This window comes from Pantoea sp. X-Soil-TKNS-1280 (assembly GCF_059730475.1).
The window spans coordinates 228964-286634 of record NZ_AP035962.1; the positions used below are offsets into that span (position 1 = coordinate 228964).

Sequence of the window (57671 nt, forward strand, 5' to 3'; positions counted from 1 at the left end):
GCGCGTTTCTTGCGTATCCATCATTTATTCCAGAAAAACGGCGATTCTCGCACGTCGTGGGTGATTAACCAATCAGGTAAGTTGCGGTAGCCGTGGCGATATAATCGCCCTGCTGGTTGTGCAGTTCTACACGCGCCACTGCCACCTTGTTACCTGCGCGTAGCAGGCTGCTGGTGGCGATGAAGCGCTCACCGCGCCCCGGGCGCAGATAATCCACGCGCATATCGATAGTTCCCATACGCGACAGCCGCTGACGCAGATCCTCTTCGCTGATACTTTCCTGACGCGTCAGCGAATGGCTGACACACACCAGCCCGGCAGCAACATCCAGCACTGAGGCGATCACACCACCGTGCAAAATACGTTGTGCCGCATTGCCGACCAACATGGTTTTATTGGCAAAACCCAGTTCAGCGTATTCAGGCTCCAGCCGATCCAGCTCCAGCCCGAGGGCCTGATTAAACGGCATATGATAAACAAAAATTTCGCCAATCAGACGGCGTGCTTCCTGCGGTGTCAGCATGGGTGATGACATGGTGATGGCCTTCAAATGTCCCCGCGTGGGGCGATAGATGTTAATGAGTTGTGTATATTATGCCGCGTTCGGGCTGCTTTCCAGTTTCAGAAATCGTCACTCATCAGCGCGTGAGTTTGTGTGTAGAATGACCTGCTTTTTTAAACCGTTATTCAACGATTTTGTTAGGCAGTGCCCACTGGAGAATTTTATGCGTAAGCATCGCGCCTTGCTGGCCGCGGCCCTGTTACTTCCTGCTCTGGCGCAGGCTGATGAAGCCACGATCAAAGAAGTTCATGATGCCCCGGCAGTTAAGGGCAGTATTATTGCCAACCTGCTGGAGAAACACGATAACCCATTCGTGCTTTATCCTTACGAAAACAACTATCTGCTTTACACCTACACCAGTAGCATGAATAAAGAGGCGATATCTTCGTACGACTGGGCAGACAAAGCGAAAAAAGATGAAGTAAAATTCCAGCTCAGTCTGGCCTTTCCGCTGTGGCGCGGTATTCTGGGCGACAATTCGGTACTGGCGGCCTCCTATACGCAACGTTCCTGGTGGCAGCTGTCAAACCGTGGTGCATCATCACCATTCCGTGAAACCAACTATGAGCCGCAGATTTTCCTCGGCTGGGCCACGGACTACACTCTGGGTGGCTGGACATTACGTGATGTGGAAATGGGGCTGAACCATGAGTCGAATGGTCGCAGCGATCCGACTTCACGCAGCTGGAACCGTGTGTATGCGCGCCTGATGGCGGAGAATGGCAATTTCCTCGCGGAGATCAAACCCTGGTATCGTATCCCGGAAAGCGCCAGCAATGACGACAATCCGGACATCACCAAATATATGGGCTACTACCGCGCGAAGCTGGGCTACATGCTTGGCGACAGCATCTTTAGCGTGGAAGGCAATTACAACTGGAACAGTGGCTACGGCGGTGCAACCTTCGCCTGGAGTTACCCGATCAGCGAGCATGTGCGTTTTTACACCCAGCTGTTTAGCGGCTACGGTGAATCGCTCATCGACTACAACCATCGCCAGACGCGCGTGGGTGTGGGTGTGACGCTCAACGATCTGTTCTGATAAGCAAAAAACAGGATTACCGTGGCAACATCGGCAGTGCTCAATCAGGAAACGCTGGCGCAGCAGGTATTACAGGATACCTTCGGCTACCAGCAATTTCGTCCCGGTCAGCAAACCATTATTGAAACGGCGCTGGCAGGGCGCGATTGCCTGGTGGTTATGCCCACCGGTGGTGGCAAATCGCTGTGTTATCAAATCCCGGCATTGGTGCGCGAAGGGTTAACCCTGGTGGTATCGCCACTGATCTCGTTGATGAAAGATCAGGTGGATCAACTGCTGGCGAACGGCGTGGCAGCTGCCTGTCTTAACTCGACGCAGACGCGTGAGCAGCAGCAGCAGGTGTTTGCCGACTGCCGCACCGGCCGTTTGAAACTGCTCTACATCGCGCCTGAACGCCTGATGATGGATAACTTCCTCGACAGCCTGCACCACTGGAATCCGGTGATGCTGGCGGTGGATGAAGCGCACTGCATCTCGCAATGGGGTCACGATTTCCGTCCGGAATATGGTGCGCTGGGCCAACTGCGCCAGCGTTTCCCGGATCTGCCGGTGATGGCACTGACGGCCACCGCCGACGAAACCACGCGTAATGACATCGCGCATCTGTTGCAGATGGACGATCCGCTGATTCAAATCAGCAGCTTCGACCGCCCCAACATCCGCTACACGCTGGTGGAGAAGTTTAAGCCTACCGAACAGCTGCTGCGTTACGTACAGGATCAGCGTGGTAAAAGCGGCATCATTTACTGCAACAGCCGCGCCAAAGTGGAAGACACGGCGGCACGTTTGCAAAGTCGCGGCCTGAGCGTAGGGGCCTATCATGCCGGTATCGACAGCGCCCAGCGTGCGCGGGTACAGGAAGCGTTTCAGCGCGATGATCTGCAAATCGTGGTGGCCACCGTTGCGTTTGGGATGGGGATCAACAAACCCAACGTGCGTTTTGTGGTGCACTTTGATATCCCGCGCAATATCGAATCCTACTATCAGGAAACCGGTCGTGCCGGGCGTGATGGCTTGCCGGCAGAAGCGATGATGCTGTATGACCCGGCGGATATGGCGTGGCTGCGTAAATGTCTGGAAGAGAAAGCACCGGGTCCGTTGCAGGATATTGAGCGGCATAAACTCAATGCGATGGGGGCGTTTGCCGAAGCACAAACCTGCCGTCGTTTGGTGTTGCTTAACTACTTTGGTGAAGGGCGTCAGCAGCAGTGCGACAACTGCGATATCTGCCTCGATCCGCCACGCCGCTACGATGGCCTGGTGGAAGCGCAGAAAGCGCTTTCCGGCATTTATCGCACAGGGCAGCGTTTTGGTATGGGCTATATTGTCGAAGTTTTGCGCGGTGCCAGTAACCAGCGTATTCGCGACAATGGTCACGATAAACTGCCGGTGTACGGTATTGGTCGCGATCAAAGCACCGAACATTGGGTCAGTGTGCTGCGTCAGCTGATTCACCTCGGCATGGTAACGCAGAATATCGCCATGCACTCCGCCTTACAACTCACCGAAGCGGCGCGCCCGGTATTGCGTGCCGAAGTGCCACTGATGCTGGCGGTGCCGCGAATTGTGACGGTGAAAACCCGCAGCAGCTCACCGAAGGTGTACGGTGGCAATTACGATCGCAAACTGTTTGCCAAGCTGCGCAAGTTGCGCAAAGCGATAGCCGACGAAGAGAATATCCCGCCTTACGTGGTGTTTAACGATGCCACGCTGATTGAAATGGCAGAACAAATGCCGGTGAGCGCGTCAGAAATGCTGAGCGTGAACGGTGTCGGTCATCGCAAGCTGGAGCGCTTTGGTAAGCCGTTCCTGGTGATGATCAAAGAACATCTTGATGAAGAGTAAAGGAAAAAAAGCATGTTGATGTTATTCGCTACCGTCGCGCTGGTGCACCTGGTGGCGTTGATGAGCCCCGGCCCGGACTTTTTCTTTGTTTCGCAAACGGCCGCCAGCCGTTCGCGTAAAGAAGCGATGATGGGTGTGCTGGGTATTACGCTGGGTGTGATGGTGTGGGCCGGTGTGGCGTTGATGGGCCTGCATCTGATCATGGAAAAAATGGCGTGGCTGCATCAGATCATTATGGTCGGCGGTGGTCTCTACCTGCTGTGGATGGGCTGGCAGCTGATGCGCTCGGCGCGCCAGCGTCATAAGCAACCCCAGGCTGATTCACCGGTGGTTGAGTTGCCAAAAAGGGGCATGAGCTTCCTGAAAGGTTTGTTGACCAACCTCTCCAACCCCAAAGCGATTATCTATTTTGGCAGCGTGTTCTCGCTGTTTGTTGGCAATGATGTGGGGGCACTGGAGCGTTGGGGATTATTCCTGCTGATTCTGGTGGAAACCTTTGCCTGGTTTACCGTGGTGGCGGCGATTTTTGCCCTGCCGTGGATGCGCGATAAATATCAGCGCATGGCGAAGTGGGTGGATGGCATGGCGGGCGTGCTGTTTGCTGGGTTCGGCATTCACCTGATCATTTCGCGTTAATTTTATCCGTAGCGGCGCGATTCTGCGCGCGCCTTTAAAACCCGCGCGATAAATCGCGCCGCTACGCATTATCAGGCGATTCTGCGCGCACTGGCTAACAACGCCCCTACCGCCATAAATAATCCGCCGAAGGTGCGGTTCATCGCCTTCATCTGTTTCGGGCCTTTAATCCAGCCAGCAATGCGGGTTGCCAGCGTGGCGTAACCAATCATCACGATAATATCGACGACGACGGTGGTGACACCGAGCACCAGATATTGCATCAACTGCGGCTGGTGCGGCTGAATGAATTGCGGGAACAACGCAGCAAGAAACACGATGCTTTTGGGGTTGGTGAGGTTAACCAGCACCGCGCGCTTAAACAAACGGCGACGTGGCATCGCTTTGGCGACCGCATTAAGATCCAGCGCGCCACCCGAGCGCCACTGCTGAATGCCCAGCCAGACCAGATAGGCCGCACCCGCCCATTTCAGGATTTCGAACGCCAGCACCGACTGGGAAAACAGCGCGCCAAGACCAGCGCCCACCAGCACGATATGCACGGAAAGGCCAAGTTGCAGGCCGGAGATCGACGCGACTGCGCCGCGATAGCCGTGGCTGATACCGGTACTCATGGTATTAATTGCGCCAGAGCCGGGTGACAGGCTCAGGATGGTTGTGGTTAACAGGTAGGTTAACCACCATTCAATGGTCATGTGTGACATTCCCTGACGTTAGCGAAGTGTGACACAATACGCCAGAAAATCGCGGCACGCTATGGAGTGGATGTGCGGCGTTGACGTTTTTTTCAGGGGGGCGGATGCAGCAGATAAAACAGAGTTGGCTCAGGCGTGAAAAGGCGTTTGCTTCCTTTGCCACCGGTCCGCTGCTCGACTTCTGGCACCGTCGCGAAGAGCGTGAATTTACCGGCGTGGGCAATCTCATCATTCGCTATGTGCGCTTCACTTCTCCGCAACATCGCCGTGTCATTCTGATCGTTCCCGGACGCATCGAAAGCTATATCAAATACCCGGAGCTGGCCTACGATCTGTTCCATTGCGGCTTTGATGTGGTGATCATCGACCATCGCGGCCAGGGACGTTCCGACCGTCTGCTGGAGGACTCCCATCGTGGTCATGTGGTGGAGTTCACCGATTATGTCGATGATTTGGAAACGCTGTACCTGAAAGAGATCGTCAGTGGTCATTACCGGCAACGTTATGCGCTGGCGCACTCGATGGGTGGGGCGATCCTCGCGCTGTTTCTGGCGCGTCAGCCACGGGCGTTTCATGCGGTGGCGTTGTCAGCTCCGATGTTCGGCATCACCCTGCCGTTGCCACCGTTCCTGGCGCACCGTATCCTCGACTGGGCAGAGAAAATGCCTGCCTTGCGTGACGGTTACGCCCTGGGGACCGGGCGCTGGCGCGCGCATCCGTTCGGTATCAACCAACTGACGCACAGCCGGGAACGCTATCGCCGCAATTTACGTTTTTATGCCGATGATCCGGCGATTCGTGTCGGCGGCCCAACCTACCATTGGGTGAGGGAAGGGGTGCAGGCCGGACGTAATATCATCAGCCAGGTGAATAACATCACCACGCCAATGTTGCTGATGCAGGCCAGCGAAGATCGGGTGGTGGATAACCGCTCGCAGGATTTGTTTTGTGAGGCGATGGCGGCGGCAGGGCATCCCTGCGAAGGCGTCACGCCCTATGTGATTGAGGGCGCGCGACATGAGATCCTGTTTGAAACAGACGCGATGCGCGCCCAGGCGCTAAACGCCGTGGTCGATTTTTTTGCACGCCACGTTTAATTGATTATTGATACCTACAACCGAGGTTTACATGTACCACATCGTCGCATCCGACCTGGATGGCACGCTGCTTTCTCCGGACCATCGCCTGACACCTTTTGCCCGCAGCACCTTGCAGGAGCTGGTGGCACGCGATGTTCATTTCGTCTTTGCCACCGGTCGTCACTATATCGATGTGGGACAAATGCGCGACAGTCTCGGCATCCCGGCTTATATGATCACCTCCAACGGTGCGCGAGTGCATAACGCCGACGGCGAACTGATTTTCAGCCACAATCTGGATGCCGATATCGCGCAGGATTTGTATGGCCTGAAATACCATGATGAGCAGGTGCTGACCCACGTTTACCGTGATGACGAATGGTTTATTAGCCGCCATCGCCCGGCCGAGCAGGATTACTTCCGCGAGTCGGTGTTTAACTACCAGGTGTATCAGCCCGGCATGTTGCCGACGGATGGCATCAGCAAAGTGTTCTTTACCTGCGACGAACCGGAGCATCTGATCCCGATGGAACAGGCGATTGAAGCGCGCTGGGGCGATCGGGTTAACGTCAGTTTCTCGCTGCCGACTTGTCTGGAAGTGATGGCGGGTGGCGTTTCCAAGGGGCACGCGCTGGAAGCCGTGGCGAAGCAGCTCGGCTATTCACTGAAAGAGTGTATCGCCTTTGGTGACGGTATGAACGATGTGGAGATGCTCAGCATGGCGGGCAAGGGCTGCATCATGCGCAATGCGCATCAGCGCCTGAAAGACACCTTGCCAGCGCTGGAAGTGATCGGCAGCAACGCTGAAGACGCAGTGCCGCATACGCTGCGTAAGCTGTTCCTGGCATAAAAAATTTCTGCGTTTCGTAGCGGCGCGATTTATCGCGCGAATGTGCGCCATTCGGATTGCGCACATTCGCGCCGCTACGGGTGTTTGTATTTTATTCAGTTGTAAACCAGATAATTCAACCAGACAGCGACAGTTTGTTTACACTAGCGGCACTGTTCATTTTGGGATCGTTACCGTGCTGTTATTGATCGTTACCACCATTCTGTGGGCTTTTTCCTTTAGTTTTATCGGGGAATATCTGGCGGGTCAGGTGGATTCCTGGTTCTCGGTGCTGATGCGTCTGGCGCTGGCAGCCATTGTCTTTCTGCCTTTCCTGCGCTGGCGTGGTTATCGCGCCTCGACCATCCTGCTGTATATGCTGGTGGGGATGCTGCAATTGGGCATCATGTACCTGCTCAGCTTTGAAGCCTACCTCTATCTCAGCGTGACGGAATTCCTGTTATTTACCGTCATGACGCCGCTGTATGTCACCCTGATCTACGATCTGCTCAGCCGACGCCCGTTGCGTATTGGCTACGCCTTCAGTGCCTTGCTGGCGGTGGTCGGCGCAGCGATTATTCGTTATGACAAAGTCAGCGACCACTTCTGGTTTGGTCTGTTGCTGGTGCAGGCGGCGAATATCTGTTTTGCCATCGGCATGGTGGGTTACAAGCGTTTGCAGGAGACGCGCCCGATGCCGCAGCACACCGCGTTTTCCTGGTTCTACCTTGGCGCAGTGATCATTGCGGTGATTGCCTGGTGCCTGTGGGGCAACCCCAACAAGCTGCCGACTACCTCGCTGCAATGGGGCATTCTGGTGTGGCTGGGCGTGGCCGCGTCCGGGTTGGGCTACTTTATGTGGAACTATGGCGCTACCCAGGTGGATGCAGGCACACTGGGTATCATGAACAATATGCATGTGCCGGCAGGATTGCTGGTAAACCTGGCGATCTGGCAGGAAAAACCACACTGGCCGAGCTTTATCGCCGGGGCCATTGTGATCTTCGCTTCACTTTATGTGCATAAACGCTGGGTACTGGGAAAAACCGCGACCAGCCATTAAGCCTTTTTGACAGGGGCCGGGCGCTGCACCAGCGTCAGCCCTTTCAAAAAGTTACGCAGAATCTGGTCACCGCATTCGCGGTAATTCTTATGATCCGGATTACGGAAAATTGCGCCGATCTCCGCCTGAGAAACCGTAAAGTTTGCCTTCAGCAAGATCTCAGGAATGTCCGTGGTTTTCAGGGCAAACGCGATACGTAACTTCTTCAGGAAGATATTGTTGTTCATGCGGCGCTCAATCGATGGCGCAGGCGCATCTTCGCTCTTACCACGACGATGGAAAATTAAACCGTTGAGGAAATAACCCATCAGCACATCCGGGCAGGGACGATACGCCGCGTCGTCATCTTTCTTCAGCCACGCCTGCACATCTTCCAGTGGCACATCGCAACTCGCCAGGGCGAAAATCTCCATCACTTTGCTGTCGCTTAAATCCAGCATATAGCGCACGCTGCGCAGCACATCGTTATTGGTCATGGTGAAAATCTCCTGGTCACGGGTTGAGGCGGCGCATTATAGAGTAGGCCGTTTCAGGAAGACAGCGGTTGTAACGAACCGGGGAGCGATGCATCGCGCACAAAAGGCAGATGATCACAGGCATGCTGGCGGGCAAAACGCGCGAACGCCTCCAGCACCGGCTGACGCTGTTCACCGTCACGCATTGCCGCGTACAAACGGCTCCACAACCCTTCACCCAGCGTTTTGGTCACCACCAATCCCTGATGTTCAAAACTCTCCACGACCCAGTGGGGCAGCGCCGCAATACCCATGCGCGCTGACACCATCTGGATCATCAGCAACGTATTATCGACACTCTTCAGCGCCGGGCTTACCCCCGCCGGCTGCAAAAAATGCCGCCAGATATCCAGTCGCTGACGCTGTACCGGATAAATCAGCAGGACTTCATCCGCCAAATCTTCCGGCGAAATATGTTCGCGCTGCGCCAGCGGATGATCGGGTGCCAGTACCAGCCGCACTTCGTAATCAAACATCGGGGAATAAAACAGCCCGCTACGCGGCAAAATATCGGAGGTCAGCACCACATCCAGCTCGCCCTGCTGCAACGCGGGTTGCGGGTCGAATGTCACGCCGGATTTAAAATCCATCACCACCTGCGGCCAGCTCTGACGGAAATTATTCAGCGCTGGCGTCAGCCACTGAATACAGCTGTGGCACTCAATGGCGATGCGCAACGTCGTCTGATGCGGCTCATGGCAAGCCTGCAACGCCTGCTGAATCTGCGGCAGGATTTGCTCAGCCAGCTGCAACAGGATCTCCCCCTGTGGTGTAAAACGTAGCGGCTGGCTCTTACGCACAAACAGGCGAAAGCCCAGCCGTTGCTCCAGGTCGCTGAACTGATGAGATAACGCCGATTGCGTTTGATGAAGCTGAGCGGCGGCGGCGGCCAGAGAGCCGGTATGCCGTAACGCTTGCAGCGTCCGCAGGTGTTTGAGTTCGATCATGAGAATCCTTCACATCGAGATTGAACAATTTGCGCTTGAGGAACATACAGTACCCGCAGAATATAGCGGTGTAAACATCTGGACGGCTAAACATCTGATTGTAACCTAAGCTGCTCAATAAAGAATACCTGGAGGACATCAAATGACCATTCTGAACCATACACTCGGTTTTCCTCGCGTCGGTCTGCGTCGTGAATTGAAAAAAGCCCAGGAAAGTTATTGGGCAGGTAATAGCTCACAGGAAGATTTGCTGGCCGTGGGGCGTGAGCTGCGTGCACGTCACTGGCAACAACAGAAAGAAGCGGGCGTGAACCTGCTGCCGGTGGGCGACTTCGCCTGGTACGATCACGTACTCACTACCAGCCTGCTGTTGGGCAACGTACCGGCCCGCCACCAGAATAAAGACGGCTCCGTTGACCTCGATACCCTGTTCCGCCTCGGCCGTGGTCGTGCACCGACCGGCGCACCCGCCGCCGCCGCCGAAATGACCAAATGGTTCAACACCAACTATCACTACATGGTGCCAGAATTCACCCAGGGTCAGCAGTTCAGACTGACCTGGACCCAGCTGCTGGACGAAGTGGACGAAGCGCTGGCGCTCGGGCATAAAGTTAAACCCGTGCTACTCGGCCCGGTCACTTACCTGTGGCTGGGTAAAGTGAAAGGCGAACAGTTTGATCGCCTTTCGCTGCTGAAAGACATCCTGCCGGTTTATCAACAGGTGCTGGCTGAACTGAAACAACGCGATATCGAATGGGTGCAGATTGATGAGCCAGCACTGGCGCTGGAACTGCCGCAGGAATGGCGTGCCGCGTTCAAACCGGCTTACGACGCGTTGCAGGGCAAAACCAAACTGCTGCTGACCACCTACTTCGACAGCATCGGCCAGAACCTTGATGTGATCAAAGCGCTGCCAGTGCAGGGGCTGCATGTTGACCTGGTACACGGCAAAGATGATATCCAGCACATCAACCAGCAACTGCCAGCAGAATGGCTGCTGTCTGTTGGGGTGATCAACGGTCGTAACGTCTGGCGTGCCGACCTCAGCAGTTGGTTCGAACGCCTGCAACCGCTGGTGGGACAACGCAAACAACTGTGGATCGGCTCTTCCTGCTCCCTGCTGCACAGCCCGATCGACCTGAGCGTGGAAACCCGTCTCGATGAAGAAGTGAAAAGCTGGTTTGCTTTTGCCCTGCAAAAATGTGCTGAGCTGTCCCTGCTGAGTAACGCACTGAACAACAACGATGCAAAATCCCTCGAAGCCTGGAGTGCGCCAATCCGTGCCCGTGCCCACTCCAGCCGTGTGCATAATGCCGCTGTGGCGGCGCGTCTGGCAAAAATCCAGGCCAAAGACACCGAGCGTAACAGCGCCTACACCGAGCGTGCTCAGGCGCAGCGCAACCGCTTCCATCTGCCAGCATGGCCGACCACCACCATTGGTTCATTCCCGCAGACTACTGAAATCCGCGGCCTGCGTCTCGATTTCAAAAAAGGCAACATTGATGGCGGTCACTATCGCACCGGTATCGCTGAACACATCAAACAGGCGATTGTGGAACAGGAACGTCTGGGGCTTGACGTGCTGGTGCACGGTGAAGCCGAGCGTAACGACATGGTTGAATATTTCGGCGAAAACCTCGACGGTTTCGTGTTCACTCAGAATGGTTGGGTACAGAGCTACGGCTCACGCTGCGTAAAACCGCCGGTGATTATCGGTGACGTCAGCCGCCCGGCAGCCATCACCGTAGAGTGGGCGAAATATGCCCAGTCGCTGACCGACAAACCGGTTAAAGGCATGCTCACCGGTCCGGTCACTATCCTGTGCTGGTCGTTCCCGCGTGAAGACGTTAGCCGTGAAACCATCGCCAAACAAATTGCACTGGCGCTGCGCGATGAAGTGGCAGACCTGGAAAAAGCCGGTATCGGCATCATCCAGATTGACGAACCGGCGTTGCGTGAAGGCCTGCCGCTGCATCAGTCCGACTGGGCTGCCTACCTCACCTGGGCGGTCGATGCGTTCCGCCTCAACGCGGCGGTGGCGCAGGATGACACCCAGATCCACACCCATATGTGTTATTGCGAGTTCAACGACATCATGGACTCTATCGCCGCGCTGGATGCGGACGTGATCACCATCGAAACCTCACGTTCCGATATGGACCTGCTGGAAGCGTTTAAAGAATTCTCATACCCGAACGAAATCGGCCCAGGGGTGTATGACATCCACTCACCGAACGTACCCAGCGTAGCGTGGATGGAAGACCTGCTGCGTAAAGCGGCGCTGAGTATCCCGGAAGAGCGTCTATGGGTGAACCCGGACTGCGGCCTGAAAACCCGTGGCTGGACGGAAACCCGTCAGGCTCTGGCCAATATGGTCGAAGCGGCGAAAAAACTGCGCGGTGAAACCGCGTAATCGTTGGATAAAATGTTGTGTTGATACGTTGGGGCGCGCAAGCGCCCCTTTTTTATTACGCGTCTGGTGCAACGCCATACTGCTTAAACCAGGCAAGCATTCGCACCCAGCCATCCTGCGCCGATTCCGCGTGATAGCTCGGACGATAATCAGCGTGGAAGGCATGGCCCGCATCCGGGTAGACCACGATCTCCGCTTTGGCATTGGCGGCACGCAGCGCCTGGCGCATCAGCTCAACGCTCTCCAGCGGAATCCCTTCATCCTGACCGCCGTACAGGCCCAGCACCGGTGCATTTAAATCGACGGCGATATCAATCGGATGCTTTTGCTGCTTCAGCGTCTTGTCGCCAATCAGGCGACCATACCAGGCAACCGCTGCACGCACCTGCGGGTTGTGCGCCGCGAATAGCCAGCTAATGCGCCCACCCCAGCAGAAACCGGTAATGCCCATACGACGGATATCACCGCCGTTGCGTGCGGCCCAGTTGGCGACGTGGTCGAGGTCTGACAGTACCTGTGAATCCGGCACCTTACTCACCAGTTCTTTAAACAAGGTCGGGATATCGTGGTATTCACTGGGATCGCCTTCACGGAAATAGAGCTCCGGTGCTACCGCCAGATAACCCTCCAGCGCCAGCCGACGGCAGATATCACGAATATGCTCATGTACGCCAAAAATCTCCTGCACCACCAACACCACTGGCAGTGTGCCTTCATACTCTTTTGGCCGGGCATAATACGCTGGCAGATTTTCACCCTGGCTGGGGACCGAGGTTTCTCCGCTATGGATCGCCTCGCTGTGGGTAATAATGGTGGTGCTCGCGGTCGGTTGTACGGCGGGGGCAAAGCCGCCAGTTGCAGATTTTTGTGCCATATTGTCTTCGGTTTTCATTGTTCTCTCCGTGCTAACAATCGCGCAATCACGTAACTATAGCCTGGCCGCTGTGGCCGGGCGGGTGTAGGGAGCAGAGGGGTTACGCATCAGTTCTTCCTCTTCTATTAACATTGCCGTTTAAACTTACACAGCACAGCTTGTAGCAATTCAGAATGGCAGACGACCAATGTGTGATTTCTATCACGTTATTTTTTTCTGATAATGTAACTTTCATTATCGATAGTGAAATTAGTCACATATTTATCCCGCCTGCTGACGTAAAGTGGCGCGCATATCCCTTATCTACCAGGAGTCTGTTATGGCCCAGTCTGACGTTTTCCACCTTGGCATCACCAAAGCCGACCTGAAAGGAGCCACGCTGGCCATCGTTCCCGGCGATCCTGAGCGCGTAAAGAAAATCGCTGCGCTGATGGACAACCCGCAGCACCTGGCGTCGCATCGTGAATTCACCACTTATCTGGCTGAGGTGGACGGCAAACCGGTCGTGGTTTGCTCCACCGGCATTGGTGGCCCGTCAACCTCCATCGCAGTAGAAGAACTGGCCCAGCTCGGTGTGCGTACCTTCCTGCGCGTCGGCACCACCGGTGCCATCCAGCCGAATATCAATGTGGGTGATGTGCTGGTCACCACGGCTTCGGTTCGTCTGGACGGTGCCAGCCTGCACTTCGCGCCGATGGAATTTCCGGCGGTCGCTGACTTCACCTGTACCACGGCGCTGGTCGCGGCGGCTGAAGCCTGTGGTGCGAAGACCCACATTGGCATCACCGCCTCCTCTGACACCTTCTATCCCGGCCAGGAACGTTACGACACCTTCTCAGGCCGTGTGGTTAGCCGCTTCCAGGGCTCGATGAAAGAGTGGCAGCAAATGGGCGTCCTCAACTATGAGATGGAATCCGCTACACTGTTAACCATGTGCGCCAGCCAGGGGCTGCGAGCCGGTATGGTGGCGGGCGTCATCGTGAATCGTACGCAGAAGGAGATCCCGGATGCGGCGACCATGAAACAGACTGAAAGCGACGCGGTGAAAATTGTAGTCGAAGCGGCGCGTCGGTTGATCTAGCGCGCCCGGTAACCGGCGATTTTCAGATTTCGTCGGTTACCTGAAACGGATGCGCGTAAATTCAGCGGATAACTGAGAAATTTCTATGCGCAAAACGGTTCCTGTTCAACGTCCTGCCTTTATGGTCAGCCCTCAGGCGCGTGTCGAAGATGCGGCCGCGCGTTTCCGCCAGGCGATGGCGGCGGCTGATTTCCCTGTCGCGCGTCAGTGCTGTGAAGAAGTGTTGCGTGTCATGCCGCACAACATGCAGGTGCTAAGTGATTATGCGCTGGCGCTGATGCGTGTTGGCGAATACCAGAAATCCTGGAAAACCTACCAGAAAATCTATCAGGCTACGGCGGATAAGCGGGCGCAGGCGGCGGAAACCTGGCTCGACGGTCTCACCGAAGTCTGTGGCTGGCTTAACAAGCCGGATGAGGTGGCGCGTTACGGGCTGGAATCGTTGCAGCAATCCGACCGGAAATTCAGCGCCGGGCAAAAGCACCCTCTGCCAGCAGAAGCACCACCGACCTTTGCAGCGTCTCGCCCACAGGAAAATATCATTGCCTTCAGCCTGTATGGCGACCAGCCACGCTATTGCGAAACCCTGATAAAAAATGTCGAGGTGGCACGCGAGCTTTACCCGGCTTGGACCTGCCGTATCTGGCTGGATGACAGCGTACCGCAACATGTCTGGCAGCGCCTGGCTCAGCCCAATGTACAGCTGGTGGATATGTCGCACGAGAAAACGCTGTTTCCCACCCTGTGGCGCTTCCTGGTGATGGATGATGCCAGCGTCAAACGTTTTATCGTGCGGGATGCGGATTCGCTGCTTTCCGAGCGCGAACTGGCTGCGGTGGAGGCCTGGCTGCAATCATCCTATTGGTTCCACCATATGCGTGACTACTTTACCCACACCGAATTGCTGCTGGCGGGAATGTGGGGCGGGTGTAACGGCGTATTCAGCAATATCGAACAGCAGATGCGTGATTTTATTACTCGCTACCAAGGCAGCGAACGTTTTACCGACCAGTATTTCCTCAAACTGGCGTTGTGGCCAACGGTACGCGAGAGCCTGCTCAGTCACGACGATATTTTCCATTTTCACCAGGCTGAAGCCTGGCCCGCTCATGATCCCATTCGTTGGCAGACTGACCGTTTTCATGTTGGCAGCAATGCGGGATTCTCCAGCATGGCAGGTAAAGCCAGCCATGCCGATGCGGCGATGCAGCAGGTTGAACTGACCTATGGCGACCAGAGCTGGTGTTATCCGGCAAAAGTGCGTGGCGGTGAATGGGCGTTACCGATGCCTTTTTTCCTGATTGATGCATGGAAAGCGGGTGAACTTACGGTGCAGGCGCTATAAGCCTGCCATCTGGCAAAATTGTCTGGACATTTATACAGTGCGCCTCTACCTTTTCCCTCAGCGAGAGGATCCACGGGGGAATTATGGATCAGCAACTTATCATTATCAGCGGCGTACTGGCGCTGGCGGGGTTCGGCCTGGGCTGGATAGTGGCGCAGCTGCGCGCGGGCCATCAGCACGCCAGCTTTTTAACCGAACGCCGCTTGCTGGAAGATGCCCAGCAGCGCCAGCAGCAGCAACTGGAGCTGACACAACAGCAGGTACAGCAGCGTGAACAGGAGCTGCGTCAGCTGCATGGTGCGCTGAGCGGTGCGCAGGAGCGCCTGCAACAGCTTGACTACTGGCGTGGCGAAAGCGAACAGCTGAGCCGTGAACTGCGCAACCAGCTGGAAGTGAACAGCGCGCAGGAAGCCGAGCTACGCGAAGTCACCATCCGCCTTGAAGAGACGCGTTTCGCCGCTGAGGAGAAACAGCGTCTGCTCACCAACAGCGAACAGCGCCTGAGCGCGCAGTTCGAAAATCTTGCCAATCGCATCTTCGAAAACAGCGGCCGTCGTGTTGATGAACAAAACCGCCAGAGTCTGAATAACCTGATCAGCCCGCTGCGCGAGCAGCTGGACGGTTTTCGTCGTCAGGTAAATGACAGCTTTGGTCAGGAAGCGCGTGAGCGCCATACGCTGGCCCATGAAATCCGTCAGCTGCAACAGTTGAATGCGCAGATGGCGCAGGAAGCGATTAACCTCACCAAAGCGCTGAAAGGCGACAACAAAATCCAGGGTAACTGGGGCGAAGTGGTGCTCAGCCGGGTGCTGGAGGCATCGGGCCTGCGCGAAGGTCATGAGTATGAAACCCAGGTCAACATTCAGCTGGAGTCGCAGGGCAGGATGCAACCGGATGTGATTGTGCGTCTGCCGCAGGGCAAGGATGTGGTGATTGACGCCAAAATGACGCTGATCGCCTATGAACGCTATTTCAATGCCGAAGATGAGGCCACGCGCGAGCAGGCGATTCAGGATCACGTCAACGCGGTGCGCGGCCATATTCGTCTGCTGGGACGAAAAGATTATCAACAATTGCCCGGTTTACGCTCCCTGGATTATGTGTTGATGTTTATCCCGGTTGAACCGGCTTTCCTGCTGGCGATCGATCGGCAGCCAGAGCTGATCAGCGAGGCGTTGCAGCAAAATATCATGCTGGTCAGCCCCACCACGCTGCTGGTGGCGCTACGCACCATCAACAATCTGTGGCGTTATGAGCATCAGAGCCGCAACGCACAGCGCATTGCCGATCGTGCTGCACGGCTGTATGACAAAATGCGGCTGTTTGTCGATGACATGAGCGGCATTGGTCACAACCTGGATAAAGCGCAGCAAAGTTACCAGCTGGCGATGAAAAAACTGGCGGAAGGGCGCGGTAATCTTATTGCGCAAAGTGAAGCGTTCCGTTCGCTGGGCGTCGAGATCAAACGCCCCATCAATCCGCAGCTGGTGGCGCAGGCGCAACCGTCAGAGACGGAGGAAGATTGGGCCGATGACGACGAGCCTGATGAAAAAGCAGAAGATTCTGCCGCCGCTTCCCTGCGCCGCATCAACGAATAGCACGCCGGTCGCGTGCCCGACCAGCGCAACTCTGATACACTTCGGGAAGAATTGTTTGTGGAACAGGTAAAACCCATGGCAGATGAATCACAGCAGGAAACTACCCACTTTGGCTTTCAGACCGTCGCGAAAAGCGAAAAGGCAGATAAAGTCGCCGACGTGTTTCACTCCGTAGCGGCAAAATATGACCTGATGAACGATCTGATGTCCTTCGGCATCCATCGTGTCTGGAAGCGTTTCACCATCGACAGCAGCGGCGTGCGCCGTGGTCAGCGTGTGCTGGATTTGGCCGGTGGTACCGGCGACCTGACGGCGAAATTCTCGCGTCTGGTAGGCGAAACCGGCCAGGTGGTGCTGGCGGACATCAATAGCTCAATGCTGAAGATGGGCCGTGAAAAACTGCGTAATCTCGGCATTTCTGGCAACGTCAGCTATGTGCAGGCCAACGCCGAAGCATTGCCTTTCCCGGATAACTATTTCGATTGCATCACCATCTCTTTTGGTCTGCGTAACGTGACGGAAAAAGAGAAAGCGCTGGCTTCTATGTTCCGCGTATTGAAGCCAGGCGGACGCCTGTTGGTGCTGGAATTCTCCAAACCGCTGATCGAACCGCTGAGCAAAGCCTATGATGCTTACTCATTCCACATTCTGCCGCGTATTGGTCAACTGGTGGCACAGGATGCCGAAAGCTATCGCTATCTGGCGGAATCGATCCGTATGCATCCCGATCAGGAAACCCTGAAGGCGATGATGAATGACGCGGGTTTTGAGAATACCACCTACTTCAACATGACTGGCGGCATCGTCGCGTTGCATCGCGGCTTTAAGTTCTGACAAATCATGGCCATGACTTTCACTCCTTTGATTACCGGCGGTCTTGAGACCGCCCTCAATCGTGTTTTGTATCGCGATCGCAGCCTGAAAGCGGCACGCCAACGTCTGGCGGGCAAAGTGCTGATGTTACGGTTGCAGGAACTCTCATTCCCGCTGGTGCTGGTGTTCAGCGAAAATCAGCTGGATGTGCTTGGCGACTGGCAGGACAGCAGCGATTGCACCGTCAGCCTGCGCCTTAGCACCCTGCCGAAATTGCGTGACCGCCAGCAACTCACCAGCCTGATTCGCAGTGGTGAGCTGGAAGTGGAGGGGGATTTGCAGGTGGTGCAGCAATTCTCGGCGTTGATGGATCTGGCAGAGCTGGATCCGGCGGAATATCTCGCGCCGTGGATTGGTGATATCGCTGCGCAGGGCATCAGCCAGGCCGCACAGCGCGCGCTGAAGTTTGTGCAACACGAGGTGACGCGTCGCCAGGATTACCTGGGGCAGACCCTCACTGAAGAGTGGCGACTGGCGCCGGGTGCGCTGGAACTTGCCTGGTTTTGCGAGGAAGTGGAAGCGATGGAACGTTCGCTCAATGCGTTAGAGGCGCGTTTAGCACAGCTGGAGGCGAAATGACGCTGGGAGAAATTCGGCGCTTATATTTTATCGTAAAGGTCTTTCTCAGCTATGGCCTTGATGAACTGATTCCCCACATGCGTATCACGCTGCCCCTGCGTTTATGGCGGCGCTGCATTTTCTGGATCCCCAACAAACACAAAAACGAATCGATGGGCGTGCGGATACGTCTGGCGATGGAGCAACTGGGGCCGGTGTGGATCAAGTTCGGTCAGATGCTCTCGACACGCCGAGATCTGTTTCCTCCGGCGATCGCTGATGAGCTGGCGATCCTGCAGGACCGCGTTGCACCGTTTGATGGCGTCAAAGCCAAAGCGCAAATCGAGAAATCCATCGGCGGGCCGGTGGAAACCTGGTTTGACGATTTCGAGATCACGCCACTGGCCTCGGCGTCTATTGCTCAGGTCCACACCGCGACGCTGAAAGAGAATGGCCGCGAAGTGGTGATCAAAGTGATCCGCCCGGATATCCTGCCGGTGATCAAAGCGGATATGAAGCTGATCTACCGCCTGGCGCGTTGGGTGCCGCGTTTGCTGCCGGATGGGCGTCGTCTGCGTCCGCAGGAAGTGGTGCGCGACTACGAAAAAACCTTGATTGATGAACTCAATCTGCTGCGTGAAGCTGCCAACGCGATTCAACTGCGTCGTAACTTTGACCAGAGCCGCATGCTGTATGTGCCGGAAATCTTCTCCGATTATTGCAGTGAATCGATGCTGGTGATGGAACGTATCTACGGCATTCCGATCTCTGACGTCGCCACGCTGGAGCAGCATGGCGTCAATATGAAGCTGCTGGCCGAGCGTGGTGTGCAGGTGTTCTTCACCCAGGTGTTCCGTGACAGCTTCTTCCATGCCGATATGCATCCCGGCAACATTTTCGTCAGCTACGACCACCCGGAAGATCCGCAATATATCGGCATCGACTGCGGTATCGTCGGTTCGCTGAACAAAGAGGATAAACGTTACCTGGCGGAAAACTTTATCGCGTTCTTTAACCGTGATTACCGCAAGGTGGCGGAGCTGCATGTTGATTCCGGCTGGGTGCCGCCGGATACCAACGTCGAAGATTTTGAGTTTGCGATTCGTACCGTGTGTGAACCGATTTTTGAGAAGCCGCTGGCAGAGATCTCCTTTGGCCATGTGTTGCTCAACCTGTTCAACACCGCACGTCGCTTCAACATGGAAGTGCAGCCACAGCTGGTGCTGTTGCAGAAAACCCTGCTGTATATCGAGGGGATTGGCCGTCAGCTCTATCCGCAGCTCGATTTGTGGAAAACCGCTAAACCGTTCCTCGAAGACTGGATTAAAGATCAGATTGGCATTCCGGCCATCTGGCGCGCGGTGAAAGACAAGGCTCCCTTCTGGGCAGAAAAACTGCCGGAGCTGCCGGAACTGTTTTACGACAGCATGCGCCAGCATAAATTGTTACAGCACAGCGTCGATAAACTGGTCACCGATCTGAATGCGCAACGCACCCGTCATAACAAGGCGCGTTATCTGTTCGGAGTAGGGGCTACACTGTTATTAAGTGGCACCGCAGTGCTACTGAGTCGGCCTGAGTGGGATTTGTTTCCCGCGATTTTAATGGCCGCAGGCATCGTTACCTGGCTGATAGGCTGGCGCAAGACAAACTGATTGTCAGCCAGATCTAAAACGCGTAATGTCGCATGCTAAGGCCCGAAATCATATGGGCTTTCTGTGTGTTACATTCAACAGTTTTTCACAGAATATTAGAGGCATATCTCATGGGCGGTATCAGTATTTGGCAATTGTTAATCATTGCCGTCATTGTTGTACTTCTGTTCGGTACCAATAAGCTACGCAATCTGGGTTCGGATTTAGGGTCTTCCATCCGCGGCTTCAAAAAAGCGATGGGTGACGAAGACGAGAAAAAGGATCAACCGAAAGAGCAGGACGCTGACTTCAACGCCAAAACCCTGGCAGATAAACAGCAAACCTCGGCTAGTAAAGACGACGCCAGGAACGACAAGCAGGTATAACTGTGTTCGACATTGGTTTTAGTGAACTGGTATTGGTGTTCGTTATCGGGCTGATTGTTCTCGGTCCGCAACGATTACCGGTTGCGGTAAAAACCGTAGTGGGCTGGATTCGCGCAATCCGCTCGCTGGCGGCTAACGTGCAGAATGAACTGGCGCAGGAACTGAAACTGCAGGAGCTGCAGGATAGCCTGAAGAAGGTGGAAGAAGCGGGCCGTGGCACGCTGTCACCGGAACTGAAAGAATCGATGGAAGAGTTGCGTAAAACCGCCGATTCCATGAAACGTTCTTATCAGCAGAGCATCGATATAGAGAAAGCGGAAGATGAAGCGAATACCATTCATACGCCGCCACCTGCTGCTCCTGTGCCACCGGTAACGCCTGCGACAGCCGTAACGCCCGCAACAGCAGAACATCAGGCCAGCGCGCCAGCGCAGGCACCGCACGCTGCTCCGTCTGCCGTGGACAAACCCGACACCGCCAGTGCGCCTCGCAGCACAGCGCCAACTCCTTCTGCAAATGATGAACGATAAACATGGCCGTTGAAGATACACAACCGCTCATCAGCCATCTGATTGAGCTGCGCAAGCGACTGTTAAACTGCATCATCGCGGTATTTGTCATCTTTCTGGCGCTGATCTACTTCGCCAATGATATCTACCATATTGTGGCAGAGCCGTTGATCAGGCAGATGCCAGCCGGTGCCACCATGATTGCGACCGAAGTCGCATCGCCGTTCTTTACCCCGATAAAGCTCACCATTATTGTTTCGGTGTTTCTGGCCGTACCGGTGATTCTGTATCAGGTATGGGCGTTCATTGCGCCTGCGCTGTATCGCCATGAGCGCAAGCTGGTGATGCCGCTGCTGTTCTCCAGCACGCTGTTATTTTACGTCGGTGTGGCTTTTGCTTACTTCGTCGTGTTCCCGCTGGCGTTTGGCTTCTTTGCCAAAACCGCGCCGCAGGGCGTGCAGATCGCCACGGATATCACCCACTATCTCGACTTCGTCATGACCCTGTTCCTGGCATTTGGGGTGGCGTTTGAGGTGCCGGTGGTGATTGTGCTGCTGTGCTGGACCGGGATCACCACGCCGGAAGATCTGAAAAAGAAACGTCCCTACATTCTGGTTGGCGCGTTCGTTGTTGGGATGTTGCTCACACCACCGGATGTTTTCTCACAAACTTTGCTCGCTATTCCGATGTACTGCCTGTTTGAAGTCGGCGTATTCTTCTCCCGCTACTATGTGGGGAAAGGACGAAAGTCGGAGTCGGATTCAGAATCGGTTGACGAGGAACATCACACCGAATCCTGATATCCAGACTGAGTATCCCGCGTGCGAGCGGGATGATGATGAATCTGAACCGCCCGCTTGTTGGGCGGTTTTTATTTGGGAAAAAACATGTTTGATATCGGTGTAAACCTGACCAGCACGCAATTCGCCAAAGATCGCGAACAGGTGGTGACGCGTGCGCGCGACGCAGGCGTCACCGGCCTGTTAATCACGGGCACCAACGCGCTGGAAAGCCAGCAGGCACAGCGGCTGGCTGCATTGCATTCTGGCTACTGCTGGTCAACTGCAGGCGTGCATCCGCACCATGCCAGCGAATGGTCGGCAGAAACCGCCAACACCCTGCGCCGCCTGGCAGAAAGTGAGCAGGTGGTGGCGATTGGTGAATGCGGACTGGACTTTAACCGCAACTTCTCCGCGCATGACCAGCAGGAATACGCCTTCGATGCGCAACTGCAACTGGCGGCTGAATTACAGCTGCCGGTATTTCTGCATTGCCGCGAAGCGCACACGCGTTTTGCGGCGATTCTGCAACCCTGGCTGCCAAAACTGGTGGGTGCGGTGGCGCATTGTTTTACCGGCACACGCGAAGAACTGGAGGCCTGCCTGGCGCTGGGGCTGTCAGTGGGAATTACCGGCTGGGTATGCGACGAACGCCGTGGCATGGGGCTGCGTGAACTGTTGCCATTGATTCCGGCTGACCGCCTGCTGCTGGAAACCGATGCGCCTTATTTGCTGCCGCGTGATATGCATCCGCGTCCGACGTCGCGTCGTAATGAACCGTGTTTTCTGCCGCACATCGTGCAGCAAGTGGCGTTATGGCGTAATGAGGATGCAGAAACGCTGGGCGCACAGGTGGATTACAATGCGCGTCAGCTGTTCAGATTGGTTTAGGCTTTGCGGAACTGTTTGTTATCGACGCTGCGCATAACCTGCTTATTCAGCAGGTTCAGCAGCAGGATGGAACGGGTTTCGCCATCCGGCTCGGCAAAAATGGCACGCAGACCTTCGAAGGTGCCATCGGTGATGATCACTTCATCACCGACCTGTGGCGTTTCCGGATCCAGCAGGATCTGTGGCGCGTCACTTTGCAGTGCTTCGATCACTTCATACGGCACCGTCGCCGGCATCGCCCCGAAGCGCACGAAGTGGCTGACACCACGCGTGCTGCTGATGGTGGTGGTATGAATCGCTTCCGGATCGAATTCAATAAACAGATAGTTGGGGAACAGCGGTTCACTTACGGTGGTGCGTTTGCCACGAACGATTTTTTCCAGAGCAATCATCGGGCTGAGGCAATTCACCTCCTGCCGCTCAAGATGCTCTTTCGCGCGCAATAGCTGTCCACGTTTGCAATAAAGTAAGTACCAGGATTCCATAACTGCTCCCAAAGAATGGACGCTAAGAATAGCAAACCTGCTTTCAGAGTTATAGCGCATCGGCCGGGGTAAACGCAGCTGTAAAACAAATTTCACTACGATTTTTCTGAGTCTGAGACCTTTTTGATCGTTTTCTGTAAGAAAATTGACGTCTGGCAATCTTCTGTATCAGACTCCTTCACCATCTTATGAATGAAAGGACCGTCTGATGGAACTGTTCCTGTTAAGCAACGGCAAGTTGGCCGACGATGCGCCGTTGCTGAGTTATGCCCACCCACAGCTTCATGCGATGATTGCACAACGCGGTATTACTTCTGCGGTGCTGGTACCCTACGCCATTATTCGTGGTGATCATGCCCAGCGCGCGCTGGACCTGAGCGATTCACTCGGTATTCAGGTGCGCACCGTGCATGAGTTTGCTACTCCGGTCGAAGCGATTGAACAGGCAGAACTGATTCTGGTGAGCGGCGGTAACACCTGGCTGCTGAACCAGATGCTGCATGAACAGGGTTTGATTGTGGCCATTCAGCGCGCAGTGCGTGAACGCCGGGTGCCTTACGTTGGCTGGAGCGCCGGTTGCAACGTGGCGACACCTTCCATCCGTACCACCAATGATATGCCGGTGCGCAGCAGCGTGGTGTTGCCTGCGCTGGGGCTGTTCCCGGTACAGATCAATCCGCATTACCTCGATGCACACGTCAGCGGCCATATGGGGGAAACCCGGGATGAGCGTCTGGCAGAGTTCTGTGCGGTCAACCCGAGCGAATCGGTGATTGCGCTGCGCGAAGGCAGTTTCCTGCATGTCAGCGAAGATCGTCTGCGTTACTACAGCGCGCGTGGTGAAGATTTTAAAGTGTTCCGCCACGGTGAACCTATTGCTGCGTACCACGATGTGCTGGCGTTGCAATCGCTGGTGCCATTCTCCTGTCAGCCCGCCTGACGCAGAAACCTCAACAAGCCTGCGGAATCGGCCCTATAATGGCCGATTATCTCAGGCCGGAAAGCTAACCCTACATGAAATATCAGGATTTACGTGATTTCCTTGCGCTGCTGGAGCAGCGGGGCGAGTTAAAACGCATCACTCAGGCGATCGATCCCGAACTGGAGATGACCGAAATTGCTGACCGTACCCTGCGTGCGGGCGGTCCGGCGTTGCTGTTCGAAAACCCGAAAGGCTACAACATGCCGGTGCTGTGCAACCTGTTTGGTACGCCGAAACGCGTGGCGATGGGCATGGGGCAGGAAGAGGTCAGCGCGCTGCGCGAAGTGGGCAAACTGCTGGCATTCCTGAAAGAACCTGAGCCGCCAAAGGGCTTCCGCGACCTGTTTGACAAGATGCCGCAGTTTAAGCAGGTGCTGAACATGCCGACCAAACGGCTGCGTAATGCGCCTTGTCAGGAAGAAGTATTCAGCGGTGATGAGGTCGATTTATCGCGCATTCCGGTGATGAAATGCTGGCCGGATGATGCCGCACCGCTGATCACCTGGGGCCTGACGGTGACGCGCGGACCGCATAAAGAGCGCCAGAATCTCGGGATTTATCGCCAGCAGGTGATTGGCAAAAATCGTCTGATTATGCGCTGGCTATCGCATCGCGGCGGCGCGCTCGATTTCCAGGAGTGGTGTAAAGCTCACCCCGGCGAGCGTTTTCCGGTTTCTGTCGCCCTCGGTGCTGACCCGGCAACCATTCTGGGTGCGGTGACTCCGGTACCGGATACCTTATCGGAATACGCCTTCGCGGGCCTGCTGCGTGGCAATAAAACCGAAGTGGTGAAGTGTCTGTCTAACGACCTCGAAGTCCCCGCCAGCGCTGAAATCGTGCTGGAAGGTTACATCGAGCCGGGCGATATGGCGCCAGAAGGCCCGTACGGCGATCACACCGGCTACTACAATGAAGTAGATAACTTCCCGGTGTTTACCGTGACGCACATAACGCAACGTCGTAACCCGATTTATCACTCAACCTATACCGGCCGTCCACCGGATGAACCGGCGGTGCTGGGCGTGGCGTTAAATGAAGTGCTGGTGCCGATTCTGATCAAACAGTTCCCGGAAATTGTTGATTTCTATCTGCCACCGGAAGGCTGTTCGTATCGCCTGGCTGTCGTGACGATGAAAAAACAGTATGCCGGTCATGCGAAGCGCGTGATGTTTGGCGTCTGGTCGTTCCTGCGGCAGTTCATGTACACCAAATTTGTTATTGTGTGTGACGATGACGTCAACGCGCGTGACTGGAATGATGTGATTTGGGCGATTACCACGCGTATGGACCCGGCGCGCGACACGGTGCTGGTTGAAAACACGCCAATCGACTACCTCGATTTCGCCTCGCCGGTCTCCGGGCTGGGGTCGAAGATGGGACTCGATGCCACCAATAAATGGCCGGGTGAAACGACGCGTGAGTGGGGAACCCCGATTGTCAAAGATCCGGCGGTGACGGCGCGCATTGACGCCATCTGGGATGAGCTAGGTATCTTTGCCGAGCCGCCGCAGCGCTGACGGCGGTGAATAACCATAAAAACGACCCGACAGAGGGAACGCATGACAACGTTAAGCTGTAAAGTGACTTCGGTTGAAGCGATTACTGATACCGTCTACCGCGTCCGTTTAATTCCGGAAGCGAATTTTAGCTTTCGTGCCGGACAGTACCTGATGGTGGTGATGGACGAACGGGATAAACGCCCGTTTTCCCTGGCGTCCACGCCGATGGAAAAAGACATCATCGAGCTGCATATCGGCGCATCGGAGCTCAATCTCTATGCCATGGCGGTGATGGAACGTATCCAGAATCAGCGTGAAATCACCGTAGACATGCCGCATGGTGATGCCTGGCTGCGTGAAGATAGCGATCGTCCCATCATCCTGATTGCGGGAGGAACCGGATTCTCCTACGCCCGTTCCATTCTGCTGACCGCACTGGCACAGCAGCCCGATCGTGATATCGCGATTTACTGGGGCGGCCGTGAACTGACCCATCTCTACGATCTCGATGAACTGAATGCGCTGGCGGTTAAGCATCCCAATTTGCAGGTGATCCCGGTGGTTGAACAGCCGGAAGCGAGCTGGCAGGGACGTACCGGTACGGTACTGACGGCGGTGATGCAGGACTACGCTTCATTGAGCGGACACGATATTTATATCGCTGGCCGGTTCGAAATGGCGAAGATCGCGCGTGAACGCTTTTGTGCGGAACGGGGTGCGCTGGAAGCACAGATGTTCGGCGATGCTTTTGCGTTTATCTGATCGGGTAAAAAACCCGCCCGAGAGGGCGGGAAATCATGCAGTGGTCAACGTATTACAGACGTTCGAATACGGTTGCGATGCCCTGACCTAACCCAATACACATGGTCGCCAGGCCAAACTGTACATCGCGTTTTTCCATCAGATGCAGCAATGTGGTGCTGATGCGTGCACCGGAACATCCCAGCGGATGACCGAGTGCAATTGCGCCGCCATTCAGATTCACCTTCTCATCTATCTGTTCCAGCAGGCCTAAATCCTTCAGGCAGGGTAGTGTCTGGGCGGCGAAGGCCTCGTTGAGCTCGAACAGGCCAATATCCTGCACTGTCAGACCGGCGCGCTTCAGCGCCAGTTTACTGGCTGGCACCGGGCCATAGCCCATAATGGAAGGATCGCAGCCGACTACCGCCATGCTGCGAATGCGTGCGCGGGGTGTCAGGCCCAGTTCGCGCGCCCGGCTTTCGCCCATAATTAACATTGCGGCCGCACCGTCGGAAAGGGCTGAGGAAGTACCGGCAGTGACGGTACCGTTGACCGGGTCAAATGCCGGTTTCAGCGCGGCTAATCCTTCCAGGCTGGCATCTTCGCGGATCACTTCATCGGCGTCATAGCGTTTCAGTACGCCATCAACATCGTGACCATAGGTCGGGATAATTTCGCGCTTAAAATCGCCGCGCTGGGTGGCCTGCCAGGCACGCTGATGTGAGCGCAACGCAAAGGCATCCTGTTGTTCGCGGCTGATATGATGCATACGCGCCAGCATTTCGGCAGTCAGCCCCATCATCCCCGCGGCTTTCGCCACCGTACGGCTCAGGCCAGGGTGGAAATCGACACCGTGGCTCATCGGCACGTGGCCCATATGTTCGACACCGCCAATCAGGCAACTTTGCGCATCGCCTACCATAATGGCGCGCGCCGCATCGTGCAGTGCCTGCATCGACGACCCACATAAGCGGTTCACGGTGCTGGCGGGTACGCGATGCGGGATCTCTGCCAGCAGCGCCGCATTACGGGCAATGTTAAAACCCTGCTCCAGCGTTTGCTGTACGCAGCCCCAGATGATGTCATCCAGCGTGGCGGGATCGAGCGCTGGGTTGCGGCTGAGTAATTCACGCATCAGATGTGCTGAGAGATCCTCTGCGCGTACCTGACGAAACGCACCGCCTTTGGAACGGCCCATCGGTGTGCGGGCGGCATCGATAATAACGACATTTTCCATTGTAAAATCCTCAGGCAGTTTGCAGCGCGGCTTCATCAATCGGAAGAGCTGCGGGATACCAGCTTTGATGCTGATGGGCCACATGTACCAGTAACTCCGGCAGCGCATACAGCGGGCCGAGTGCGGTATAACGTTTCGCCTGATCCACCACTGTGCTGTTCCCCAGCGTATCCATATAACGGAAGGCACCGCCGCGGAACGGCGGGAAGCCGAGACCATAGACCAGTGCCATGTCTGCTTCAGCGGGAGAGGCGATAATCTTCTCTTCCAGGCAGCGCACCACTTCATGCAGCATCGGCAACATCATGCGGTTGGTAATCTCTTCATCGCTGAAGACGCGTTTCGGCTGGCACACGTGCTGCAACAGGGTATCGACCTCGGCATCGGCTTGTTTCTGTGCCTTGCCCTTTTTGTCCTCAGTCCAGCGCCAGAAACCCAGACCGTTTTTCTGACCGTAGCGCCCGGCCTCATAAAGCACGTCGATGGCGTCGCGATAATCTTTCTGCATCCGTGACGGGAAGCCCTGCGCCATCACCTGCTGGGCGTGATGGGCAGTATCAATGCCGACCACATCCAGCAGCCACGCCGGGCCCATCGGCCAGCCAAACTGTTTTTCCATCACTTTGTCGATCTGACGGAAATCGGCACCGTCGCGCAGCAGCAGACTGAAGGCGGCAAAGTACGGGAATAGCACGCGGTTAACAAAGAAGCCGGGACAGTCATTGACCACGATGGGCGTCTTGCCCATTTTGCTGGCCCAGGCGACGACTTTACCAAGTGTCTCCTCAGAGGTTTTTTCCCCACGAATGACTTCAACCAGCGGCATGCGCGGCACCGGATTGAAGAAATGCATGCCGCAGAAGTTTTCAGGTCGTTGCAGCGCCTGCGCCAGCTGGCTAATCGGAATCGTCGAGGTGTTCGACGCCAGAATCGCGTCATCACGCAGATGCTGCTCGGTCTCGGCCAGCACTTTGGCTTTGATTTGCGGGTTTTCCACCACCGCTTCAACTACCACATCGGCGCGTTCAAATCCGGCGTAGTCTAATGTGGGCTGGATAGTGGTCAGTACGCTGGCGAGTTTCGCACCATCAATTTTGCCGCGCTCCAGCTGCTTATTCAGCAGTTTGCTGGCCTCTTTCATACCGAGCGCCAGTGCCTGTGGATTGATATCTTTCATCTGCACCGGCACGCCTTTCCATGCTGACTGATACGCAATCCCGCCTCCCATAATGCCCGCACCGAGCACCGCCGCCTGTGCCGGGGTGCTGGTGGCATTCCCCCGTTTTTTGGCTAATCCTTTGACGTATTGATCGTTAAGGAAGATGCCGACCAGCGCGCGTGCTACGTCACTTTGCGCCAGTGGCACAAAGGCAGCGGTTTCCAGTTTTAATGCGTCATCACGGCCGAGGCCAGCGGCGGCTTCAATGGTTTTTACCGCCGTGATGGGGGCCGGATAATGTTTGCCTGCGGTTTGCAGCACCATGCTTTTGGCGATGGTGAAGCTCATGGCGGCTTCGATCGGGCTGAGTTTCAGCGGTGCCAGCTTCGGTGCGCGACGTGCCTGCCAGCTGCCCTGGATGATGGCGTCCTGGAGTACGGTTAATGCGGCGCTGCGCAGTTTATCGCTACTCACGACCGCATCGACCAGGCCCAGTTTCAGGGCGCTGATGCCATCGACATCTTTGCCAGCGGCGATAATCTCCAGTGCGCTGTCGGCACCGAGCAAACGCGGCAGGCGGACGCTGCCGCCAAAACCGGGCATGATGCCCAGTTTAGTTTCCGGCAGACCAATGCGGGTTTGTGCGGTGGCGATACGGAAGTCGGTGGCCAGTACGCACTCGCAGCCACCGCCCAGTGCATAGCCGTCGATCGCGGCAACGGTGGGTACCGGCAGATCTTCCAGACGATTAAAGATGCTGTTGGCAAAGGCCAGCCACTGGCTCAGCTTTTCAACCGGGGCATCGAACAGGGAAAGGAATTCGGTGATGTCGGCACCAACGATAAACGCTGGTTTCGCCGAAGAGAGCAGCAGGCCGCGCAGTGCAGGCTGTTGTTCCAGTACACCCAGCGCCTCACCCAGGGAGGCAACGGTTTTGGTATCGAGTTTATTCACCGAACCGGGTGCGTCAAAAACCAGCTCGGCGATGCCATCGTCAAGCCAGCGAACAGAAAGGGTATCGCCTTGGTAGAGCATATCCGTCTCCTGAAACCGCGAAAGTTGATCTGGTCATACCAGATGATCGTGAGTGTGGGTGTCATGTTAATTTTTTGCAAACGAGAGTTTGCTTATTTGATACAGCGATCACAGCGTGCGGGGGCACGGCAACAAGGACACGGCTATGCTACACTGCGGCCATTTTCGCGATATCGGAGACAAGTCCATGGATTCACTGAAGACCCTGTATCACGCGCATATCAACACGCTGCAACAGCGTGCGCAGCAGGTGCTGGCGCGTTTTAAACTTGATGCCATGCTGATTCATTCTGGCGAGTTGCTGACCGTGTTTCTCGACGATCATGACTATCCGTTCAAAGTGAATCCGCAATTCAAAGCCTGGGTACCGGTCACGCAGGTGCCGAACTGCTGGTTATGGATCGACGGCGTGAATAAACCGAAGCTGTGGTTTTATTCACCGGTGGATTACTGGCATAACGTGGAGCCGCTGCCCAATAGCTTCTGGACCGGGGACGTTGACGTTATCGGCCTGAAAAACGCCGATGAGATTGGGCAACTGCTGCCAGCTCAGCGCGATAATGTGGCTTACATCGGGCCGGTGCCAGCGCGCGCCACGCAGCTGGGGATCAAAGCCGACAGCATCAACCCCAAAGGGGTGATCGATTTCCTGCATTACCACCGCAGCATCAAAACCGATTATGAACTGGCTTGTATGCGTGAAGCGCAGAAGCTGGCGGTGGCGGGACACCGTGCCGCCAAAGAAGCCTTCTTCTCTGGCATGAGCGAGTTCGATATCAATATCGCCTACCTGAGCGCGACCGGCCACCGTGATATCGATGTGCCTTACGGCAACATCATCGCGCTGAATGAACATGCCGCCGTGTTGCATTACACCAAACTGGATCATCAACCACCGGCGAAACGTCATAGCTTTTTGATCGATGCCGGGGCGGAATATCTGGGCTATGCGGCCGATTTGACCCGCAGCTATGCCGCACAGGCGAAATCGCGCTATGCGGAAATGGTTGAGGCGATGAATAAAGAGGAACTGGCGTTGATCGCGACCCTCAAGGCGGGCGTGCGCTATACCGATTACCATCTGCAGATGCATCAGCGCATTGCGCGCATGCTGCTGAAGTTTGACCTGGTGAAAGGGCTGAGCGAAGAAACGCTGGTGGCGGAAGATTTAACCGGTCCGTTCATGCCGCATGGTCTGGGTCACCCGCTCGGTCTGCAGGTACACGACGTCGCTGGCTTTATGCAGGATGATAACGGTACGCACCTGGCCGCTCCGGCGCAATATCCGTATCTGCGTTGCACCAGAGTACTGGAGCCAGGCATGGTGATGACCATCGAACCGGGTTTCTACATTATCGATTCCCTGCTGTCGTCGCTGCGCAGCGGCAAATATAGCCAGCACTTTGACTGGCAGGCGATTGATGCGTTGAAACCTTATGGCGGGATTCGCATTGAGGATAATGTGGTGATCCATGCCAACCGGATTGAAAACATGACGCGCGATCTGCATCTGGCCTGATGAATGCTTATGATATTCCCGCTGAGGCTGTGAGTCTCAGCGAGGAAACCATCAAGAAAAGCCGCTTTATTACGCTGCTGGCGCATACCGACGGCGTAGAAGCGGCGCGTGCTTTTGTGCAGCAGATTAAAGCTGAACATCCCACGGCCCGCCATCACTGCTGGGCATGGGTAGCCGGTGCGCCGGATGATTCACAGCAGCTTGGCTTTTCTGATGATGGTGAACCCTCGGGCACGGCGGGAAAACCGATGCTGGCGCAGCTGATGGGGAGCGGTGTCGGTGAAATTACCGCTGTTGTGGTGCGTTACTATGGCGGCATTATGCTTGGTACGGGTGGGCTGGTGAAAGCCTATGGCGGCGGTGTCCAGCAGGGTTTAAAGCAGCTGACACGTTGCCGTAAAGTGCCGATGCAATCTTTTACTCTGCAATGCGAATATGCCCAGTTCAGTGATATTGAACGTCTGCTGCTGCGCTTTGACGGCAGAGTGGAAGAGAGCCATTATCTGGATCGCATTACGCTGCAACTGGCATTACCGCATAGCCAGATCGAAGGCTTTCGGCAAAACCTCTCTGACTACAGTCGGGGCGTGCTGACGCTCATCCCGCTGGAAAACTAAGAATATCTCTTTGAAAGGAAACGGCTGAATGCATTTTCGCGCCATTACCCGCATTGTGGGCCTGCTGGTGATTCTGTTCTCAGTGACCATGATCGTGCCCGGTCTGGTGGCCCTGATTTATCGTGACGGTGCCGGACGGGCGTTCAGTCAGACCTTTATGATGGCGCTGGTGATTGGCTCATTGTTGTGGTGGCCCAATCGCAAGCAGAAAACGGAACTGAAGCCACGCGAAGGGTTTCTGATCGTGGTGCTGTTCTGGACCGTGCTGGGCAGCGTGGGGGCGATGCCGTTTATGTTTGCCGAGCAGCCGCATTTGTCGGTGACCGATGCCTTCTTCGAATCCTTTTCAGGATTGACCACCACCGGAGCGACAACGCTGGTGGGATTGGATTCACTGCCGAAAGCGATTCTTTTCTATCGTCAGATGCTGCAATGGCTCGGGGGGATGGGGATTATCGTGCTGGCGGTGGCGATCCTGCCAATTCTTGGGGTAGGGGGGATGCAGCTGTACCGCGCTGAAATGCCGGGACCGCTGAAAGATAACAAAATGCGCCCACGCATCGCGGAAACGGCCAAAACATTGTGGCTGATCTATGTGTTACTCACCGTAGCCTGTGCCGTAGCGTTGTGGCTGGCGGGAATGCCGGTGTTTGATGCCATCGGCCATAGTTTTTCCACCATCGCTATCGGTGGCTTCTCTACCCATGATGCCAGCATCGGTTACTTCAATAGCCCGACCATTAACACCATCATCGCGGTATTTCTGCTGATCTCCGGCTGTAACTATGGCTTGCACTTCTCTTTACTGAGCGGGCGTAGTCTGAAAGTGTACTGGCGTGATCCGGAGTTCCGGATGTTTATCGGCGTGCAACTGACGCTGGTGGTGATCTGCACGGTGGTATTGTGGTTCCACGATGTCTATTCCAGTGGCCTGCAAACGCTGAATCAGGCCTTTTTCCAGGTGGTCTCCATGGCGACCACTGCCGGGTTTACTACCGATAGCATTGCCCGCTGGCCGTTATTCCTGCCGGTACTGCTGCTGTGCTCCGCCTTTATTGGTGGTTGCGCGGGTTCTACCGGCGGCGGTCTGAAGGTCATCCGTATTCTTCTGTTATGTAAACAAGGTTCGCGTGAGCTGAAGCGCCTCGTCCATCCGAATGCGGTTTACACTATTAAGTTAGGTAACCGTGCTCTACCGGAACGCATTCTGGAAGCGGTATGGGGATTCTTCTCCGCTTATGCGCTGGTGTTCCTTGTCAGCATGCTGGCGATTATCGCTACCGGCGTGGATGACTTTTCCGCCTTTGCTGCTGTCGCCGCAACCCTCAACAACCTCGGACCGGGCCTTGGCGTGGTGGCCGATAACTTTGCTTCTATGAATGATGTGGCGAAGTGGATTTTGATTTCGACCATGCTATTTGGTCGTCTTGAGGTGTTTACCTTATTGGTTCTCTTTACCCCAACCTTCTGGCGCGAATGATAAAGCAGGATTGTGTGATGAAAGCGTTGATTGTTTACTCCAGCCGTGACGGGCAAACCCAAAAAATTGCCGGACGCATTGCGCAAACCCTGGCACCCCAGCAGCTGTGTGATGTGATTGATGTGCAGCAGAGCACTTCCCTCGACTGGGCGCAGTATGATCGCGTGCTGATCGGTGCATCAATCCGCTATGGTCATTTTCATCCTGCTTTAATGAAATTTGTCACGACGCATCTGACGCAGCTGCAACAGCGTGCCAGTGGTTTCTTCAGTGTGAACCTGACGGCGCGTAAAGCGGATAAATGCACGCCGGAAACCAATGTCTATACCCACAAGTTTCTGACACAGTCACCCTGGCAACCTGATTGCTGTGCGGTGTTTGCCGGGGCGCTACGTTATCCGCACTATCGCTGGTTCGATCGCGTGATGATTCAGTTGATTATGCGTATGACGGGTGGCGAAACCGATACATCGAAAGAAGTGGAGTATACCGACTGGCAGAAAGTCGCTCTTTTTGCCCGGGATTTTGCGCAATTACCAGGCAAAACGTTGTGAAATAGAGCGTTTTGGTGAAATTTAGGTCGAACGATAATTTTTTTGCAATAAACGCTTGTCACTCAGAATTATCTCCCTATAATGCGCCTCCACTGACACGGCAAAGCGGCAACGCAGACGGTCAGCGAGGGACGAAGTGATTCATCCCGCCAGAGAAAATCGCTGAAAAAAGTGATTGACTCTGAAGGAGGAAAGCGTAATATACGCCACCTCGCGACAGACGGTTAACCCGCTGCTCGCACTGCTCTTTAACAATTTATCAGACAATCTGTGTGGGCACTCGCAGGATTGATATCAAAAGTCTACGGACTTAAAAAATATCAAGTCTCAAGAGTGAACACGTAATTCATTACGAAGTTTAATTCTTTGAGCATCAAACTTAAATTGAAGAGTTTGATCATGGCTCAGATTGAACGCTGGCGGCAGGCCTAACACATGCAAGTCGAACGGTAGCACAGAGGAGCTTGCTCCTTGGGTGACGAGTGGCGGACGGGTGAGTAATGTCTGGGGATCTGCCCGATGGAGGGGGATAACTACTGGAAACGGTAGCTAATACCGCATAACGTCGCAAGACCAAAGTGGGGGACCTTCGGGCCTCACACCATCGGATGAACCCAGATGGGATTAGCTAGTAGGTGGGGTAACGGCTCACCTAGGCGACGATCCCTAGCTGGTCTGAGAGGATGACCAGCCACACTGGAACTGAGACACGGTCCAGACTCCTACGGGAGGCAGCAGTGGGGAATATTGCACAATGGGCGCAAGCCTGATGCAGCCATGCCGCGTGTATGAAGAAGGCCTTCGGGTTGTAAAGTACTTTCAGCGGGGAGGAAGGCGGTGAGGTTAATAACCTCACCGATTGACGTTACCCGCAGAAGAAGCACCGGCTAACTCCGTGCCAGCAGCCGCGGTAATACGGAGGGTGCAAGCGTTAATCGGAATTACTGGGCGTAAAGCGCACGCAGGCGGTCTGTCAAGTCGGATGTGAAATCCCCGGGCTTAACCTGGGAACTGCATTCGAAACTGGCAGGCTAGAGTCTCGTAGAGGGGGGTAGAATTCCAGGTGTAGCGGTGAAATGCGTAGAGATCTGGAGGAATACCGGTGGCGAAGGCGGCCCCCTGGACGAAGACTGACGCTCAGGTGCGAAAGCGTGGGGAGCAAACAGGATTAGATACCCTGGTAGTCCACGCCGTAAACGATGTCGACTTGGAGGTTGTGCCCTTGAGGCGTGGCTTCCGGAGCTAACGCGTTAAGTCGACCGCCTGGGGAGTACGGCCGCAAGGTTAAAACTCAAATGAATTGACGGGGGCCCGCACAAGCGGTGGAGCATGTGGTTTAATTCGATGCAACGCGAAGAACCTTACCTGGCCTTGACATCCACGGAATTTGGCAGAGATGCCTTAGTGCCTTCGGGAACCGTGAGACAGGTGCTGCATGGCTGTCGTCAGCTCGTGTTGTGAAATGTTGGGTTAAGTCCCGCAACGAGCGCAACCCTTATCCTTTGTTGCCAGCGATTCGGTCGGGAACTCAAAGGAGACTGCCGGTGATAAACCGGAGGAAGGTGGGGATGACGTCAAGTCATCATGGCCCTTACGGCCAGGGCTACACACGTGCTACAATGGCGCATACAAAGAGAAGCGACCTCGCGAGAGCAAGCGGACCTCATAAAGTGCGTCGTAGTCCGGATTGGAGTCTGCAACTCGACTCCATGAAGTCGGAATCGCTAGTAATCGTAGATCAGAATGCTACGGTGAATACGTTCCCGGGCCTTGTACACACCGCCCGTCACACCATGGGAGTGGGTTGCAAAAGAAGTAGGTAGCTTAACCTTCGGGAGGGCGCTTACCACTTTGTGATTCATGACTGGGGTGAAGTCGTAACAAGGTAACCGTAGGGGAACCTGCGGTTGGATCACCTCCTTACCTGAAGATACTTTCCCGCGAAGTGCTCACACAGATTGTCTGATAAAAGTCATGAGCAAGCCGTCTTGACGACGACACCCCTGTGTCCCCTTCGTCTAGAGGCCCAGGACACCGCCCTTTCACGGCGGTAACAGGGGTTCGAATCCCCTAGGGGACGCCACTTGCTGGTAATGAGTGAAAGGCGTTACCCACGATACTTCAGAGTATGCTGATTCAGCATGCTGCGAAGTATTTGCTCTTTAACAATCCGGAACAAGCTGAAAATTTGAAACGACGCGTTGTGTCATTTCTCCGTAATAAGAAATGAAAGCGACGCGTTCGAGTCTCTCAAAAGCTTACGATTCATAAGCGTTGCAAAACGCCTGTGGGTTGTGAGGTTAAGCGACTAAGCGTACACGGTGGATGCCCTGGCAGTCAGAGGCGATGAAGGACGTGCTAATCTGCGAAAAGCGCCGGCAAGGTGATATGAACCGCAACAGCCGGCGATGTCCGAATGGGGAAACCCAGTGCACTTGTGCACTATCGTTAACTGAATACATAGGTTAACGAGGCGAACCGGGGGAACTGAAACATCTAAGTACCCCGAGGAAAAGAAATCAACCGAGATTCCCCCAGTAGCGGCGAGCGAACGGGGAACAGCCCAGGACCTGAATCAGTTTGTGTGTTAGTGGAAGCGTCTGGAAAGTCGCGCGATACAGGGTGACAGCCCCGTACACGAAAATGCACAGATTGTGAGTCCGACGAGTAGGGCGGGACACGTGGTATCCTGTCTGAATATGGGGGGACCATCCTCCAAGGCTAAATACTCCTGACTGACCGATAGTGAACCAGTACCGTGAGGGAAAGGCGAAAAGAACCCCGGCGAGGGGAGTGAAACAGAACCTGAAACCGTGTACGTACAAGCAGTGGGAGCATCCTTCGGGGTGTGACTGCGTACCTTTTGTATAATGGGTCAGCGACTTATATTCTGTAGCAAGGTTAACCGTATAGGGGAGCCGAAGGGAAACCGAGTCTTAACCGGGCGTTAAGTTGCAGGGTATAGACCCGAAACCCGGTGATCTAGCCATGGGCAGGTTGAAGGTTGGGTAACACTAACTGGAGGACCGAACCGACTAATGTTGAAAAATTAGCGGATGACCTGTGGCTGGGGGTGAAAGGCCAATCAAACCGGGAGATAGCTGGTTCTCCCCGAAAGCTATTTAGGTAGCGCCTCGTGAACTCATCTCCGGGGGTAGAGCACTGTTTCGGCTAGGGGGCCATCCCGGCTTACCAACCCGATGCAAACTGCGAATACCGGAGAATGTTATCACGGGAGACACACGGCGGGTGCTAACGTCCGTCGTGAAGAGGGAAACAACCCAGACCGCCAGCTAAGGTCCCAAAGTCATGGTTAAGTGGGAAACGATGTGGGAAGGCACAGACAGCCAGGATGTTGGCTTAGAAGCAGCCATCATTTAAAGAAAGCGTAATAGCTCACTGGTCGAGTCGGCCTGCGCGGAAGATGTAACGGGGCTAAACCATGCACCGAAGCTGCGGCAGCGACACTATGTGTTGTTGGGTAGGGGAGCGTTCTGTAAGCCGCTGAAGGTGGACTGTGAGGTCTGCTGGAGGTATCAGAAGTGCGAATGCTGACATAAGTAACGATAAAGCGGGTGAAAAGCCCGCTCGCCGGAAGACCAAGGGTTCCTGTCCAACGTTAATCGGGGCAGGGTGAGTCGACCCCTAAGGCGAGGCTGAAAAGCGTAGTCGATGGGAAACAGGTTAATATTCCTGTACTTGGTGTTACTGCGAAGGGGGGACGGAGAAGGCTAGGTTATCCGGGCGACGGTTGTCCCGGTTTAAGCGTGTAGGTGTGAAGACCAGGCAAATCCGGTCTTCTTTAACACTGAGGCGTGATGACGAGCCACTACGGTGGTGAAGTAACTGATGCCCTGCTTCCAGGAAAAGCCTCTAAGCTCCAGGTAACACGAAATCGTACCCCAAACCGACACAGGTGGTCAGGTAGAGAATACCAAGGCGCTTGAGAGAACTCGGGTGAAGGAACTAGGCAAAATGGTGCCGTAACTTCGGGAGAAGGCACGCTGGCATTAGGTGAAGGGACTTGCTCCCGGAGCTGAAGCCAGTCGAAGATACCAGCTGGCTGCAACTGTTTATTAAAAACACAGCACTGTGCAAACACGAAAGTGGACGTATACGGTGTGACGCCTGCCCGGTGCCGGAAGGTTAATTGATGGGGTTATCCGTAAGGAGAAGCTCTTGATCGAAGCCCCGGTAAACGGCGGCCGTAACTATAACGGTCCTAAGGTAGCGAAATTCCTTGTCGGGTAAGTTCCGACCTGCACGAATGGCGTAATGATGGCCAGGCTGTCTCCACCCGAGACTCAGTGAAATTGAAATCGCTGTGAAGATGCAGTGTACCCGCGGCAAGACGGAAAGACCCCGTGAACCTTTACTATAGCTTGACACTGAACATTGAGCCTTGATGTGTAGGATAGGTGGGAGGCTTTGAAGCGTGGACGCCAGTCTGCGTGGAGCCGACCTTGAAATACCACCCTTTAATGTTTGATGTTCTAACGTAGGCCCGTAATCCGGGCTGCGGACAGTGTCTGGTGGGTAGTTTGACTGGGGCGGTCTCCTCCCAAAGCGTAACGGAGGAGCACGAAGGTTGGCTAATCCTGGTCGGACATCAGGAGGTTAGTGCAATGGCATAAGCCAGCTTGACTGCGAGAGTGACGGCTCGAGCAGGTGCGAAAGCAGGTCATAGTGATCCGGTGGTTCTGAATGGAAGGGCCATCGCTCAACGGATAAAAGGTACTCCGGGGATAACAGGCTGATACCGCCCAAGAGTTCATATCGACGGCGGTGTTTGGCACCTCGATGTCGGCTCATCACATCCTGGGGCTGAAGTAGGTCCCAAGGGTACGGCTGTTCGCCGTTTAAAGTGGTACGCGAGCTGGGTTTAGAACGTCGTGAGACAGTTCGGTCCCTATCTGCCGTGGGCGCTGGAGAATTGAGGGGGGTTGCTCCTAGTACGAGAGGACCGGAGTGAACGCACCACTGGTGTTCGGGTTGTCATGCCAATGGCATTGCCCGGTAGCTAAGTGCGGAAAAGATAAGTGCTGAAAGCATCTAAGCACGAAACTTGCCCCGAGATGAGTTCTCCCTGACTCCTTGAGAGTCCTGAAGGGACGTTGAAGACGACGACGTTGATAGGCCGGATGTGTAAGTGCAGCGATGCATTGAGCTAACCGGTACTAATGACCCGTGAGGCTTAACCTTACAACGCCAGAGGCGTTTTGGTGAGAGACCAGAGAAGATTTTCAGCATTGTTCGAACGGATTGATTCGTGCGGCCTGCGAGGGCGGTGCGGATAAACAGAATTTGCCTGGCGGCTGTAGCGCGGTGGTCCCACCTGACCCCATGCCGAACTCAGAAGTGAAACGCCGTAGCGCCGATGGTAGTGTGGGGTCTCCCCATGCGAGAGTAGGGAACTGCCAGGCATCAATCAAGTGAAGAAGCCCTGAACGAAAGTTCAGGGCTTTTTTACGTCCGCAGATCAGCCTCTGAGCAGTGAAAAACACGAAAACATCCCACTCGTAACAATCTGATCAGGTAAACTACGGCCAGATTAATCAGTTAAGGCCGTGAAATGTCCAGCCCCAACACTTCTCTTAAAGCTTTCAATACACTTGGCCTTGAGGTCAGTGCGAGAAATATCGTTATTGCCAATACTGCAGAAGCCATCATAGAAGCCTGGCAAGGCAGTACCGCTCAGAAACAGCCTTTTATGATACTTGGTGGTGGCAGCAATGTACTGTTTCTCGAAGACTTCAACGGTACTGTGGTGATCAATACAATCAAAGGCATAGCCATAGAAGAACATTCCGAAGCATGGCAACTGCATGTTGGAGCGGGAGAAAACTGGCATGAATTGGTTGAGCAAACTTTAAAGAAAGGCATTCCTGGTCTGGAGAATCTCGCCTTGATACCGGGTATGGCTGGCTCGGCTCCAATTCAAAATATTGGTGCGTATGGTATCGAATTTAAAGATATCTGCCACTATGTTGAAGCCATACATCTACCCACCCGCCAGACGGTTCGGCTGTATCGCGAAGAGTGCGAGTTTGGCTATCGTGACAGTATTTTCAAACATGCGATGAAGAATGACTATGTCATCGTCGCAGTAGGATTACGTCTGCCTAAGCAATGGCAGCCAGTGCTGAGTTATGGTGATTTGGCACGGCTTAATCCGGCAACAGCCAGCGCGTGGGATGTATTTAATGCTGTCTGCCAGATGCGTCAGAGCAAGCTTCCTGATCCCCGGATAACAGGAAATGTGGGAAGCTTCTTTAAAAATCCACTGATCACCGCCACTCAGGCCGCAGCATTGTGTGCCCAATGGCCAACGATCCCGCTCTATCCCCAACCTGAAGGTGAAGTGAAACTTGCTGCCGGTTGGCTGATCGATCAATGTCAGCTGAAGGGGCATCAAGTGGGCGGTGCTGCAGTGCATCGCCAGCAGGCACTGGTGCTGATTAATGAAAATCAGGCAACACCTCAGGATATCGTTCAGTTGGCTCGCGAGGTGAGAAACCACGTCGGTGAGAAATTCAATGTCTGGCTGGAGCCGGAAGTTCGCTTTATCGATGCGCAGGGTGAACGTAACGCCGTAGAGGTGATTTCATGAAAGACCATAGTGTACCGCTAAAATTGGTCGCTTTACTCGCAGATGGAGAATTTCATTCGGGGGAGCAACTGGGCGAAGTTCTGGGTATGAGCCGGGCCGCAATCAACAAACATGTTCAAACGTTGAAGAGCTGGGGACTGGATGTTTATACCGTGACGGGTAAAGGATACAGCCTGCCAGCCCCCATTCAGTTGCTGAATGAAGAAGAAATTGTATCGCGGCTGAATCAACCTAATTTGTCTGTGATCCCGGTAATTGATTCGACGAACCAATATCTGCTGGAGCGTATGGATCAGTTGATATCGGGTGATGCTTGTATTGCGGAGTATCAACAGGCAGGACGTGGACGTCGTGGCAGACAATGGTTTTCACCCTTTGGTGCCAACCTGTATATGTCGATGTACTGGCGTCTGGAGCAGGGACCAGCCGCTGCAATGGGGTTGAGCCTGGTCATCGGTATCGTGATGGCGGAAGTTATTCAGTCCCTTGGCGCGAACGATGTACGGGTTAAATGGCCCAACGATCTCTATCTGCACGATCGAAAGCTGGCTGGTATCCTGGTTGAACTTACCGGTAAAACCGGCGATGCAGCCCAGATTGTAATTGGCGCAGGAATTAACCTCGCGATGCGTTCCGAAGGCGCATCACAAATTAACCAGGGTTGGATTAATTTGCAGGAAGCGGGCATCGACATCGATCGTAATCAGCTGGCCGCAACATTGATTAATCGTTTACGCGAAGCTTTACCATTGTTTGAGCGTGACGGCCTGGCTCCCTTTATTGAACGTTGGGATATGCTCGATAACTTCATTAATCGTCCGGTCAAATTGTTAATTGGTGACCGTGAAGTTTATGGCATTGCGCGTGGCGTGGATAAGCAAGGCGGCTTGCTGCTGGAGCAGGATGGGGAAACTAAGGCATGGGTTGGTGGGGAAATTTCATTACGACCAGATAATTAACCACCAGACTAATATATGGCTGTGATTTTTTCATTTACAGTATTGCTGCCCTGAAAAATCCAGGGCAGTAACATTTATTATTTATTTCCTTAAACGTACATGTTGCACGGCATGATCGGCTGACTTGGTCATGATCAGGCTGGCACGCTCACGTGTAGGTAATATATTTTCTTTTAAATTCAGCCAGTTGATTTCTTTCCACAGCCCGCGCGCAATATTCACAGCTTCTTCTTCTGGAAGTTGCGAATAATGATGGAAATAAGAATCAGGATCGCTGAATGCCCCTTCTCTGAATTTCAGGAATCGGTTGATATACCAACTTTCAAGCAGGTCTTCGGGGGCATCGACATATATAGAAAAGTCGACAAAATCTGAAACAAAGACGTGATGAGGGTCGTGTGGATAATCCATACCACTTTGCAGCACGTTTAAACCTTCGAGAATCAGGATATCAGGTTGCTGCACAACTTTATCGCCATCCGGAATAACATCATAAATCAGATGCGAGTAAACCGGTGCTGTAACCTGGCTGGCTCCGGATTTTAGGTCGGAAACAAAATTGACCAGACGGTGCATGTCATAGGACTGCGGGAAACCTTTCTTCTTCATCAACCCACGTTCTTTCAACACCGCATTGGGATGCAGAAAGCCATCGGTGGTGATCAACTCTACTTTGCGATGCTCAGGCCAGCGGCTGAGTAACGCCTGCAGTACACGCGCAGTGGTACTTTTTCCTACTGCCACACTACCCGCGATACTGATGATGTAAGGAATTTTTTGGGCATTAGTCCCAAGAAATTGCTCAAGTACGGCCTGACGCCGCAGATTAGAACTGATGTAGAAATTTAACAGGCGCGACAGCGGCAAATAAATCTCGGCGACCTCTTCCAGCGAAAGGTCTTCGTTAATGCCGCGCAATCGGTCAATTTCACCCTCAGCCAGCGTCATTGGCACAGAGTCACGCAAGGCTGCCCATTGCTGACGGTTGAACTGCAAATAGGGTGTTGTGAGTGGCGTCGTTTTTTTACTCATAAGCATGCATCTGACCGCAAATTCTGGCTCATCTACACCTTGCAGCATCAGGCATACAGCGATGTGTCGAACTCAGTTGCACGTCACAGGGGTAATTTAACGAGAACAATGGGCAGGAGGGTAACACCAGTGTGACTTTAAAAAGAAGTAAAATGATAAACGCAAGCACGCTTTCGTAATCGCGCCCGCATTTTTCTTGTCGCTCAGTAGGTTGTCACAGGAGTTTATGGGGAGCTGACTGGCAGGCATATGAATTTGTTTAAGCGCCAGGTGTTAGCGGAGTAAGGTGGTGCCATTGAGTAAAATAATATGATGGAAGGGCACTCGTCTCAGAATTGTCGAGCCATTATGAGAAAAGGCAGGCAAAAGTTGAGGCGAGGCGCGGGTAAAAAAGCAGCACCACTGGACAAAATTGCTGCATTTTATGATTGATTTGCGAGGATTTGCACAAATAGTAAGCGATAGTGCAATTTTGGCAATTTTTTTGTTGCATCCTGCATCGGCTCTTCCTAGAATGCGCGTCACTTGATGCCGGCTTAGCTCAGTTGGTAGAGCAACTGACTTGTAATCAGTAGGTCACCAGTTCGATTCCGGTAGCCGGCACCATCAAGTAGGTGGGATTCCCGAGCGGCCAAAGGGAGCAGACTGTAAATCTGCCGTCACAGACTTCGAAGGTTCGAATCCTTCTCCCACCACCATCTCAACCTCCTGGTTGAGCGTCAGATGAAGTCACCGTCTGATGGGTGAGTTAAACTCTCTCACCTTCGAATTCAGACTGAGCATTGGCGCAGTCAAAGTGTTAGTCGGAAACACTGACTGACTCGAATAATAGAAGGTCTTCTTTTATTATTCATAAGCTACAGAAAGAACAGGTAGCCGAGTTCCAGGATGCGGGCATCGTATAATGGCTATTACCTCAGCCTTCCAAGCTGATGATGCGGGTTCGATTCCCGCTGCCCGCTCCAGATGTGCTGATATGGCTCAGTTGGTAGAGCGCACCCTTGGTAAGGGTGAGGTCCCCAGTTCGACTCTGGGTATCAGCACCACTTCCTTTATCTCTCTCCTGATTCTCTCTCTGTAAAACTAACAGTCAGGCATAGCCTGGTTGATGTGACGATATCTTTGATATATCCGTGTCTTAGAGGGACAAGCGATGGCTAAAGAGCAATTTCAACGTAACAAACTGCACGTAAACGTGGGCACCATCGGTCACGTTGACCACGGTAAAACCACTCTGACTGCTGCGATCACCACCGTACTGGCTAAAACCTACGGCGGCCAGGCTCGTGCATTTGACCAGATCGACAACGCGCCGGAAGAGAAGGCTCGTGGTATCACCATCAACACTTCACACGTTGAGTACGAAACCCCGACTCGCCACTACGCGCACGTTGACTGCCCGGGCCACGCCGACTACGTGAAAAACATGATCACCGGTGCTGCTCAGATGGATGGCGCAATCCTGGTTGTTGCTGCGACTGACGGCCCGATGCCGCAGACCCGTGAGCACATCCTGCTGGGTCGTCAGGTTGGCGTTCCTTACATCATCGTGTTCCTGAACAAGTGTGACATGGTTGATGACGAAGAACTGCTGGAACTGGTTGAGATGGAAGTACGTGACCTGCTGTCACAGTACGACTTCCCGGGCGACGACACCCCGATCGTTCGTGGTTCAGCTCTGAAAGCGCTGGAAGGCGAAGCAGAGTGGGAAGCGAAAATCGTTGAGCTGGCTGGTCACCTGGATACTTACATCCCGGATCCGGTTCGTGCCATCGACCTGCCGTTCCTGCTGCCGATCGAAGACGTATTCTCAATCTCTGGCCGTGGTACCGTTGTTACCGGTCGTGTTGAGCGCGGCATCGTGAAAGTCGGCGACGAAGTTGAAATCGTTGGTATCAAAGCGACTGCAAAATCAACCTGTACTGGCGTTGAAATGTTCCGCAAACTGCTGGATCAGGGTCAGGCTGGTGAAAACTGTGGTGTTCTGCTGCGCGGTATCAAGCGTGAAGACATCCAGCGTGGTCAGGTACTGGCTAAGCCGGGCACCATCAAGCCGCACACTCAGTTCGAATCAGAAGTGTACGTACTGTCTAAAGATGAAGGCGGCCGTCATACTCCGTTCTTCAAAGGCTACCGTCCTCAGTTCTACTTCCGTACAACTGACGTAACCGGTTCAGTAGAACTGCCGGAAGGCGTAGAGATGGTAATGCCGGGCGACAACATCAAAATGGTTGTTACCCTGATTCACCCGATCGCGATGGACGAAGGTCTGCGCTTCGCAATCCGCGAAGGCGGCCGTACCGTTGGTGCGGGCGTTGTTGCTAAAGTTATCGCTTAATCTCGATAATATTTGACGCAATGCACACGGAAAGGGCATCATTTGATGCCCTTTTTGCACGCTGTTGTATAGAACCTGGCTCATCAGTGATTTTCGGTCATAATCATTGCTGAGACAGGCTCTGTTAAGCGGTGCAGGATACCGAGTTACGCTCTAAAAGCTCATTCGGTTTGGATGCCTCGCCATGCGGGGCACAACAGTTTCTGAATTATAGTGGCAGGTTGGTTTATGAGTGCGAATACCGAAGCTCAAGGGAGCGGACGCGGCCTGGAAACAGTAAAATGGCTGGCTGTTGCCGTATTACTGGTTGTCGCTATTGTTGGTAATTACTACTACCGCGATGTGACACTTCCGTTGCGTGCGCTGGCTGTAGTGGTTCTGATTGCAGTGGCAGGCGGCGTAGCGTTGCTGACCACGAAAGGCAAAGCGACAGTTGCGTTTGCGCGTGAAGCAAGAACCGAGATGCGTAAGGTCATTTGGCCGACTCGCCAGGAAACGCTGCACACCACGTTAATCGTTGCCGCGGTAACTGCCGTGATGTCACTGATTTTGTGGGGACTGGATGGTATTCTTGTCCGCCTTGTATCGTTTATCACTGGCCTGAGGTTCTGAGATGTCTGAAGCTCCAAAAAAACGCTGGTACGTCGTGCAGGCGTTTTCCGGTTTCGAAGGCCGCGTAGCCCAGTCGCTGCGTGAGCACATCAAATTGCACAATATGGAAGAGTTGTTTGGCGAAGTCATGGTGCCGACTGAAGAAGTCGTGGAAATCCGTGGTGGCCAGCGTCGCAAAAGCGAGCGTAAATTCTTCCCGGGTTACGTACTGGTTCAGATGGTTATGAACGATGCCAGCTGGCATCTGGTGCGTAGCGTACCGCGTGTTATGGGCTTCATTGGTGGTACATCAGACCGTCCGGCGCCGATCAGCGATAAAGAAGTGGATGCGATCATGAACCGCCTGCAACAGGTGGGTGATAAGCCGCGTCCAAAAACACTGTTCGAGCCAGGCGAGATGGTACGCGTCAACGACGGCCCATTTGCCGACTTCAACGGCGTGGTGGAAGAGGTGGATTACGAGAAAAGCCGCCTGAAAGTGTCTGTTTCCATCTTCGGTCGTGCTACACCTGTTGAGCTGGACTTCAGCCAGGTGGAAAAAGGCTAACACCTTATACATTTTTCTAGTTGCAGCAGGCGCGGAATTTATCTACAATTTCGCGCCTTTTGTTTTTATGCGCTGGCGACAGCGTGTGAATTGTCATCACGGGGAGCCTGTTTTTCAGGCGCTATAACCCAATTGAGGAAATATCATGGCTAAGAAAGTACAAGCCTATGTCAAGCTGCAGGTTGCAGCTGGTATGGCTAACCCGAGCCCACCGGTTGGTCCAGCTCTGGGTCAGCAGGGCGTTAACATCATGGAATTCTGTAAAGCGTTTAACGCGAAGACCGAATCTCTGGAAAAAGGTCTGCCGACTCCTGTTGTTATCACCGTATACAGCGACCGTTCTTTCACCTTCGTTACCAAAACACCTCCGGCTGCCGTACTGCTGAAAAAAGCAGCGGGCATCAAGTCTGGTTCTGGTAAGCCGAACAAAGACAAAGTCGGTAAAGTAACCCGTGCTCAGGTACGTGAAATCGCAGAAACCAAAGCTGCGGACATGACTGGTGCTGACGTAGAAGCGATGACTCGCTCTATCGAAGGTACTGCTCGTTCCATGGGCCTGGTAGTGGAGGACTAAGAAATGGCTAAGCTGACCAAGCGCATGCGCGTGATCCGTGACAAAGTTGATGTGACCAAACAGTATGACATCAACGAAGCTGTTGCTCTGCTGAAAGAACTGGCTACTGCTAAGTTTGTAGAGAGCGTAGACGTTGCTGTTAACCTCGGCATCGATGCTCGTAAATCTGATCAGAACGTACGTGGTGCAACTGTACTGCCGCACGGTACTGGTCGTTCAGTACGCGTTGCCGTATTTACCCAGGGCGCAAACGCTGAAGCTGCTAAAGCAGCTGGCGCAGAGCTGGTAGGTATGGAAGATCTGGCTGACCAGATCAAAAAAGGCGAAATGAACTTTGACGTTGTTATTGCTTCTCCGGATGCAATGCGCGTTGTTGGCCAGCTCGGCCAGGTTCTGGGCCCGCGCGGTCTGATGCCAAACCCGAAAGTGGGTACTGTAACCCCGAACGTTGCTGAAGCGGTTAAAAACGCTAAAGCGGGTCAGGTTCGTTACCGTAACGACAAAAACGGCATCATTCACACCACCATCGGTAAAGTGGACTTCGACACTGACAAACTGAAAGAAAACCTGGAATCTCTGCTGGTTGCGCTGAAAAAAGCAAAACCTGCTCAGGCGAAAGGCGTGTACATCAAGAAAGTTAGCCTGTCCACCACCATGGGCGCTGGCGTTGCCATCGACCAGGCTGGTCTGAACGCAGTAGCAAACTAATTGCTGCTTGTAACGGGCGAAAAATTCATCTAGAATCTTACGCCCGTTGTTCTGGTTGATCGTTCAATTCAGAACCCAGATTCATAGTGAATGGAGAGTAAAGGTTAACCCCTTTGTAATTCAGTCACTAAGGTTGGAGCCAGGCCTTATCCTGGCCTCCGTCCAAGACCGCAGGAGCGCAACATCTTCGGATGAAACGCTTAATCCCCTGCGTAGACGGTGACAGAACCAAAAAGAATTTTTTTCTTCACTGGATTCTGCTCACCGTGTAATAGCGCTTATTGCCTTCGGGTAAATAGGTGAAGTGAGTTCCAGGGAAATCCTTCCCTGGTCAAATCCAGGAGCAAAAGCTAATGGCATTAAATCTTCAAGACAAACAAGCGATTGTTGCTGAAGTCAGCGAAGTAGCCAAAGGCGCGCTGTCAGCGGTTGTTGCGGATTCCCGCGGCGTGACCGTTGATAAAATGACCGAACTGCGTAAAGCAGGTCGTGAAGCTGGCGTTTACATGCGTGTTGTTCGTAACACCCTGCTGCGCCGCGTCGTTGAAGGTACTCCTTTCGAGTGCCTGAAAGACACGTTTGTTGGTCCGACCCTGATTGCATACTCTATGGAACACCCGGGCGCTGCTGCTCGTCTGTTCAAAGAGTTCGCGAAAGCGAATGCAAAATTCGAGGTCAAAGCTGCAGCCTTTGAAGGTGAGCTGATCACGGCGGCCAATATTGACCGTCTGGCAACTCTGCCGACTTACGAAGAAGCACTGGCACGTCTGATGTCGACCATGAAAGAAGCCGCTGCTGGCAAACTGGTCCGCACTCTGGCTGCTGTTCGCGATGCAAAAGAAGCGGCTTAAGGCCAGCTCTTTTCCTTCGTACTTTAACGCATAAACTTATACTGATTCTTAGGAACAATTGTTATGTCTATCACTAAAGACCAAATTCTGGAAGCTGTTGCAGCTATGTCCGTAATGGAAGTAGTTGAGCTGGTTTCTGCTATGGAAGAAAAATTCGGCGTTTCTGCTGCTGCTGCTGTAGCTGTTGCTGCTGGCCCGGCTGAAGCTGTTGAAGAGAAAACTGAATTCGACGTTCACCTGAAAGCTGCTGGTGCGAACAAAGTTGCAGTAATCAAAGCTGTACGTACCGCAACTGGTCTGGGCCTGAAAGAAGCCAAAGATCTGGTTGAAGCTACTGGCGTGATCAAAGAAGGCATCAGCAAAGATGACGCTGCTGCTCTCGAAGCACTGCTGAAAGAAGCTGGCGCTGAAGTTGAAGTTAAGTAAGACAACCTTCGGGTTGCAGTCTGAGTAGTTTCAGGCTGATGGCTGGTGACTTTTTGGTCACCAGCCTTTTTGCGCTACAGAGCCGCAATGGGGTTTCGCATTATTTGTCCATTGGTGCTCTTCAATATCTTTTTCTATCGACGACTTAATATACTGTTTTCCTGCGCGGGTTCCCTGCCCATGCTGAAGCAATGAAATGATTTAAGAGTGATAGAAAGATGTATTGCATGTGATGCCCCGCATCGCATGAGAAACAAAATAGTGTTGCATGAACTGTCCTTCAGGACGGACAGCGTGGGTCGACTTGTCAGCTAGCTGAGGAACCCTATGGTTTACTCCTATACCGAGAAAAAACGTATTCGTAAGGATTTTGGTAAACGTCCGCAAGTGCTGGACATACCTTATCTCCTTTCTATCCAGCTTGACTCGTTCCAGAAGTTTATCGAGCAAGATCCAGAAGGTCAGTACGGACTGGAAGCAGCATTCCGTTCCGTATTCCCGATCGCGAGCTACAGCGGCAACTCCGAGTTGCAGTATGTTAGCTACCGTCTGGGTGAACCTGTCTTTGACGTAAAAGAATGTCAGATCCGTGGCGTGACGTTTTCTGCACCGCTGCGCGTGAAACTGCGTCTGGTGATCTACGAGCGCGAAGCGCCGGAAGGCACCGTCAAAGACATTAAAGAACAAGAAGTTTACATGGGCGAAATTCCGCTCATGACCGAAAACGGTACCTTTGTAATCAACGGTACTGAGCGTGTTATCGTTTCTCAGCTGCATCGTAGTCCTGGCGTTTTCTTTGACAGCGATAAGGGTAAAACGCACTCTTCCGGTAAAGTGCTGTATAACGCACGCATCATCCCTTACCGCGGTTCATGGCTCGATTTCGAGTTTGACCCGAAAGACAACCTGTTCGTCCGTATTGACCGTCGCCGTAAGCTGCCGGCCAGTATCATCCTGCGCGCGCTGCATTACACCACAGAGCAGATTCTTGATCTGTTCTTCGAAAAAGTGGTGTTCGAAATCCGCGACAACAAACTGCAGATGGAACTGGTGCCTGAGCGCCTGCGTGGTGAAACCGCCTCCTTCGATATCGAAGCCAACGGCAACGTCTACGTTGAGAAAGGTCGTCGCATCACTGCTCGCCACATCCGCCAGCTGGAAAAAGACAATATCCAGCACATCGAAGTACCGGTTGAATACATTGCCGGTAAAGTGGTGGCTAAAGATTACATCGACACCAATACCGGTGAGTTGATCGTTGCAGCGAACATGGAGCTGTCACTGGATCTGCTGGCGAAACTGAGCCAGTCCGGTCACAAGCGCATTGAAACGCTGTTCACCAACGATCTGGACCACGGTCCGTACATTTCTGAGACACTGCGTGTTGACCCAACCAATGATCGCCTGAGCGCGCTGGTTGAGATCTATCGCATGATGCGTCCTGGTGAGCCGCCGACGCGTGAAGCTGCAGAAAACCTGTTCGAGAACCTGTTCTTCTCTGAAGATCGTTACGATCTTTCTGCGGTTGGCCGCATGAAGTTCAACCGTTCTCTGCTGCGTGACGAGATCGAAGGTTCCGGTATCCTGAGCAAAGACGACATCATCGAAGTGATGAAGAAGCTCATCGATATCCGTAACGGTAAAGGCGAAGTGGACGATATCGACCACCTCGGCAACCGTCGTATCCGTTCTGTTGGCGAAATGGCAGAAAACCAGTTCCGTGTTGGCCTGGTGCGTGTAGAGCGTGCGGTGAAAGAGCGTCTTTCCCTGGGCGATCTCGACACCCTGATGCCTCAGGATATGATCAACGCCAAGCCGATTTCTGCGGCAGTGAAAGAGTTCTTTGGTTCCAGCCAGCTGTCTCAGTTTATGGACCAGAACAACCCGCTGTCTGAAATCACGCATAAGCGTCGTATTTCTGCCCTCGGCCCAGGCGGTCTGACCCGTGAACGTGCTGGCTTCGAAGTACGTGACGTACACCCGACTCACTACGGTCGCGTATGTCCAATCGAAACGCCGGAAGGTCCGAACATCGGTCTGATCAACTCGCTGTCTGTGTACGCACAGACCAACGAGTATGGCTTCCTGGAAACGCCTTATCGTCGCGTGGTTGACGGTAAAGTGAGCGACGAAATCCATTACCTCTCTGCAATTGAAGAAGGTAACTTCGTTATCGCTCAGGCGAACACCAACCTGAACGACGACGGTTCATTCGTTGACGATCTGGTTACCTGTCGTAGCAAAGGCGAATCAAGCCTGTTCAGCCGCGACCAGGTTGACTATATGGACGTTTCGACCCAGCAGGTTGTTTCTGTTGGTGCGTCACTGATCCCGTTCCTGGAACACGATGACGCCAACCGTGCATTGATGGGTGCAAACATGCAACGTCAGGCGGTTCCGACTCTGCGTGCTGATAAGCCGCTGGTTGGTACCGGTATGGAACGTGCTGTTGCTGTTGACTCCGGTGTTACCGCCGTAGCCAAACGTGGCGGTACTATCCAGTACGTTGATGCATCACGTATCGTGATTAAGGTTAACGAAGATGAGATGTACCCGGGCGAAGCCGGCATCGACATCTACAACCTGACCAAATATACCCGTTCGAACCAGAACACCTGTATCAACCAGATGCCGTGTGTTTCTCTGGGCGAACCGATTGAGCGCGGCGACGTGCTGGCAGATGGCCCGTCTACCGACCTCGGTGAACTGGCGCTGGGCCAGAACATGCGCGTAGCGTTCATGCCGTGGAATGGTTACAACTTCGAAGACTCCATCCTTGTTTCTGAGCGTGTAGTACAGGAAGACCGTTTCACTACCATCCATATTCAGGAACTGGCTTGTGTGTCTCGTGACACCAAACTGGGGCCAGAAGAGATCACTGCTGACATCCCGAACGTGGGTGAAGCTGCGCTCTCCAAACTGGATGAATCCGGCATTGTTTACATCGGTGCTGAAGTGACCGGTGGTGACATTCTGGTGGGTAAAGTAACACCGAAAGGTGAAACCCAGCTGACGCCAGAAGAGAAACTGCTGCGTGCGATCTTCGGTGAAAAAGCCTCTGATGTGAAAGATTCGTCACTGCGCGTGCCGAATGGCGTTTCCGGTACTGTTATTGACGTGCAGGTCTTCACCCGCGATGGCGTGGAAAAAGACAAGCGCGCGCTGGAAATCGAAGAAATGCAGCTGAAGCAGGCGAAGAAAGACCTGTCTGAAGAACTGCAGATCCTCGAAGCTGGTCTGTTTGGTCGTATCCAGGCGGTACTGATCTCTGGTGGTGTTGAGGCTGAGAAGCTGGACAAGCTGCCGCGCGAGCGCTGGCTGGAGCTGGGCCTGACCGACGAAGAGAAACAGAACGCACTGGAGCAGCTGGCTGAGCAGTATGACGAGCTGAAGCACGAGTTTGAGAAGAAACTCGAAGCGAAGCGTCGCAAGATCACCCAGGGCGATGATCTGGCACCGGGCGTGCTGAAAATCGTTAAGGTGTATCTGGCGGTTAAACGTCAAATCCAGCCTGGTGACAAGATGGCAGGTCGTCACGGGAACAAAGGTGTTATCTCCAAGATCAACCCGATCGAAGATATGCCTTACGATGAGAACGGCACGCCGGTCGATATCGTTCTGAACCCGCTGGGCGTACCGTCACGTATGAACATCGGTCAGATCCTGGAAACCCACCTGGGTATGGCAGCGAAAGGTATTGGTGAGAAAATCAATGCCATGCTGAAGAAGCAGGAAGAAGTTGCCAAACTGCGTGAGTTTATCCAGCGTGCTTACGATCTGGGCACTGACGTGCGTCAGAAAGTTGACCTGAACACTTTCAGCGATGATGAAGTGCTGCGTCTGGCAGAGAACCTGAAAAAAGGTATGCCGATCGCAACGCCAGTGTTTGACGGCGCGAAAGAAAGCGAAATCAAAGAGCTGCTGCAGCTCGGCGGTCTGCCTTCTTCCGGTCAGATTACCCTGTTTGACGGCCGTACCGGCGAGCAGTTCGAGCGCCAGGTTACCGTTGGCTACATGTACATGCTGAAACTGAACCACCTGGTCGATGACAAGATGCACGCCCGTTCCACCGGTTCTTACAGCCTGGTGACTCAGCAGCCGCTGGGTGGTAAAGCACAGTTCGGTGGCCAGCGCTTCGGTGAGATGGAAGTGTGGGCACTGGAAGCATACGGTGCCGCTTATACCCTGCAGGAAATGCTGACCGTTAAGTCTGATGACGTGAACGGCCGTACGAAGATGTATAAAAACATCGTCGATGGCAACCATCAGATGGAACCGGGCATGCCGGAATCCTTCAACGTACTGTTGAAAGAGATTCGCTCGCTGGGTATCAACATCGAGCTGGAAGACGAGTAAGCACTCGCATTTGTACTGGTTATGGGATGTTCGGCTGATGTCGAACATCCCTGAGAGTCTCACTCCGACGGGAGCTAATCCGTGAAAGACTTACTTAAGTTTCTGAAAGCGCAAACTAAAACCGAAGAGTTTGATGCGATCAAAATTGCTCTGGCTTCGCCAGACATGATCCGTTCCTGGTCTTTTGGTGAAGTGAAAAAGCCGGAAACCATTAACTACCGTACCTTCAAGCCGGAGCGTGACGGTCTTTTCTGTGCCCGTATTTTCGGACCAGTAAAAGATTACGAGTGCCTGTGCGGTAAGTACAAGCGCCTGAAACACCGTGGCGTGATTTGTGAGAAGTGTGGCGTTGAAGTCACACAGACCAAAGTGCGTCGTGAGCGTATGGGCCATATCGAACTGGCTTCGCCGACTGCCCACATTTGGTTCCTGAAATCACTGCCGTCCCGCATCGGTTTGCTGCTGGATATGCCGTTGCGTGACATCGAGCGCGTGCTGTACTTCGAATCCTATGTGGTTGTCGAAGGTGGCATGACCAACCTCGAAAAACGTCAGATCCTGACTGAAGAGCAGTACCTGGACGCGCTGGAAGAGTTCGGTGACGAATTCGACGCGAAGATGGGTGCGGAAGCAATTCAGGCTCTGTTGAAAAACATGGATCTGGAGCAGGAATGCGAACAGCTGCGCGAAGAGCTGAACGAAACCAACTCCGAAACCAAGCGTAAGAAGCTGACCAAGCGTATCAAGCTGCTGGAAGCGTTCGTGCAGTCTGGCAACAAGCCGGAGTGGATGATCCTGACCGTGCTGCCGGTACTGCCGCCGGATCTGCGTCCGCTGGTTCCGCTGGATGGTGGTCGTTTCGCTACCTCGGATCTGAACGATCTGTATCGTCGCGTGATCAACCGTAACAACCGTCTGAAACGTCTGCTGGATCTGGCTGCGCCAGATATCATCGTACGTAACGAAAAACGTATGTTGCAGGAAGCGGTTGATGCATTGCTGGATAACGGCCGTCGTGGTCGCGCCATCACTGGCTCCAACAAGCGTCCGCTGAAATCACTGGCCGACATGATCAAAGGTAAGCAGGGTCGTTTCCGTCAGAACCTGCTGGGTAAACGTGTCGACTACTCTGGTCGTTCGGTTATCACCGTAGGTCCATACCTGCGTCTGCACCAGTGTGGTCTGCCGAAGAAAATGGCACTGGAACTGTTCAAACCGTTCATTTACGGCAAGCTGGAACTGCGTGGCCTCGCCACCACCATCAAAGCCGCGAAGAAAATGGTTGAGCGCGAAGAAGCTGTCGTTTGGGATATCCTGGACGAAGTTATTCGTGAACACCCGGTACTGCTGAACCGTGCACCAACCCTGCACCGTCTGGGTATCCAGGCGTTTGAACCGGTTCTGATCGAAGGTAAAGCAATCCAGCTGCACCCGCTGGTTTGTGCGGCATATAACGCCGACTTCGATGGTGACCAGATGGCCGTTCACGTACCGCTGACGCTGGAAGCCCAGCTGGAAGCGCGTGCGCTGATGATGTCTACCAACAACATCCTGTCACCGGCGAACGGCGAGCCAATCATCGTTCCGTCTCAGGACGTTGTTCTGGGTCTGTACTACATGACCCGTGACAAAGTGAACGCCAAAGGCGAAGGCATGGTGCTGACTGGCCCGAAAGAAGCTGAGCGTGTTTACCGCGCTGGCCTGGCCGAGCTGCATGCCCGCGTAAAAGTGCGTATCACCGAGTTCAGCAAAAACGAACAGGATGAATTCGTTGCGAAAACCAGCCTGATCGACACCACCATTGGTCGTGCGATCCTGTGGATGATCGTGCCGAAAGGTCTGCCTTACTCCATCGTCAACCAGGCGCTGGGTAAAAAAGCTATCTCCAAAATGCTGAACACCTGTTACCGCATTCTGGGCCTGAAGCCGACCGTTATCTTTGCTGACCAGACCATGTACACCGGTTTTGCCTATGCAGCCCGTTCAGGTGCTTCTGTAGGTATCGACGACATGGTTATCCCGGCGAAGAAAGCTGAGATCATCGCAGAAGCGGAAGCTGAAGTTGCTGAGATTCAGGAACAGTTCCAGTCTGGTCTGGTAACGGCTGGCGAACGTTACAACAAAGTTATCGATATCTGGGCCGCAGCGAACGAACGCGTCTCTAAAGCGATGATGGACAACCTGCAGACCGAAACCGTGATCAACCGTCACGGCGAAGAAGAGAAGCAGGTTTCCTTTAACAGCATCTACATGATGGCCGACTCCGGTGCGCGTGGTTCTGCGGCACAGATTCGTCAGCTGGCTGGTATGCGTGGTCTGATGGCGAAGCCGGATGGCTCCATCATCGAAACGCCGATCACCGCGAACTTCCGTGAAGGTCTGAACGTACTCCAGTACTTCATTTCAACGCACGGTGCGCGTAAAGGTCTGGCGGATACCGCACTGAAAACCGCGAACTCCGGTTATCTGACCCGTCGTCTGGTTGACGTGGCGCAGGACCTGGTAGTGACCGAAGACGATTGTGGTACCTTCGAAGGTATCATGATGACGCCGGTTATCGAGGGTGGTGATGTTAAAGAGCCGCTGCGTGAGCGTGTACTGGGTCGTGTGACTGCAGAAGACGTGCTCAAGCCGGGCACCGCAGACATTCTGATCCCGCGTAACACCCTGCTCGATGAGCACTGGTGTGATGTGGTTGAACAGAACTCTGTTGACTCCATCAAAGTGCGTTCAGTCGTAAGCTGTGAAACCGACTTCGGTGTGTGTGCACACTGCTACGGTCGCGATCTGGCACGTGGTCACATCATCAACAAAGGTGAGGCCATCGGCGTTATCGCAGCACAGTCCATCGGTGAGCCGGGTACTCAGCTGACGATGCGTACGTTCCACATCGGTGGTGCGGCATCTCGTGCGGCTGCTGAATCCAGCATTCAGGTGAAGAACAAAGGTACTATCAAGCTGACCAACGCGAAAACCGTTACCAACTCCACTGGTAAGCTGGTCATCGTTTCGCGTAACGTTGAGCTGAAAATGATCGACGAGTTCGGTCGTACCAAAGAAAGCTATAAAGTACCTTACGGTGCTGTGATGGCGAAAGGTGATGGTGAGCAGGTCAACGCGGGCGAAACCGTGGCGAACTGGGATCCGCATACCATGCCGGTTATCACCGAAGTGAACGGTTTCATCCGCTTCACCGACATGATCGACGGCCAGACCATTACCCGTCAGACTGACGAGTTAACCGGTCTGTCTTCGCTGGTTATCCTGGACTCTGCTGAGCGTACTGCGGGTGGTAAAGACCTGCGTCCGGCACTGAAAATCGTTGATGCCAATGGCGACGACGTTCTGATCCCGGGCACCGACATGCCGGCTCAGTACTTCCTGCCGGGTAAAGCGATTGTTCAGCTGGAAGATGGCGTGAAGATCAGCGCGGGTGACACCCTGTCGCGTGTACCGCAGGAATCTGGCGGTACCAAGGACATCACCGGTGGTCTGCCACGCGTTGCGGATCTGTTCGAAGCGCGTCGTCCGAAAGAGCCAGCAATCCTGGCGGAGATCAGCGGTATCATCTCCTTCGGTAAAGAGACCAAAGGTAAGCGTCGTCTGGTCATTACCCCGGTTGATGGCAGCGATCCGTACGAAGAGATGATTCCGAAATGGCGTCAGCTCAACGTGTTTGAAGGTGAGCGCGTAGAACGTGGTGACGTGGTTTCGGACGGTCCGGAATCTCCGCACGACATTCTGCGTCTGCGTGGCGTTCATGCTGTGACCCGTTACATCACTAACGAAGTGCAGGAAGTTTACCGTCTGCAAGGCGTTAAGATTAACGATAAGCACATTGAAGTCATCGTGCGTCAGATGCTGCGTAAAGCGACCATCGTCAGCGCAGGAAGCACCGACTTCCTGGAAGGTGAGCAGGCCGAAGTGTCTCGCATCAAGATCTCTAACCGTGATCTGGAAGCGAATGGCAAACTGGGCGCCACCTACATGCGTGACCTGCTGGGTATCACCAAAGCGTCTCTGGCAACCGAGTCGTTCATCTCTGCTGCATCGTTCCAGGAGACCACACGTGTCCTGACCGAAGCTGCGGTAGCGGGCAAACGCGACGAACTGCGTGGCCTGAAAGAGAACGTTATCGTGGGTCGTCTGATCCCGGCCGGTACCGGTTACGCTTACCATCAGGATCGTATGCGTCGCCGTCAGGTAGGCGAAGTGCAGGTTGCACCGCAGGTTACTGCGGATGAAGCCTCTGCAAGCCTGGCTGAACTGCTGAACGCCGGTCTCGGTGGTAGCGACGACGAGTAATCACTCGATTCGCTAATAAAAAACCCTGCCTCGGCAGGGTTTTTTTTCGTCTGTTTTCTCAGTTCCGGCGGTCTATGTCACCGCGCGTTAAACCGATATCGCGCAGCTGCGTATCGCTTAGGTGCGACAGTATGCGTCGGGTTTCCCGGCGTAAACGCCAGGACTTCACCAGTTGCCGCAGTGCACGCAACATATCCAGCAACGTTATATTGAAGGGTCTTGCCGCACGGTTTTGATCGAATTCCATTATCCTGCCCTCGGTATGATGTCTGAGAAGCATTGTCCGGTTTTCGATCGTTTCAATACAGATTCAAAAAACACATTTATTCAACATACAGATTGCATTGTGATGGATCTGAATGGTAAAAATTAACCTCATCTGTACTGGTTTCTTCCAGCTGAAAATCATGTGAGGCATACGATGACGCGTTACCAGCATTTGGCTTGCCTGCTTTCTGACCGCATTGAGCAGGGGCTGTATCGTAGCGGTGAACGACTGCCGTCGGTGCGTACGCTGAGCATTGAACACGGCGTCAGCATCAGTACCGTTCAGCAGGCCTATCATGTGCTGGAGGAGAAGCAGCTGATTGTGCCGCAGCCGCGTTCCGGTTATTTCGTTGCTACCCGCAAAGCCACGCCGCCTGTTCCGGCAATCACGCGCCCCGCCCAGCGGCCGGTAGAAATCACCCAGTGGGAATCGGTACTGGAGCTGCTCAGTAGCCGCATTGAGGGCGACGTCATTCAGTTAGGCAGCGGTATCCCGGATCTGACACAGCCCACCCTTAAACCGTTATGGAAGATTCACGCTCGCATGGCGCAGAAGCAGGATATTAACCTGCTGAATTATGACTCCCTGTTGGGCGTCGCAGCGCTGCGCGAGCAGGTCGCCCG

47 protein-coding genes, 5 tRNA genes and 3 rRNA genes (2 of these 55 only partly in view) are annotated in these 57671 nt (G+C 54.1%); 44 read left to right on the forward strand and 11 right to left on the reverse strand.

Features of this window, described 5'->3' with window-relative positions:
• Both rarD and AC6I8X_RS01045 read right to left on the reverse strand, forming a co-directional pair.
• Nucleotides 1-21: the beginning of an EamA family transporter RarD gene (gene rarD, locus AC6I8X_RS01040; protein ID WP_497841007.1), read on the reverse strand. Its footprint begins 879 nt before the window's first position; 21 of the gene's 900 nt are visible here — the first part of the coding sequence; the start codon lies at nt 19-21; its stop codon lies beyond the left edge, outside the window.
• A gap of 43 nt (nt 22-64) precedes the next feature.
• Nucleotides 65-535: a thioesterase family protein gene (locus AC6I8X_RS01045; protein WP_313683527.1), complete on the reverse strand. Its 471-nt coding sequence runs from the start codon at nt 533-535 to the stop codon at nt 65-67.
• Nucleotides 536-725: 190 nt separating this feature from the next.
• Here AC6I8X_RS01045 and pldA point away from each other — a divergent pair, with 190 nt between their 5' ends.
• From pldA to rhtC, 3 genes are read left to right on the forward strand one after another with little or no spacing between them, the layout of a single operon-like run.
• Nucleotides 726-1604: a phospholipase A gene (gene pldA / locus AC6I8X_RS01050; RefSeq protein WP_299455389.1), complete on the forward strand. Its 879-nt coding sequence runs from the start codon at nt 726-728 to the stop codon at nt 1602-1604.
• A gap of 21 nt (nt 1605-1625) precedes the next feature.
• Complete coding sequence (recQ, locus tag AC6I8X_RS01055) at nt 1626-3449, forward strand: ATP-dependent DNA helicase RecQ (RefSeq protein ID WP_299455386.1); 1824 nt, start codon at nt 1626-1628, stop codon at nt 3447-3449.
• Between the two features lie 12 nt (nt 3450-3461).
• Nucleotides 3462-4085 (forward strand): threonine export protein RhtC, encoded by a 624-nt coding sequence (gene rhtC / locus AC6I8X_RS01060; protein WP_497840421.1) that lies wholly within the window; start codon nt 3462-3464, stop codon nt 4083-4085.
• 71 nt (nt 4086-4156) lie between these two features.
• Here the strand turns inward: rhtC and rhtB are convergent, their stop codons facing one another.
• Entirely contained in the window at nt 4157-4780 is a 624-nt protein-coding gene (gene rhtB / locus AC6I8X_RS01065) for a homoserine/homoserine lactone efflux protein (RefSeq protein ID WP_313683528.1), read from the reverse strand.
• A 104-nt stretch (nt 4781-4884) separates the two neighbouring features.
• On the opposite strand from rhtB, the gene pldB reads away from it, so the two are divergent.
• The 3 genes from pldB to AC6I8X_RS01080 all read left to right on the forward strand — a co-directional run bounded on the left by pldB (nt 4885) and on the right by AC6I8X_RS01080 (nt 7751).
• Nucleotides 4885-5877, forward strand: a complete 993-nt coding sequence (gene pldB / locus AC6I8X_RS01070; RefSeq protein WP_416410645.1) for a lysophospholipase L2 — start codon at nt 4885-4887, stop codon at nt 5875-5877.
• Nucleotides 5878-5908: 31 nt separating this feature from the next.
• Nucleotides 5909-6709: a sugar/pyridoxal phosphate phosphatase YigL gene (gene yigL, locus AC6I8X_RS01075; protein WP_084871728.1), complete on the forward strand. Its 801-nt coding sequence runs from the start codon at nt 5909-5911 to the stop codon at nt 6707-6709.
• A 175-nt stretch (nt 6710-6884) separates the two neighbouring features.
• The gene (locus tag AC6I8X_RS01080) at nt 6885-7751 is read left to right on the forward strand and encodes a carboxylate/amino acid/amine transporter (RefSeq protein ID WP_313683531.1); all 867 of its coding nucleotides are present in this window, start codon (nt 6885-6887) and stop codon (nt 7749-7751) included.
• On the opposite strand, the gene AC6I8X_RS01085 is transcribed toward AC6I8X_RS01080, so the two are convergent.
• Together AC6I8X_RS01085 and metR are read right to left on the reverse strand one after the other, a co-directional pair.
• A complete protein-coding gene (locus AC6I8X_RS01085) occupies nt 7748-8227 on the reverse strand; it encodes a YehS family protein (protein ID WP_497840422.1) in 480 nt (159 codons plus the stop codon). The genes AC6I8X_RS01080 and AC6I8X_RS01085 overlap by 4 nt on opposite strands.
• Nucleotides 8228-8280: 53 nt before the next feature.
• Nucleotides 8281-9213: an HTH-type transcriptional regulator MetR gene (gene metR, locus AC6I8X_RS01090; RefSeq protein ID WP_313683533.1), complete on the reverse strand. Its 933-nt coding sequence runs from the start codon at nt 9211-9213 to the stop codon at nt 8281-8283.
• Nucleotides 9214-9355: 142 nt separating this feature from the next.
• On the opposite strand from metR, the gene metE reads away from it, so the two are divergent.
• Nucleotides 9356-11626 carry a 5-methyltetrahydropteroyltriglutamate--homocysteine S-methyltransferase gene (metE, locus tag AC6I8X_RS01095; RefSeq protein ID WP_497840423.1) on the forward strand — a complete coding sequence of 757 codons (2271 nt, stop codon included), beginning with the start codon at nt 9356-9358 and terminating at the stop codon, nt 11624-11626.
• A 55-nt stretch (nt 11627-11681) separates the two neighbouring features.
• On the opposite strand, the gene AC6I8X_RS01100 is transcribed toward metE, so the two are convergent.
• Nucleotides 11682-12518, reverse strand: coding sequence for a dienelactone hydrolase family protein (locus tag AC6I8X_RS01100; protein WP_497840424.1), 837 nt, complete (start codon nt 12516-12518; stop codon nt 11682-11684).
• A 301-nt stretch (nt 12519-12819) separates the two neighbouring features.
• Here AC6I8X_RS01100 and udp point away from each other — a divergent pair, with 301 nt between their 5' ends.
• From udp to tatD, 10 genes are all read left to right on the forward strand, one after another.
• On the forward strand, nt 12820-13581 hold the full coding sequence (gene udp, locus AC6I8X_RS01105) for a uridine phosphorylase (protein WP_084871734.1): 762 nt from the start codon (nt 12820-12822) through the stop codon (nt 13579-13581).
• Nucleotides 13582-13666: 85 nt separating this feature from the next.
• Nucleotides 13667-14926, forward strand: a complete 1260-nt coding sequence (locus AC6I8X_RS01110) for a tetratricopeptide repeat protein (RefSeq protein ID WP_497840425.1) — start codon at nt 13667-13669, stop codon at nt 14924-14926.
• Nucleotides 14927-15009: 83 nt separating this feature from the next.
• The gene (gene rmuC, locus AC6I8X_RS01115; protein ID WP_299455364.1) at nt 15010-16524 is read left to right on the forward strand and encodes a DNA recombination protein RmuC; all 1515 of its coding nucleotides are present in this window, start codon (nt 15010-15012) and stop codon (nt 16522-16524) included.
• Nucleotides 16525-16599: 75 nt separating this feature from the next.
• Nucleotides 16600-17358 carry a bifunctional demethylmenaquinone methyltransferase/2-methoxy-6-polyprenyl-1,4-benzoquinol methylase UbiE gene (ubiE, locus tag AC6I8X_RS01120; RefSeq protein WP_084871737.1) on the forward strand — a complete coding sequence of 253 codons (759 nt, stop codon included), beginning with the start codon at nt 16600-16602 and terminating at the stop codon, nt 17356-17358.
• A gap of 12 nt (nt 17359-17370) precedes the next feature.
• Nucleotides 17371-17976 (forward strand): ubiquinone biosynthesis protein UbiJ, encoded by a 606-nt coding sequence (gene ubiJ / locus AC6I8X_RS01125; protein WP_084878260.1) that lies wholly within the window; start codon nt 17371-17373, stop codon nt 17974-17976.
• Complete coding sequence (gene ubiB / locus AC6I8X_RS01130) at nt 17973-19610, forward strand: ubiquinone biosynthesis regulatory protein kinase UbiB (RefSeq protein ID WP_313683538.1); 1638 nt, start codon at nt 17973-17975, stop codon at nt 19608-19610. Before ubiJ ends, ubiB begins: the two co-directional genes overlap by 4 nt.
• Nucleotides 19611-19720: 110 nt before the next feature.
• Nucleotides 19721-19975, forward strand: a complete 255-nt coding sequence (tatA, locus tag AC6I8X_RS01135) for a Sec-independent protein translocase subunit TatA (RefSeq protein ID WP_084871739.1) — start codon at nt 19721-19723, stop codon at nt 19973-19975.
• Nucleotides 19976-19977: 2 nt separating this feature from the next.
• Nucleotides 19978-20505, forward strand: coding sequence for a Sec-independent protein translocase protein TatB (tatB, locus tag AC6I8X_RS01140; protein WP_313683539.1), 528 nt, complete (start codon nt 19978-19980; stop codon nt 20503-20505).
• Nucleotides 20506-20507: 2 nt separating this feature from the next.
• The gene (gene tatC, locus AC6I8X_RS01145; RefSeq protein ID WP_310617298.1) at nt 20508-21284 is read left to right on the forward strand and encodes a Sec-independent protein translocase subunit TatC; all 777 of its coding nucleotides are present in this window, start codon (nt 20508-20510) and stop codon (nt 21282-21284) included.
• An 87-nt stretch (nt 21285-21371) separates the two neighbouring features.
• Nucleotides 21372-22154 carry a 3'-5' ssDNA/RNA exonuclease TatD gene (tatD, locus tag AC6I8X_RS01150; protein ID WP_313683540.1) on the forward strand — a complete coding sequence of 261 codons (783 nt, stop codon included), beginning with the start codon at nt 21372-21374 and terminating at the stop codon, nt 22152-22154.
• Here the strand turns inward: tatD and rfaH are convergent.
• Nucleotides 22151-22639 carry a transcription/translation regulatory transformer protein RfaH gene (rfaH, locus tag AC6I8X_RS01155; protein WP_208713605.1) on the reverse strand — a complete coding sequence of 163 codons (489 nt, stop codon included), beginning with the start codon at nt 22637-22639 and terminating at the stop codon, nt 22151-22153. The genes tatD and rfaH overlap by 4 nt on opposite strands.
• 208 nt (nt 22640-22847) lie before the next feature.
• Between rfaH and pepE the strand changes: the two genes are divergently transcribed.
• The 3 genes from pepE to fre all read left to right on the forward strand — a co-directional run bounded on the left by pepE (nt 22848) and on the right by fre (nt 25882).
• Entirely contained in the window at nt 22848-23579 is a 732-nt protein-coding gene (pepE, locus tag AC6I8X_RS01160) for a dipeptidase PepE (RefSeq protein WP_313683541.1), read from the forward strand.
• A gap of 74 nt (nt 23580-23653) precedes the next feature.
• Nucleotides 23654-25138: a 4-hydroxy-3-polyprenylbenzoate decarboxylase gene (gene ubiD, locus AC6I8X_RS01165; RefSeq protein ID WP_208713607.1), complete on the forward strand. Its 1485-nt coding sequence runs from the start codon at nt 23654-23656 to the stop codon at nt 25136-25138.
• Nucleotides 25139-25180: 42 nt separating this feature from the next.
• On the forward strand, nt 25181-25882 hold the full coding sequence (fre, locus tag AC6I8X_RS01170) for an NAD(P)H-flavin reductase (RefSeq protein WP_497840426.1): 702 nt from the start codon (nt 25181-25183) through the stop codon (nt 25880-25882).
• A 52-nt stretch (nt 25883-25934) separates the two neighbouring features.
• On the opposite strand, the gene fadA is transcribed toward fre, so the two are convergent.
• Both fadA and fadB read right to left on the reverse strand, forming a co-directional pair.
• Nucleotides 25935-27098, reverse strand: coding sequence for an acetyl-CoA C-acyltransferase FadA (gene fadA / locus AC6I8X_RS01175; RefSeq protein WP_299455342.1), 1164 nt, complete (start codon nt 27096-27098; stop codon nt 25935-25937).
• Between the two features lie 10 nt (nt 27099-27108).
• Nucleotides 27109-29292, reverse strand: coding sequence for a fatty acid oxidation complex subunit alpha FadB (fadB, locus tag AC6I8X_RS01180; RefSeq protein ID WP_497840427.1), 2184 nt, complete (start codon nt 29290-29292; stop codon nt 27109-27111).
• Between the two features lie 187 nt (nt 29293-29479).
• On the opposite strand from fadB, the gene pepQ reads away from it, so the two are divergent.
• The 10 genes from pepQ (at nt 29480) to birA (ending at nt 41031) form a co-directional block, all read left to right on the forward strand.
• Entirely contained in the window at nt 29480-30811 is a 1332-nt protein-coding gene (pepQ, locus tag AC6I8X_RS01185; protein WP_313683543.1) for a Xaa-Pro dipeptidase, read from the forward strand.
• A complete protein-coding gene (locus tag AC6I8X_RS01190; protein ID WP_313683544.1) occupies nt 30811-31428 on the forward strand; it encodes an IMPACT family protein in 618 nt (205 codons plus the stop codon). Before pepQ ends, AC6I8X_RS01190 begins: the two co-directional genes overlap by 1 nt.
• A gap of 28 nt (nt 31429-31456) precedes the next feature.
• The gene (trkH, locus tag AC6I8X_RS01195) at nt 31457-32908 is read left to right on the forward strand and encodes a Trk system potassium transporter TrkH (RefSeq protein ID WP_084871748.1); all 1452 of its coding nucleotides are present in this window, start codon (nt 31457-31459) and stop codon (nt 32906-32908) included.
• 17 nt (nt 32909-32925) lie between these two features.
• On the forward strand, nt 32926-33462 hold the full coding sequence (hemG, locus tag AC6I8X_RS01200; protein WP_497840428.1) for a menaquinone-dependent protoporphyrinogen IX dehydrogenase: 537 nt from the start codon (nt 32926-32928) through the stop codon (nt 33460-33462).
• A gap of 381 nt (nt 33463-33843) precedes the next feature.
• Nucleotides 33844-35385: ribosomal RNA gene (locus AC6I8X_RS01205) — 16S ribosomal RNA — on the forward strand.
• 84 nt (nt 35386-35469) lie between these two features.
• Nucleotides 35470-35545: transfer RNA gene (locus tag AC6I8X_RS01210), tRNA-Glu, on the forward strand.
• Nucleotides 35546-35760: 215 nt separating this feature from the next.
• A 23S ribosomal RNA gene (locus AC6I8X_RS01215) occupies nt 35761-38664 on the forward strand.
• Nucleotides 38665-38769: 105 nt separating this feature from the next.
• A 5S ribosomal RNA gene (rrf, locus tag AC6I8X_RS01220) occupies nt 38770-38885 on the forward strand.
• Together the 16S, 23S and 5S rRNA genes with 1 tRNA gene alongside form the textbook arrangement of a ribosomal RNA operon.
• A gap of 149 nt (nt 38886-39034) precedes the next feature.
• Nucleotides 39035-40072 (forward strand): UDP-N-acetylmuramate dehydrogenase, encoded by a 1038-nt coding sequence (murB, locus tag AC6I8X_RS01225; protein ID WP_313689964.1) that lies wholly within the window; start codon nt 39035-39037, stop codon nt 40070-40072.
• The gene (gene birA, locus AC6I8X_RS01230) at nt 40069-41031 is read left to right on the forward strand and encodes a bifunctional biotin--[acetyl-CoA-carboxylase] ligase/biotin operon repressor BirA (protein ID WP_313689966.1); all 963 of its coding nucleotides are present in this window, start codon (nt 40069-40071) and stop codon (nt 41029-41031) included. The genes murB and birA overlap by 4 nt, the downstream gene beginning before the upstream one ends.
• Before the next feature lie 81 nt (nt 41032-41112).
• On the opposite strand, the gene coaA is transcribed toward birA, so the two are convergent.
• Nucleotides 41113-42063, reverse strand: coding sequence for a type I pantothenate kinase (gene coaA / locus AC6I8X_RS01235; RefSeq protein WP_299455324.1), 951 nt, complete (start codon nt 42061-42063; stop codon nt 41113-41115).
• A gap of 530 nt (nt 42064-42593) precedes the next feature.
• Between coaA and AC6I8X_RS01240 the strand changes: the two genes are divergently transcribed.
• The 13 genes from AC6I8X_RS01240 (at nt 42594) to rpoC (ending at nt 56780) form a co-directional block, all read left to right on the forward strand.
• Nucleotides 42594-42669: transfer RNA gene (locus tag AC6I8X_RS01240), tRNA-Thr, on the forward strand.
• A gap of 7 nt (nt 42670-42676) precedes the next feature.
• Nucleotides 42677-42761: transfer RNA gene (locus AC6I8X_RS01245), tRNA-Tyr, on the forward strand.
• Between the two features lie 192 nt (nt 42762-42953).
• Nucleotides 42954-43028, forward strand: a tRNA-Gly gene (locus AC6I8X_RS01250).
• Nucleotides 43029-43033: 5 nt separating this feature from the next.
• Nucleotides 43034-43109: transfer RNA gene (locus AC6I8X_RS01255), tRNA-Thr, on the forward strand.
• Between the two features lie 107 nt (nt 43110-43216).
• Nucleotides 43217-44401, forward strand: a complete 1185-nt coding sequence (gene tuf, locus AC6I8X_RS01260; protein ID WP_084877335.1) for an elongation factor Tu — start codon at nt 43217-43219, stop codon at nt 44399-44401.
• A gap of 228 nt (nt 44402-44629) precedes the next feature.
• Nucleotides 44630-45013: a preprotein translocase subunit SecE gene (gene secE / locus AC6I8X_RS01265; protein WP_208713618.1), complete on the forward strand. Its 384-nt coding sequence runs from the start codon at nt 44630-44632 to the stop codon at nt 45011-45013.
• Between the two features lies 1 nt (nt 45014).
• Nucleotides 45015-45560, forward strand: coding sequence for a transcription termination/antitermination protein NusG (gene nusG, locus AC6I8X_RS01270; protein WP_013507400.1), 546 nt, complete (start codon nt 45015-45017; stop codon nt 45558-45560).
• Between the two features lie 145 nt (nt 45561-45705).
• A complete protein-coding gene (rplK, locus tag AC6I8X_RS01275; protein WP_013507401.1) occupies nt 45706-46134 on the forward strand; it encodes a 50S ribosomal protein L11 in 429 nt (142 codons plus the stop codon).
• Nucleotides 46135-46137: 3 nt separating this feature from the next.
• Nucleotides 46138-46842, forward strand: coding sequence for a 50S ribosomal protein L1 (gene rplA, locus AC6I8X_RS01280; RefSeq protein WP_084871752.1), 705 nt, complete (start codon nt 46138-46140; stop codon nt 46840-46842).
• 353 nt (nt 46843-47195) lie between these two features.
• On the forward strand, nt 47196-47693 hold the full coding sequence (rplJ, locus tag AC6I8X_RS01285; RefSeq protein WP_084871753.1) for a 50S ribosomal protein L10: 498 nt from the start codon (nt 47196-47198) through the stop codon (nt 47691-47693).
• Nucleotides 47694-47756: 63 nt separating this feature from the next.
• Nucleotides 47757-48119 carry a 50S ribosomal protein L7/L12 gene (gene rplL, locus AC6I8X_RS01290; protein WP_299455316.1) on the forward strand — a complete coding sequence of 121 codons (363 nt, stop codon included), beginning with the start codon at nt 47757-47759 and terminating at the stop codon, nt 48117-48119.
• 327 nt (nt 48120-48446) lie between these two features.
• Nucleotides 48447-52475 carry a DNA-directed RNA polymerase subunit beta gene (gene rpoB, locus AC6I8X_RS01295; RefSeq protein WP_497840429.1) on the forward strand — a complete coding sequence of 1343 codons (4029 nt, stop codon included), beginning with the start codon at nt 48447-48449 and terminating at the stop codon, nt 52473-52475.
• 81 nt (nt 52476-52556) lie between these two features.
• The gene (gene rpoC, locus AC6I8X_RS01300; RefSeq protein ID WP_208713622.1) at nt 52557-56780 is read left to right on the forward strand and encodes a DNA-directed RNA polymerase subunit beta'; all 4224 of its coding nucleotides are present in this window, start codon (nt 52557-52559) and stop codon (nt 56778-56780) included.
• Between the two features lie 58 nt (nt 56781-56838).
• On the opposite strand, the gene AC6I8X_RS01305 is transcribed toward rpoC, so the two are convergent.
• On the reverse strand, nt 56839-57027 hold the full coding sequence (locus AC6I8X_RS01305; protein WP_084871757.1) for a DUF1127 domain-containing protein: 189 nt from the start codon (nt 57025-57027) through the stop codon (nt 56839-56841).
• 174 nt (nt 57028-57201) lie between these two features.
• Between AC6I8X_RS01305 and AC6I8X_RS01310 the strand changes: the two genes are divergently transcribed.
• Nucleotides 57202-57671, forward strand: partial view of an aminotransferase-like domain-containing protein gene (locus AC6I8X_RS01310; RefSeq protein WP_313688186.1) — the beginning only. The gene runs 973 nt beyond the window's last position; 470 of the gene's 1443 nt are visible here — the first part of the coding sequence; it begins with the start codon at nt 57202-57204; the stop codon falls past the right edge of the window.

Coding starts and splice junctions, on each gene's coding strand:
- AC6I8X_RS01045 (WP_313683527.1), bottom strand. CDS start 535: ATGTCATCACCCATGCTGACACCGCAGGAAGCACGCCGTCTGATTGGC.
- pldA (WP_299455389.1), top strand. CDS start 726: ATGCGTAAGCATCGCGCCTTGCTGGCCGCGGCCCTGTTACTTCCTGCT.
- rhtC (WP_497840421.1), top strand. CDS start 3,462: ATGTTGATGTTATTCGCTACCGTCGCGCTGGTGCACCTGGTGGCGTTG.
- rhtB (WP_313683528.1), bottom strand. CDS start 4,780: ATGACCATTGAATGGTGGTTAACCTACCTGTTAACCACAACCATCCTG.
- pldB (WP_416410645.1), top strand. CDS start 4,885: ATGCAGCAGATAAAACAGAGTTGGCTCAGGCGTGAAAAGGCGTTTGCT.
- yigL (WP_084871728.1), top strand. CDS start 5,909: ATGTACCACATCGTCGCATCCGACCTGGATGGCACGCTGCTTTCTCCG.
- AC6I8X_RS01085 (WP_497840422.1), bottom strand. CDS start 8,227: ATGACCAATAACGATGTGCTGCGCAGCGTGCGCTATATGCTGGATTTA.
- metR (WP_313683533.1), bottom strand. CDS start 9,213: ATGATCGAACTCAAACACCTGCGGACGCTGCAAGCGTTACGGCATACC.
- metE (WP_497840423.1), top strand. CDS start 9,356: ATGACCATTCTGAACCATACACTCGGTTTTCCTCGCGTCGGTCTGCGT.
- AC6I8X_RS01100 (WP_497840424.1), bottom strand. CDS start 12,518: ATGAAAACCGAAGACAATATGGCACAAAAATCTGCAACTGGCGGCTTT.
- udp (WP_084871734.1), top strand. CDS start 12,820: ATGGCCCAGTCTGACGTTTTCCACCTTGGCATCACCAAAGCCGACCTG.
- AC6I8X_RS01110 (WP_497840425.1), top strand. CDS start 13,667: ATGCGCAAAACGGTTCCTGTTCAACGTCCTGCCTTTATGGTCAGCCCT.
- rmuC (WP_299455364.1), top strand. CDS start 15,010: ATGGATCAGCAACTTATCATTATCAGCGGCGTACTGGCGCTGGCGGGG.
- ubiE (WP_084871737.1), top strand. CDS start 16,600: ATGGCAGATGAATCACAGCAGGAAACTACCCACTTTGGCTTTCAGACC.
- ubiJ (WP_084878260.1), top strand. CDS start 17,371: ATGACTTTCACTCCTTTGATTACCGGCGGTCTTGAGACCGCCCTCAAT.
- ubiB (WP_313683538.1), top strand. CDS start 17,973: ATGACGCTGGGAGAAATTCGGCGCTTATATTTTATCGTAAAGGTCTTT.
- tatA (WP_084871739.1), top strand. CDS start 19,721: ATGGGCGGTATCAGTATTTGGCAATTGTTAATCATTGCCGTCATTGTT.
- tatC (WP_310617298.1), top strand. CDS start 20,508: ATGGCCGTTGAAGATACACAACCGCTCATCAGCCATCTGATTGAGCTG.
- tatD (WP_313683540.1), top strand. CDS start 21,372: ATGTTTGATATCGGTGTAAACCTGACCAGCACGCAATTCGCCAAAGAT.
- rfaH (WP_208713605.1), bottom strand. CDS start 22,639: ATGGAATCCTGGTACTTACTTTATTGCAAACGTGGACAGCTATTGCGC.
- pepE (WP_313683541.1), top strand. CDS start 22,848: ATGGAACTGTTCCTGTTAAGCAACGGCAAGTTGGCCGACGATGCGCCG.
- ubiD (WP_208713607.1), top strand. CDS start 23,654: ATGAAATATCAGGATTTACGTGATTTCCTTGCGCTGCTGGAGCAGCGG.
- fre (WP_497840426.1), top strand. CDS start 25,181: ATGACAACGTTAAGCTGTAAAGTGACTTCGGTTGAAGCGATTACTGAT.
- fadA (WP_299455342.1), bottom strand. CDS start 27,098: ATGGAAAATGTCGTTATTATCGATGCCGCCCGCACACCGATGGGCCGT.
- fadB (WP_497840427.1), bottom strand. CDS start 29,292: ATGCTCTACCAAGGCGATACCCTTTCTGTTCGCTGGCTTGACGATGGC.
- pepQ (WP_313683543.1), top strand. CDS start 29,480: ATGGATTCACTGAAGACCCTGTATCACGCGCATATCAACACGCTGCAA.
- AC6I8X_RS01190 (WP_313683544.1), top strand. CDS start 30,811: ATGAATGCTTATGATATTCCCGCTGAGGCTGTGAGTCTCAGCGAGGAA.
- trkH (WP_084871748.1), top strand. CDS start 31,457: ATGCATTTTCGCGCCATTACCCGCATTGTGGGCCTGCTGGTGATTCTG.
- hemG (WP_497840428.1), top strand. CDS start 32,926: ATGAAAGCGTTGATTGTTTACTCCAGCCGTGACGGGCAAACCCAAAAA.
- murB (WP_313689964.1), top strand. CDS start 39,035: ATGTCCAGCCCCAACACTTCTCTTAAAGCTTTCAATACACTTGGCCTT.
- birA (WP_313689966.1), top strand. CDS start 40,069: ATGAAAGACCATAGTGTACCGCTAAAATTGGTCGCTTTACTCGCAGAT.
- coaA (WP_299455324.1), bottom strand. CDS start 42,063: ATGAGTAAAAAAACGACGCCACTCACAACACCCTATTTGCAGTTCAAC.
- tuf (WP_084877335.1), top strand. CDS start 43,217: ATGGCTAAAGAGCAATTTCAACGTAACAAACTGCACGTAAACGTGGGC.
- secE (WP_208713618.1), top strand. CDS start 44,630: ATGAGTGCGAATACCGAAGCTCAAGGGAGCGGACGCGGCCTGGAAACA.
- nusG (WP_013507400.1), top strand. CDS start 45,015: ATGTCTGAAGCTCCAAAAAAACGCTGGTACGTCGTGCAGGCGTTTTCC.
- rplK (WP_013507401.1), top strand. CDS start 45,706: ATGGCTAAGAAAGTACAAGCCTATGTCAAGCTGCAGGTTGCAGCTGGT.
- rplA (WP_084871752.1), top strand. CDS start 46,138: ATGGCTAAGCTGACCAAGCGCATGCGCGTGATCCGTGACAAAGTTGAT.
- rplJ (WP_084871753.1), top strand. CDS start 47,196: ATGGCATTAAATCTTCAAGACAAACAAGCGATTGTTGCTGAAGTCAGC.
- rplL (WP_299455316.1), top strand. CDS start 47,757: ATGTCTATCACTAAAGACCAAATTCTGGAAGCTGTTGCAGCTATGTCC.
- rpoB (WP_497840429.1), top strand. CDS start 48,447: ATGGTTTACTCCTATACCGAGAAAAAACGTATTCGTAAGGATTTTGGT.
- AC6I8X_RS01305 (WP_084871757.1), bottom strand. CDS start 57,027: ATGGAATTCGATCAAAACCGTGCGGCAAGACCCTTCAATATAACGTTG.